Annotated in this window: 42 protein-coding genes, 1 tRNA gene and 10 pseudogenes (1 of these 53 running past the window's edge); 35 read left to right on the top strand and 18 right to left on the bottom strand. The window is 59.4% G+C overall.

From position 1 onward, the window contains the following. From EYC95_RS00260 to EYC95_RS00245, 4 genes are all read left to right on the top strand, one after another. Positions 1 to 486, top strand: partial view of an autotransporter serine protease gene (locus tag EYC95_RS00260; protein WP_131058559.1) — the end only. It extends 2,586 nt beyond the left edge of the window; 486 of the gene's 3,072 nt are visible here — the last part of the coding sequence; its start codon lies off the left edge, out of view; it ends in the stop codon at positions 484 to 486. Between the two features lie 24 nt (positions 487 to 510). Beyond that, positions 511 to 2,199 carry a polyurethanase gene (locus EYC95_RS00255; protein ID WP_131058558.1) on the top strand — a complete coding sequence of 563 codons (1,689 nt, stop codon included), beginning with the start codon at positions 511 to 513 and terminating at the stop codon, positions 2,197 to 2,199. A 96-nt stretch (positions 2,200 to 2,295) separates the two neighbouring features. Next, positions 2,296 to 4,149, top strand: coding sequence for a polyurethanase (locus EYC95_RS00250; protein ID WP_131058557.1), 1,854 nt, complete (start codon positions 2,296 to 2,298; stop codon positions 4,147 to 4,149). Between the two features lie 215 nt (positions 4,150 to 4,364). After that, positions 4,365 to 4,727, top strand: a complete 363-nt coding sequence (locus tag EYC95_RS00245; protein WP_131058556.1) for a hypothetical protein — start codon at positions 4,365 to 4,367, stop codon at positions 4,725 to 4,727. Between the two features lie 117 nt (positions 4,728 to 4,844). Here the strand turns inward: EYC95_RS00245 and EYC95_RS00240 are convergent, their stop codons facing one another. Continuing rightward, a complete protein-coding gene (locus EYC95_RS00240; protein ID WP_109631133.1) occupies positions 4,845 to 5,069 on the bottom strand; it encodes a YgdI/YgdR family lipoprotein in 225 nt (74 codons plus the stop codon). A 235-nt stretch (positions 5,070 to 5,304) separates the two neighbouring features. Here EYC95_RS00240 and EYC95_RS00235 point away from each other — a divergent pair, with 235 nt between their 5' ends. The 3 genes from EYC95_RS00235 to EYC95_RS00225 all read left to right on the top strand — a co-directional run bounded on the left by EYC95_RS00235 (position 5,305) and on the right by EYC95_RS00225 (position 10,210). After that, entirely contained in the window at positions 5,305 to 6,909 is a 1,605-nt protein-coding gene (locus tag EYC95_RS00235) for a VRR-NUC domain-containing protein (RefSeq protein ID WP_256656893.1), read from the top strand. After that, complete coding sequence (locus tag EYC95_RS00230; RefSeq protein ID WP_131058554.1) at positions 6,906 to 9,185, top strand: ATP-dependent DNA helicase; 2,280 nt, start codon at positions 6,906 to 6,908, stop codon at positions 9,183 to 9,185. The genes EYC95_RS00235 and EYC95_RS00230 overlap by 4 nt, the downstream gene beginning before the upstream one ends. A 128-nt stretch (positions 9,186 to 9,313) precedes the next feature. Then, positions 9,314 to 10,210 (top strand): zeta toxin family protein, encoded by an 897-nt coding sequence (locus EYC95_RS00225; RefSeq protein ID WP_131058553.1) that lies wholly within the window; start codon positions 9,314 to 9,316, stop codon positions 10,208 to 10,210. Here EYC95_RS00225 and EYC95_RS00220 read toward each other — a convergent pair. Beyond that, positions 10,191 to 10,938 (bottom strand): annotated as a pseudogene (locus EYC95_RS00220) (DJ-1/PfpI family protein). The gene EYC95_RS00225 and the pseudogene EYC95_RS00220 sit on opposite strands and share 20 nt — an antisense overlap. 145 nt (positions 10,939 to 11,083) lie before the next feature. Here EYC95_RS00220 and EYC95_RS00215 point away from each other — a divergent pair. Then, positions 11,084 to 13,006, top strand: a complete 1,923-nt coding sequence (locus EYC95_RS00215; protein ID WP_131058552.1) for a PAS domain-containing sensor histidine kinase — start codon at positions 11,084 to 11,086, stop codon at positions 13,004 to 13,006. Positions 13,007 to 13,018: 12 nt separating this feature from the next. Here EYC95_RS00215 and EYC95_RS00210 read toward each other — a convergent pair whose 3' ends face one another. Next, positions 13,019 to 13,252, bottom strand: a complete 234-nt coding sequence (locus EYC95_RS00210; RefSeq protein ID WP_131058551.1) for a hypothetical protein — start codon at positions 13,250 to 13,252, stop codon at positions 13,019 to 13,021. Between the two features lie 163 nt (positions 13,253 to 13,415). On the opposite strand from EYC95_RS00210, the gene EYC95_RS00205 reads away from it, so the two are divergent. After that, the gene (locus EYC95_RS00205; protein WP_131058550.1) at positions 13,416 to 13,952 is read left to right on the top strand and encodes a hypothetical protein; all 537 of its coding nucleotides are present in this window, start codon (positions 13,416 to 13,418) and stop codon (positions 13,950 to 13,952) included. Positions 13,953 to 14,081: 129 nt separating this feature from the next. On the opposite strand, the gene EYC95_RS00200 is transcribed toward EYC95_RS00205, so the two are convergent. From EYC95_RS00200 to EYC95_RS00185, 4 genes are all read right to left on the bottom strand, one after another. Beyond that, complete coding sequence (locus EYC95_RS00200; protein WP_131058549.1) at positions 14,082 to 14,558, bottom strand: hemerythrin domain-containing protein; 477 nt, start codon at positions 14,556 to 14,558, stop codon at positions 14,082 to 14,084. Positions 14,559 to 15,018: 460 nt separating this feature from the next. Beyond that, on the bottom strand, positions 15,019 to 15,315 hold the full coding sequence (locus EYC95_RS00195; protein ID WP_131058548.1) for a hypothetical protein: 297 nt from the start codon (positions 15,313 to 15,315) through the stop codon (positions 15,019 to 15,021). Positions 15,316 to 15,505: 190 nt separating this feature from the next. After that, positions 15,506 to 16,849: a sodium:proton antiporter gene (locus tag EYC95_RS00190; protein ID WP_131058547.1), complete on the bottom strand. Its 1,344-nt coding sequence runs from the start codon at positions 16,847 to 16,849 to the stop codon at positions 15,506 to 15,508. A 307-nt stretch (positions 16,850 to 17,156) separates the two neighbouring features. After that, positions 17,157 to 18,311 carry a MalY/PatB family protein gene (locus tag EYC95_RS00185; protein WP_131058546.1) on the bottom strand — a complete coding sequence of 385 codons (1,155 nt, stop codon included), beginning with the start codon at positions 18,309 to 18,311 and terminating at the stop codon, positions 17,157 to 17,159. Positions 18,312 to 18,739: 428 nt separating this feature from the next. On the opposite strand from EYC95_RS00185, the gene fdnG reads away from it, so the two are divergent. From fdnG to EYC95_RS00145, 7 genes are all read left to right on the top strand, one after another. Next, positions 18,740 to 21,805, top strand: coding sequence for a formate dehydrogenase-N subunit alpha (fdnG, locus tag EYC95_RS00175; RefSeq protein WP_165557407.1), 3,066 nt, complete (start codon positions 18,740 to 18,742; stop codon positions 21,803 to 21,805). Continuing rightward, positions 21,806 to 22,741 carry a formate dehydrogenase subunit beta gene (fdxH, locus tag EYC95_RS00170; RefSeq protein WP_131058543.1) on the top strand — a complete coding sequence of 312 codons (936 nt, stop codon included), beginning with the start codon at positions 21,806 to 21,808 and terminating at the stop codon, positions 22,739 to 22,741. Further along, positions 22,738 to 23,391, top strand: a complete 654-nt coding sequence (locus EYC95_RS00165) for a formate dehydrogenase subunit gamma (protein WP_131058542.1) — start codon at positions 22,738 to 22,740, stop codon at positions 23,389 to 23,391. The genes fdxH and EYC95_RS00165 overlap by 4 nt, the downstream gene beginning before the upstream one ends. 4 nt (positions 23,392 to 23,395) lie before the next feature. After that, positions 23,396 to 24,322 carry a formate dehydrogenase accessory protein FdhE gene (gene fdhE / locus EYC95_RS00160; RefSeq protein WP_131058541.1) on the top strand — a complete coding sequence of 309 codons (927 nt, stop codon included), beginning with the start codon at positions 23,396 to 23,398 and terminating at the stop codon, positions 24,320 to 24,322. A gap of 50 nt (positions 24,323 to 24,372) precedes the next feature. Next, a complete protein-coding gene (gene selA / locus EYC95_RS00155; protein ID WP_131058540.1) occupies positions 24,373 to 25,794 on the top strand; it encodes an L-seryl-tRNA(Sec) selenium transferase in 1,422 nt (473 codons plus the stop codon). Beyond that, a complete protein-coding gene (gene selB / locus EYC95_RS00150) occupies positions 25,791 to 27,698 on the top strand; it encodes a selenocysteine-specific translation elongation factor (protein ID WP_131058735.1) in 1,908 nt (635 codons plus the stop codon). The genes selA and selB overlap by 4 nt, the downstream gene beginning before the upstream one ends. A gap of 6 nt (positions 27,699 to 27,704) precedes the next feature. Continuing rightward, a tRNA-Sec gene (locus EYC95_RS00145) sits at positions 27,705 to 27,800 on the top strand. Positions 27,801 to 27,808: 8 nt separating this feature from the next. Here EYC95_RS00145 and EYC95_RS00140 read toward each other — a convergent pair. The 5 genes and pseudogenes from EYC95_RS00140 to phbB form a co-directional block, all read right to left on the bottom strand. After that, positions 27,809 to 28,739, bottom strand: a pseudogene (locus tag EYC95_RS00140) (OprD family outer membrane porin); the annotation flags it as partial. Further along, positions 28,725 to 29,128 (bottom strand): annotated as a pseudogene (locus EYC95_RS30075) (isochorismatase family protein); the annotation flags it as partial. The pseudogenes EYC95_RS30075 and EYC95_RS00140, both read right to left, overlap by 15 nt. A gap of 155 nt (positions 29,129 to 29,283) precedes the next feature. Then, complete coding sequence (gene phaC, locus EYC95_RS00135; protein ID WP_131058539.1) at positions 29,284 to 30,987, bottom strand: class I poly(R)-hydroxyalkanoic acid synthase; 1,704 nt, start codon at positions 30,985 to 30,987, stop codon at positions 29,284 to 29,286. Positions 30,988 to 31,080: 93 nt separating this feature from the next. After that, positions 31,081 to 32,259: an acetyl-CoA C-acetyltransferase gene (locus EYC95_RS00130; protein ID WP_131058538.1), complete on the bottom strand. Its 1,179-nt coding sequence runs from the start codon at positions 32,257 to 32,259 to the stop codon at positions 31,081 to 31,083. A gap of 57 nt (positions 32,260 to 32,316) precedes the next feature. Continuing rightward, positions 32,317 to 33,063, bottom strand: coding sequence for an acetoacetyl-CoA reductase (phbB, locus tag EYC95_RS00125; protein ID WP_131058537.1), 747 nt, complete (start codon positions 33,061 to 33,063; stop codon positions 32,317 to 32,319). A 281-nt stretch (positions 33,064 to 33,344) separates the two neighbouring features. Here phbB and EYC95_RS00120 point away from each other — a divergent pair, with 281 nt between their 5' ends. Continuing rightward, entirely contained in the window at positions 33,345 to 34,382 is a 1,038-nt protein-coding gene (locus EYC95_RS00120) for an AraC family transcriptional regulator (protein WP_131058536.1), read from the top strand. 188 nt (positions 34,383 to 34,570) lie between these two features. On the opposite strand, the gene EYC95_RS00115 is transcribed toward EYC95_RS00120, so the two are convergent. Next, positions 34,571 to 37,036 carry a DUF3141 domain-containing protein gene (locus tag EYC95_RS00115; protein ID WP_131058535.1) on the bottom strand — a complete coding sequence of 822 codons (2,466 nt, stop codon included), beginning with the start codon at positions 37,034 to 37,036 and terminating at the stop codon, positions 34,571 to 34,573. Between the two features lie 242 nt (positions 37,037 to 37,278). On the opposite strand from EYC95_RS00115, the gene phaP reads away from it, so the two are divergent. Continuing rightward, on the top strand, positions 37,279 to 37,848 hold the full coding sequence (gene phaP / locus EYC95_RS00110; protein WP_131058534.1) for a TIGR01841 family phasin: 570 nt from the start codon (positions 37,279 to 37,281) through the stop codon (positions 37,846 to 37,848). 38 nt (positions 37,849 to 37,886) lie between these two features. Here the strand turns inward: phaP and phaR are convergent, their stop codons facing one another. Continuing rightward, a complete protein-coding gene (gene phaR, locus EYC95_RS00105; protein WP_131058533.1) occupies positions 37,887 to 38,408 on the bottom strand; it encodes a polyhydroxyalkanoate synthesis repressor PhaR in 522 nt (173 codons plus the stop codon). A 237-nt stretch (positions 38,409 to 38,645) separates the two neighbouring features. Continuing rightward, a pseudogene (locus EYC95_RS00100) lies at positions 38,646 to 38,735 on the bottom strand (OprD family outer membrane porin); the annotation flags it as partial. On the opposite strand from EYC95_RS00100, the pseudogene EYC95_RS30840 reads away from it, so the two are divergent. The 13 genes and pseudogenes from EYC95_RS30840 to EYC95_RS00035 all read left to right on the top strand — a co-directional run. Further along, positions 38,735 to 38,827: pseudogene (locus EYC95_RS30840) on the top strand (DNA-binding response regulator); the annotation flags it as partial. The pseudogenes EYC95_RS00100 and EYC95_RS30840 overlap by 1 nt on opposite strands. 78 nt (positions 38,828 to 38,905) lie before the next feature. Continuing rightward, positions 38,906 to 39,994 (top strand): AI-2E family transporter, encoded by a 1,089-nt coding sequence (locus EYC95_RS00090; protein WP_131058532.1) that lies wholly within the window; start codon positions 38,906 to 38,908, stop codon positions 39,992 to 39,994. Further along, positions 39,991 to 40,722, top strand: a complete 732-nt coding sequence (locus EYC95_RS00085) for a hypothetical protein (RefSeq protein ID WP_131058531.1) — start codon at positions 39,991 to 39,993, stop codon at positions 40,720 to 40,722. Before EYC95_RS00090 ends, EYC95_RS00085 begins: the two co-directional genes overlap by 4 nt. A 21-nt stretch (positions 40,723 to 40,743) precedes the next feature. Continuing rightward, on the top strand, positions 40,744 to 41,208 hold the full coding sequence (locus EYC95_RS00080) for a MaoC family dehydratase (protein WP_131058530.1): 465 nt from the start codon (positions 40,744 to 40,746) through the stop codon (positions 41,206 to 41,208). 103 nt (positions 41,209 to 41,311) lie between these two features. After that, on the top strand, positions 41,312 to 42,496 hold the full coding sequence (locus tag EYC95_RS00075) for a patatin-like phospholipase family protein (RefSeq protein ID WP_165557406.1): 1,185 nt from the start codon (positions 41,312 to 41,314) through the stop codon (positions 42,494 to 42,496). 166 nt (positions 42,497 to 42,662) lie between these two features. Then, positions 42,663 to 43,160: a hypothetical protein gene (locus EYC95_RS00070; RefSeq protein ID WP_131058529.1), complete on the top strand. Its 498-nt coding sequence runs from the start codon at positions 42,663 to 42,665 to the stop codon at positions 43,158 to 43,160. Positions 43,161 to 43,412: 252 nt separating this feature from the next. Further along, positions 43,413 to 43,676 (top strand): annotated as a pseudogene (locus tag EYC95_RS00065) (patatin family protein); the annotation flags it as partial. Between the two features lie 68 nt (positions 43,677 to 43,744). Next, positions 43,745 to 45,034 carry an FAD-binding oxidoreductase gene (locus tag EYC95_RS00060; RefSeq protein WP_131058528.1) on the top strand — a complete coding sequence of 430 codons (1,290 nt, stop codon included), beginning with the start codon at positions 43,745 to 43,747 and terminating at the stop codon, positions 45,032 to 45,034. A gap of 25 nt (positions 45,035 to 45,059) precedes the next feature. After that, positions 45,060 to 45,614 (top strand): helix-turn-helix domain-containing protein, encoded by a 555-nt coding sequence (locus tag EYC95_RS00055; RefSeq protein ID WP_131058527.1) that lies wholly within the window; start codon positions 45,060 to 45,062, stop codon positions 45,612 to 45,614. Positions 45,615 to 45,634: 20 nt separating this feature from the next. After that, positions 45,635 to 46,975: a glutamine synthetase family protein gene (locus EYC95_RS00050; protein WP_371928397.1), complete on the top strand. Its 1,341-nt coding sequence runs from the start codon at positions 45,635 to 45,637 to the stop codon at positions 46,973 to 46,975. Positions 46,976 to 47,323: 348 nt separating this feature from the next. Continuing rightward, positions 47,324 to 49,885, top strand: coding sequence for a nitrite reductase large subunit NirB (gene nirB / locus EYC95_RS00045; protein WP_131058526.1), 2,562 nt, complete (start codon positions 47,324 to 47,326; stop codon positions 49,883 to 49,885). After that, the gene (nirD, locus tag EYC95_RS00040) at positions 49,885 to 50,262 is read left to right on the top strand and encodes a nitrite reductase small subunit NirD (RefSeq protein WP_131058525.1); all 378 of its coding nucleotides are present in this window, start codon (positions 49,885 to 49,887) and stop codon (positions 50,260 to 50,262) included. Before nirB ends, nirD begins: the two co-directional genes overlap by 1 nt. Before the next feature lie 40 nt (positions 50,263 to 50,302). Continuing rightward, a complete protein-coding gene (locus EYC95_RS00035) occupies positions 50,303 to 50,743 on the top strand; it encodes a CBS domain-containing protein (RefSeq protein ID WP_131058524.1) in 441 nt (146 codons plus the stop codon). A gap of 15 nt (positions 50,744 to 50,758) precedes the next feature. Here EYC95_RS00035 and EYC95_RS00030 read toward each other — a convergent pair whose 3' ends face one another. Continuing rightward, positions 50,759 to 51,403 carry an MliC family protein gene (locus EYC95_RS00030; RefSeq protein ID WP_131058523.1) on the bottom strand — a complete coding sequence of 215 codons (645 nt, stop codon included), beginning with the start codon at positions 51,401 to 51,403 and terminating at the stop codon, positions 50,759 to 50,761. A gap of 305 nt (positions 51,404 to 51,708) precedes the next feature. On the opposite strand from EYC95_RS00030, the gene EYC95_RS00025 reads away from it, so the two are divergent. The 3 genes and pseudogenes from EYC95_RS00025 to EYC95_RS30920 form a co-directional block, all read left to right on the top strand. Further along, positions 51,709 to 53,484 carry a SulP family inorganic anion transporter gene (locus EYC95_RS00025; protein WP_131058522.1) on the top strand — a complete coding sequence of 592 codons (1,776 nt, stop codon included), beginning with the start codon at positions 51,709 to 51,711 and terminating at the stop codon, positions 53,482 to 53,484. Between the two features lie 147 nt (positions 53,485 to 53,631). Beyond that, positions 53,632 to 53,775, top strand: a pseudogene (locus EYC95_RS00020) (zinc-binding dehydrogenase); the annotation flags it as partial. 50 nt (positions 53,776 to 53,825) lie between these two features. Further along, positions 53,826 to 53,900, top strand: a pseudogene (locus EYC95_RS30920) (hypothetical protein); the annotation flags it as partial. Between the two features lie 106 nt (positions 53,901 to 54,006). Here EYC95_RS30920 and EYC95_RS00015 read toward each other — a convergent pair. Together EYC95_RS00015 and EYC95_RS00010 are read right to left on the bottom strand one after the other, a co-directional pair. Continuing rightward, a pseudogene (locus tag EYC95_RS00015) lies at positions 54,007 to 54,893 on the bottom strand (DUF2950 domain-containing protein). A 26-nt stretch (positions 54,894 to 54,919) separates the two neighbouring features. Next, a pseudogene (locus EYC95_RS00010) lies at positions 54,920 to 56,363 on the bottom strand (DUF3300 domain-containing protein). A 454-nt stretch (positions 56,364 to 56,817) separates the two neighbouring features. On the opposite strand from EYC95_RS00010, the gene EYC95_RS00005 reads away from it, so the two are divergent. Then, complete coding sequence (locus EYC95_RS00005) at positions 56,818 to 57,459, top strand: dTMP kinase (RefSeq protein WP_131058521.1); 642 nt, start codon at positions 56,818 to 56,820, stop codon at positions 57,457 to 57,459. Positions 57,460 to 57,671 lie beyond the last annotated feature (212 nt).

Here is a 57,671-nt window from a genome sequence, read left to right as displayed (position 1 = left end):
CGCGATGCGACCACCGCTCAACTGTTCACCGAAGCCGCGTATCGCCTGGACCTGCAAACGCTGGCACTGGAACCGTTCGCCAACCTGGCTTACGTGCACCTCAACCGCGACAGCTTCACCGAGAAGGGTGATGCCGCAGCGCTCAAAGGTGGCGAAGACAACCGTGACGCCGTGCTCTCGACCCTCGGTGTGCGGGCGAGCAAAGCCATTGCGCTGTCGGATAAACAGCAGCTGGAACTGTCAGGCACCCTGGGCTGGCAGCACAACCTGAGCAACACCCGTTCCGAAGATCATCTGGGCTTCGTGAATGGCAACACCGGGTTCAGCGTGCAGAGCGTGTCCCTGGATCGAAACGCCGCCGTCATTGGTGCGCGCGCGGGTCTGGCGGTGGCTCAGGATGTGCGGGTGAGCCTGGATTACAACGGACTGCTGGGCTCCAACGAGAAAGACCACGGTGTAGGTCTGACACTCGACTGGCAGTTCTGATTTCACGCAAAGGAAGCAAACAACATGGGACTGTTTGATTACAAAAATGCGGACGGCAAAGCGTTGTACAGCGACGCCATCGCGCTGACGCTGTATGCGTACACGCCAACCGGCCAGCCGCTGCCGGCCACCGGTTGGGCGCCGATTGGCGCCAAGCAGCTGGGTTATCAAGGCAAGGTCGGCGCTCAGGGCACCTTCTATGGCGAGAAGGACGGCTTCACCAGCGCCGAAGCTGAAGTCCTAGGCAAGTACGACGCGGCGGGCAAGCTGATCGGTATCGGCATTGCCTTCCGTGGCACCGGCGGCCTGGGTTACAGCGACACCTTCGGCGACATGAAGAACAACCTGCTGGCCGCCGTCGGCCCGGTGGATTACGCGACGAACTATGCGAAAAACGCCTTCGACAACTTGCTCAAGGACGTTGCCGCGTTTTCGATCGCCCATGGTCTGAGCGCCAAGGAGGTGATGGTCAGCGGCCATAGCCTCGGTGGGCTGGGGGTCAATAGCCTCGCCGAGCTGAGCGGCAGCAACTGGGGCGGTTTTTTCAAGGACGCCAACTACATCGCGTTTGCCTCACCAACCCAGAGCGCCACCGGCAACAACGTGCTGAACATCGGCTACGAAAACGACCCGGTATTCCGGGTGCTCGACGGCACCACGTTCAGCAGTGGTTCCCTGGGCAAGCACGACGGCCATCAGGAATCGGCGACCAACAACATCGTCAACTTCAATGACCAGTACGCGTCCACCTCGCAGAACCTGGTGCCGTTCAGCATCCTCAATCCGCTGAACTGGTCGGCTCATGGCTCGTTGGGCTATGCCGACGGTTTGAACCGGGTGATCGACTCGCGTTTCTACGACCTCACCGACAAGGACTCGACGCTGATCGTCTCCAACCTGGCGGAATCGTCCCGGGGCAAGACCTGGGTCGAGGACCTGGGTCGCAGCGGCGAGCCCCACACCGGCAGCACCTTCATAATCGGCACCGACAGCAACGACCTGCTCAAGGGTGGTGCCGGCAATGACTTCATCGAAGGTCGCGACGGCAACGACCGGTTTCGCGATGACGGCGGCTACAACATCCTGCTGGGCGGCAAGGGCAGCAACACCTTCGAATTGCAGAAGCCGTTGCAGAACTTCAGCGTTGCCAACGACGGCGACGGCACGCTGTACGTGCGTGATGCCTATGGCGGTATCAGCATGACCCGCGACATCGGCGCGCTGGTCAGTAAGGAGTCGGGTTCGTGGTGGGGAAGCAAGGAGGTGACTTACAGCGTCACCGCCAACGGCTTGCTCAACGGCAATGAACTGACCCACTACAACCACTCGCTCAGCGGTGACGCCTACGGCAACACACTGGTGGCCAGCGTCGACGGCGACTGGCTGTTCGGCAATGCCGGCGACGATCTGCTGCGCAGCGACAAAAGCCAGGTGACCTTCGTCGGTGGCGCGGGCAATGACGTGATGCACACCTCGGGGGGCAACAACACGTTCCTGTTCAGCGGCGCCTTCGGTTTCGACGCGATCAATGGCTACCAGGGCAACGACAAACTGGTGTTTTTGGGCGTTCAGGGCGCGGGGCAGGGTTATGACTACAAGCAACACGCTTCGCAGTCGGGCCATGACACGGTGCTGACGGTGGGCGATTTTGCCGTGACCCTGGTCGGGGTGGGACTGGACGGCCTGTCGGTTTCAGGCATCACGTTTGCGTAAAGGCTGCATGCACTAAATGCTCCGGGGCGCCTCGTGAACGAGGCGTCCTGGTTGTGAGCTATCTCTGACAATTCCAACAAAAGAGAGGCAATACCCATGGGTGTGTATGACTACAAAAACTTCGGCACAGCCGATTCCAAAGCGTTATTTACCGACGCGATGGCGATCACGCTGTATTCCTATCACAACCTCGACAATGGCTTTGCCACGGGTTACCAGCACAACGGCTTCGGCCTTGGCTTGCCGGCCACCCTGGTTACCGCGTTGCTGGGCGGCACCGATTCCCAGGGCGTGATCCCCGGCATTCCGTGGAACCCCGATTCGGAAAAAGCCGCATTGGAGGCCGTGCAAAAAGCCGGCTGGACGCCCATCACGGCCTCGCAACTGGGCTATGACGGCAAGGTCGACGCCCGCGGAACGTTCTTCGGCGAGAAGGCCGGGTACACCAGCGCGCAGGTCGAGATCCTCGGCAAGTACGATGCCCAGGGGCACCTCACTGAAATCGGCATCGCCTTTCGCGGCACCAGCGGCCCGCGGGAAACCTTGATCAGCGACTCGTTCGGCGACGTGATCAACGATCTACTGGCAGCGTTCGGCCCCAAGGATTATGCGAAAAACTATGTGGGCGAAGCCTTCGGCAATTTGCTCGGCGACGTCATGGCATTTGCCCAGGCCAATGGCCTGTCGGGCAACAACGTGCTGGTCAGCGGCCACAGCCTCGGCGGGTTGGCGGTCAACAGCCTGGCGGACTTGAGCACGGACAAGTGGTCCGGGTTCTACAAGGATTCCAACTACATCGCCTACGCGTCCCCGACCCAGAGCAGCACCGACAAAGTGCTCAACGTCGGCTATGAAAACGACCCGGTGTTTCGAGCCCTCGACGGTTCATCCTTCAACCTGTCGTCGGTGGGCGTACACGATGCCGCCAAGGCCTCGGCGACCGATAATATCGTCAGCTTCAACGACCACTACGCCTCGACGGCGTGGAATGTGCTGCCGTTTTCCATCCTCAACATCCCGACCTGGATCTCGCACCTGCCGACCGCCTATGGCGACGGCATGAACCGGGTGATCGAATCGAAGTTCTACGACCTCACCAGCAAAGATTCGACGATCATCGTCGCCAATCTCTCGGACCCGGCGCGCGCCAACACCTGGGTTCAGGACCTCAATCGCAACGCTGAAACCCACAAGGGCAGCACGTTCATCATCGGCAGCGACGGCAACGACCTGATTCAGGGCGGCAAGGGGAATGACTACCTGGAGGGGCGCGACGGTAACGACAGTTTCCGTGACGGTAGCGGCTACAACATCCTGTTGGGTGGCAAGGGCAGCAACGTGCTGGACTTGCAGCAGTCGGTTAAAAGCTTCGGCTTTGCCAATGACGGTGCCGGCAACCTCTACGTCCGGGATGCCAACGGCGGCATCAGCATCACCCGGGACATTGGCAGTATTGTCACCAAGGAGCCGGGGTTCTTGTGGGGGCTGTTCAAGGATGACGTGACGCACAGCGTCACGGCCAATGGCCTTGCCGTCGGCAACAACCTGACCCAGTACGCGTCATCGGCGAAGGGCGGCGCGGGGGCCGATACGCTCAAGGCGGATGCGACGGGCGATTGGTTGTTCGGCCTGGACGGCAACGATCATTTGATCGGCGGCCAGGGCAACGATGTGTTTGTGGGCGGGGCAGGGACTGACCTGATGGAATCGGGGGGCGGGATTGATACGTTCCTGTTCAGCGGTGCGTTTGGTCAGGATCGGGTCCATGGGTATCAGGCGAACGACAAGCTGGTATTTCTTGGGGTTCAGGGCGTAACGCCGAATGATGACTATCGGGCTCATGCCACGACAGTGGGGCAGGATACGGTGCTGACGTTTGGCGCGGATTCGGTGACGTTGGTGGGGGTTGGGCTGGATAGTCTGTCTGGCTCAGGGATTGTTATTGCCTGACAGTGATGTGGCGCCGGCGAGGGCCTCTTCGCGGGCAAGGCTCGCTCCTACAGGGGTGTGCGATTCCTTGTAGGAGCGAGCGGTTCGGCGTCCCGACTTGCCCGCGAAAAACGATAACGCGGTAAACCTGCCTGAACACGTGACCCGACAGTCACCTGCGGACTCCAATACCTTGCAACAACAGGATTGAGTACTGGATCAGGAGATTAAAGAACGTGAGTAACAGCAAGAGGCACATCATCGGTTTGGCACTGGCTCTGTTATCCACAAGTGCCGCCGCAGAATTGCCTCACAGCTCGATTTTGAGCCGCTATGGCATGACGCCAGATCAACTGCCGGCACCTGCATCGCCGGAAACCGTTGAACCCCTGGAAGAGAAAAGCCGTTTCCAGCTCCAGCCGGAAGAACCCTTTTTGACTTTGCGTTCGGGGGAAAAGCAACCGGAGATCACTGGCAACATCAGCATCGATCACGCGATGCAGCAGGATTACGAGCGCTGTAAGAAGATTCATGAAGAACTGAGGTTGCGGGGAGGGAAGTTCATCTCCTGCGATAACACTACGCCGTGGATGCCGTAGATTTCCGGTGTTTGTGAGGGCCTCTTCGCGAGCAAGCCCGCTCCCACAGGGATTTTGTAAACGCTGAAAATCCCCCTGTGGGAGCGGGCTTGCTCGCGAAGAACGATGACGCGGTCCTCAGTCTTCCTCGCGAACCGTGGCCACGTCGTTGGCATTGACCTTCACTTTCGCGCCAGAAATATCCTCAAACTCGTAAAACCCGTCCTTGGTCTTGGTTTTCGGCATGTCCTTGGTCAAATACTGGGTGCCGTTCTGCAGGGTCACGACCGTTGGCGTCGAGCAACCGGCCAGGGCCAGGAAGGCCGCCGCTGCCAAGGGCAAACCCAGAGTCTTGATATTCATACCCACCTCTCAAAAATGCTAAAAAAAGCCGCTATGCCGGTTGGTGCCATGGATCGGCAGAAAGTTCGATGGCCACGCGAAAATAGCCAAATAGCGTCGCCGCTTATCCTTTTCCGTTTGCACCGGATGCGCCGTAGCTGGTATCTGTACGCATAACCAGTACTCGCTGCCATGGCCCTTTTTTCCTGTGACTGTAAATCCTCTCGACGACCCGTTCTACTACTTGAACAACTTCATGCAAGTACTTGATTGGCTTGAGCATCGCTATGCCGATGTGCTGAGCGTCGAGGAACAAGCCTTCATCCGCGATTTCAGTCAGCAACCCCGTGAGTCCCGGGCACTGCTGGTCAGGATGGTGATGCGCAAGGGTTTGCATTTCAGGGCCGGTAAATTGAGTTACATCGAGATCGGGGACATCGCCAGCGCCGCCGAGCCGTTGCGGGCGGCAGGCTGGATCTCTGATCAGTCGCCGCTGCAGATCGAGGAACTGTTCGACGTTCTGCTCAAGGCCGAGATTCTTCACTGCTTCGGTGCTGCCATCGAGCAACCGAAAGGCAAGAAGACCGAATGGCTGGCGTCCCTCAGCGAGCAATTTTGCGAGGCACAAAGCTTCGCGCAATGGTGCCCGCAACTGAGCGACCGGCTGTTCACGCTGACCATCAAGGAGCTGTGTGACCGCTTGCGTCTTATGTTCTTCGGCAACCTTTACCAGGACTGGTCGGAGTTCGTGCTGGCCGATCTTGGCATCTTCACCTATGAGAAAGTCGAATTCTGCGCCGAGTCCCGGGGCTTGCGCTGCCGCGAAGACGTGGAGGCCTGCCTGTTCCTGCACCACTGCCAGCAGCGTTTCGAGGCCGGCGAGGCGGTGGCGACCATCGTCGAACAGATCAACGGGCTGGTACTCGACAACCCGTGGCTGCAACGACGTCGGGGCAAGTTGTTGTTCCAGATCGGTCAGCACTGCGAACGCATGGCGGATTTCTCCACGGCGCTGACTATTTATCGCGATTGCGCCTACCCCGGCGCACGCGTGCGCCTTATTCGTGTGCTGGAGCGCTGCGGTGAATATCAGTTAGCCCTGCATCTGGCCACGCACGCGGAGCAATCGCCGGAAAGTGCCACCGAGCATCAGCATGTGCTGCGTGTGTTGCCCAGACTGCGGCGCAAGCTGGGCGGCCCGGCGATGAAGCGGCCATCCCCTCGGGAAATGCTGCGACTGGACCTTCAATTGCCCAGGACCGATCTGGCGTTGTCGGTTGAGTTTTACGTCCAGGCGCATCTGGCGGAGGATTCGGCGCCCGTGCATTACGTCGAGAACAGCCTGATCAACTCGCTGTTCGGGCTGCTGTGCTGGCCGGCGATCTTTGCACCGTTGCCGGGGGCATTTTTCCACCCATTCCAGCGCGGACCGGTGGACCTGCTCAATGAAGATTTTCATGCACGTCGGGCGGATGTGTTTCAGGCTTGTCTGGCCGAACTCGATGACGGTCGCTATATCCAGACCATCCGCGAACGTTATCTCGCCAAGTGGGGCGTGCAGTCACCCTTCGTGTTCTGGGGCGCGCTGAGCGAAGAACTGCTGGACCAGGCCCTCGATTGCCTGCCGGCCGAACACCTCAAGCACTGGTTCAATCGCCTGCTGCTGGATATCAAGGCCAACCGTGCAGGCATGCCGGACCTGATCCAGTTCTGGCCGCAGCACAAGACCTACCGCATGATCGAAGTCAAAGGCCCCGGCGATCGCCTGCAAGACAACCAATTGCGTTGGCTGGAGTTCTGTCACGAACATCAGATGCCGATCGCCGTCTGCTATGTGCAATGGGCGGAGCAGAGCGCTTGAGCTATAGCATTGCGGTGCGGGCGCTGTGTGAATTCACCGCCAAGGTCGGCGACCTCGACCTGCGATTTACCCCGTCGCCGACCGCCCTGGAGGGCATCGTCGGGCACCGCACCGTTGCCTCGCGTCGATGTGAGGGTTATCAAAGCGAAGTCGCCCTCGAAGGCCTGTACAAAACCTTGAAGGTCAAGGGCAGGGCGGACGGCTATGACCCGGCGCAAAACTGCCTGGAAGAAGTCAAAACCTATCGCGGCGACCTGAGCAAGCAACCGGCCAACCACCGACAACTGCACTGGGCGCAGGCGAAGGTCTACGGCTGGCTGATGTGCCAGAAGCTGGAGGTGGCACAAATCAATCTGGCGCTGGTCTACTTCGATATCGTCAGCGAAAAGGAAACCTGCCTGGTCGAGGCCTTCAGCGCCGGCGAGCTGGAGCAGTTCTTCGAGCATCATTGCGGGCTGTTCCTGCAGTGGGCCGAGCAGGAAATGGTTCATCGCGAAGGCCGTAATCGTGCGGCGCAGCAATTGGCGTTTCCCCATGCCGACTTCCGTCCAGGGCAACGGCACTTGGCGGAGTCGGTGTTCAAAGCGGTCAGCACCGGTCGTTGCCTGATGGCCCAGGCGCCGACCGGCATTGGCAAGACCATTGGCACGCTGTTTCCGATGCTCAAGGCCCTGGCGTCGCAGCAATTGGACAAGGTGTTCTTTCTCACGGCGAAAACGCCGGGGCGCAAACTGGCACTGGACGCCGCGCAAGTGATCCTTGAAAGCGCCAATGCGCCGCCGCTGCGGGTGTTGGAGATGATCGCCCGGGACAAGGCCTGCGAGCACCCGGACAAAGCCTGTCACGGAGAATCGTGCCCGTTGGCCCAAGGTTTTTATGATCGTTTGCCGGCCGCCCGTCAGGCCGCCAGTGAGCTGAGCCTGCTTAACCAGAACGCTTTGCGCGAGGTGGCATTGGCGCATGAGGTTTGCCCTTATTACCTGAGCCAGGAAATGGCCCGTTGGGCAGACGTGGTGGTCGCCGACTACAACTACTATTTCGATTTCAGTGCGCTGCTGTTCGGGTTGGCTCAGGCTAATAACTGGAGGGTCGCGGTGTTGGTGGATGAGGCGCATAACCTCGTGGAGCGCGGGCGGCAAATGTACAGCGCCACGCTCGACCAATCGACCCTCAACGGGGTGCGAAAAACCGCCCCGGACGCGCTGAAAAAACCGTTGCAGCGGGTCAATCGAGAGTGGAATGCCCTGCACAATCTGCAACTCGCCGCGTATCAGGCTTATGACAAGGCCCCGGAAAAACTCCTCCAGGCCCTGTCTTCGTGCAGCGCGAGCATCGGCGATTATCTCAACGATCATCCCCAGGGCCTGGACAGCGCCTTGCAGAGTTTTTACTTCGACATGCTGCAGTTTTGTCGCGTGGCCGAGCTCTTCGACGAGCAGTTCCTGTTCGACATCAGCAAGCGCGACCTCGAACGCAAACAGAACCTGTCGCAACTGTGTCTGCGCAACGTAGTGCCGGCCGGTTTCATCCGCCCGCGCCTGATCGCTGCGCGCAGCACGGTGCTGTTTTCTGCGACGCTAAGCCCTCGGCATTACTACGCGGATCTGCTGGGTACGCCGTCGAACACGGTGTGCATTGATGTCGAATCACCGTTCCATGCCGACCAGTTGAAAGTGCACATCGTCAGCCAGATATCGACCCGATTCGTTCACCGCCAAGCGTCCCTCGAACCAATTGTCGAACTGATCGCCCGGCAATTCAGCCAACGCCCCGGCAACTACCTGGCGTTTTTCAGCAGCTTCGACTATTTGCAGCAAGTGTCACAGTTACTGGCCGAACGACACCCGCAGATCAACTTGTGGTCGCAGTCCCGGGGAATGGCCGAAGGGCAGCGTCAGGCCTTCCTCGATCAGTTCACCGCGCACAGCCAAGGCGTTGGTTTTGCGGTACTGGGCGGAGCGTTCGGTGAAGGCATCGACTTGCCCGGCGCCCGCCTGATCGGTGCGTTCATTGCCACCCTGGGGCTGGCGCAACTCAATCCGGTCAACGAGCAGTTGAAGCATCGAATGGCGGCGATTTTCGGCGCCGGTTATGACTACACCTATCTTTATCCAGGCGTGCAGAAAGTGGTGCAGGCGGCAGGAAGGGTGATCCGCACTCAGCAGGATCAAGGGGTGGTGATGTTGATTGATGACCGGTTTGGCGACAGCAAAGTCAAACAATTGCTGCCGCGCTGGTGGTCGGTTGAGCAGACGCATTTTCACTCTGTTACGTAGGATCTTTTACTTTTTAAAACAGTGACATACCTTGAAAAACACGCTCATTTGAACAACTGGCGAAACACCGCTTTATTAAAAGGACAGGCAGTCACTTTCTGCCAGTTCTTTGATAAGGAAATCAAGGCATGTCCCCCGCACCGAATTACGCTTACACCCCTGAGCAGGTCACTGCAGCGTTCAATGAAATCAAAACCACGCTGTTCCGTGGTATCACGGCCGAGGTAACGCCCAAGATTCTGGTGGTTGCCGGGCTGCAAGGGTCGGGCAAAACCTTTTTGCTGGAAAACAAACTCCTGCCGACCCGGCGCTACGACAAATATGTTCGTCTCTACCTGCCCGAATACCGACAAAAACACCCCCAATACGCGGAGATGATCAAACTCGGCGTCCTGCATGCGTATGAACATACGGAAGCCTTCGTCCGAGAAGTCAGCGCCAAAATCTTCACCGAAGCCTTTACCCTCAAATACAACATCATTATGGAGTGTGCGTTCGATAGCCTCGATTTCGCTGCGTTTCCACCGCTGGCGACAGCAGCCTGTTATCAATTCGAGACGCATATTGTCGGCTGCACGCTAGAGTTTGCTCACGTATCCAGCATCAAAAGAGCCTTCAAAAGCCTGGAAAATTGCGAACTCGAGAGGTTTGTCCCGTTATCGGCGCTGGAGGCCGGCATGAGTAATGTGCAAGCGATCATCCTGGGCTTCGAAACCGCCTCGAAAGCCGTCAATGGTTCGCAAATCACGGTGTATGAACGTGGATTTGGCGCGCTGAAAGAGCGAGTCTCCCGTGCTCATATCTCCTACACCACAACCGCTGACGTGACGCCATCAACGGCGCCGACGGTATACAGCGCCTATGGCAGCATCATCAATAATCAGGTCGACACCCTGAATGATCGTGATGAGGTGGTAAAAGAATGCCACTTGGCGTTATTCAAAACTCAAACGTACGCCCAGGTTGTCCCTGACTTTGTCTACAACGATCTGTACGCCTACATCGTCAAATACGTGAACCGCTAAGCAGGCGTACCCATTCGGCGGCGAAGAGATGACAGTCTCCCGGCCAGCGAGCGGTCAGCAACTGGCCATCGCGGACGACGAAACCTCGTTGTGGCTGTTCCGCCGAATCACGTACCGCCATGGCGGGACCTCGCAGGAAATCCATCGGGCTGGACAGGGCGGCGGTGACTTCCGCTTCGACGGTTTGAGGATAGGTTCGGTAGTAGCGCCCGAGCCAGGCGGCGGTAGTTACCCAGGCTGGCAGCTCCATGGTGTTGGCCACCAGTGCGGTGACCTTGCAACACCGAAAGCCCGAAATCGGGGTCGAGCGTGCGGGCGAGCAACAGCACGCCATGACAGACCGCTGCCACCGGTTTGTCGGACGTGAAAAAGTGCAGCGCGATCCGTCGGGCCTGCTCGGACTCCAACAGACTGCGCATGCCCTTGGCATGCCCGCCAGGAATCAGCAGCCCCTGGAACTCGCTGGGGTCGATTTCGTCATAGGACAGCGGTTTGCGAAATGACGGGTCTTCGGTCATCCGGGCGTAGCTTGCAAGGTCGGCCTTGCGCGTCATCAGCAACGGGGTCAATGGACCGAAGCCGATATCCACCAGGCGCGAGTCGGCGTAGGCGGGCAAGCCCTCGGGTGACGCGAAACACACCTCGATGCCGGCCTGGCGCATGGCTTGCCATGGAACGCTGCTCTCAGTGGGATCGTAGTCAGAGGTGGGCAACAGAATCAGGATCATGGGCGCCTTGAATCGGCCAGAAATGGCGATTGGCGTCGAGAATAGGTGGTCTGAGCGTTATGCTCCAGTGCACGACCGTTTTCTGGCTTTCCAAACCGACGGTTTGTCGCATACTCCATAAAAACAACAATCACAGGTGTGATCGATGAGTGATAACAAGTCCAAAACCTACTCCATCGAGGAAATGCGTTTTCGCCTGCTGATTGATGCCGTGGTGGACTATGCGATCTACATGATTGATCCCGACGGCATCATTACCAGTTGGAACTCCGGCGCCAGGCGTTTCAAGGGGTACGAGGAGGCGGAGATTCTCGGTGAGCATTTTTCACGCTTCTATACCGAAGAGGATCGCCGCGCCGGTAAGCCCCAGTGTGCGTTGGATACGGCGATTCGCGAGGGTCGTTTCGAGGGTGAAGGCTGGCGGGTTCGCAAGGACGGTACGCACTTCTGGTGCCATGTGGTGATCGATCCGATTATCGATCCGTCGGGCAAGTTGCTGGGTTTTGCCAAGATCACCCGGGACCTTACCGACCGCAAAATGGCCGAAGAAACCCTCAAGCAAAGCGAGCAGCAGTTTCGGTTGCTGGTTCAAAGCGTCACTGATTACGCCATCTACATGCTTGCCCCGGATGGACGCCTGACCAACTGGAATCTGGGGGCCCAGCGGATCAAGGGTTACCGTCCCGAAGAAGTCATTGGTCAGCATTTTTCAATCTTCTACACCCCCGAAGACCGCGAAGCCGGTGAACCGCAACGCGCGTTGGAAACGGCTATGCGCGAGGGGCGCTTTGAAAACAAGGCCTGGCGCGTGCGCAAGGACGGAACGCGGTTTTTTGCCCATGTCATGGTCGATCCGATCTGGGGCGAAACCGGCACGTTGTTGGGCTTCGCCAAGATTACCCGTGACATCACCGAGGCCACGCAAGCTCAGAAGGATCTGGAAAGAACTCGAGAGGCGCTGTTCCAGGCGCAGAAGATGCAGGCGATTGGACAACTCAGTGGCGGGATCGCCCACGACTTCAATAATCTGCTGACCGTCATCCTTGGCAACCTGGAAATCGTGCGCAAACGCGTGGGAGAGGATCCGAAAGTCACTCGATTGGTGGACAACGCCACCCAGGGTGCCTTGCGCGGTGTATCGCTGACCCAACGCATGCTAGCGTTCGCCAGGCGTCAGGAACTCAAGTCCGAATCCGTCGAGATACCCGCGCTGGTAGAGGGGATCACTGGACTCTTGCGCAGCTCCCTCGGACCTGCCGTGCAGCTCGAAACACGCTTTTTCCCTGACCTCGTACCGGTCATGGCTGATGTCAATCAACTCGAACTGGCGGTGTTGAACCTGGCCACCAACGCCCGGGATGCCATGCCCAACGGCGGTAAAATCGTCATCAGCGCCAGGACAGAAGACGTCCTCGACCAATCAATTTTGCTGCTGCCGGCTGGCCAATATGTCTGCCTGAGTGTCACCGATACAGGCGAGGGCATGGATGATCTCATCCTGGCTTCGGCGATGGACCCGTTTTTCACCACAAAAGGGGTCGGCAAAGGCACGGGGTTGGGGTTGTCGATGGTTCATGGCTTTATCGAGCAGTTGGGCGGGCGATTCATTCTCAAGAGCCAGAAGGACATCGGCACTGTCGCCGAACTGTGGATACCTGTCGCTACGGCTACTTCGGTCGCCAAGCCCGCTGCAGCGGAAGTAGAAGCGCCGCCGGTGCCTCAGTTGTGCGTATTGGTTGTGGACGATGACACCCTGGTGTTGACCAGTACCGGCCTGTTGCTGGAGGACCTCGGCCACCGGGTGATCAGCGCGGTGTCCGGTGCACAAGCGCTTGAGCAGTTTGACGTCGAGCAGAATATTGACCTGGTCATCACCGATATGGCCATGCCACAAATGAACGGCGCGCAATTGGCGCAGGCCATCCGGACCTTGAAACCCGACCTGCCGATTGTCCTCGCCACAGGCTATGCCGAGCGCCTGGAAGGTTTCGCCACCAAGCTCCCGCGCTTGTCCAAACCCTTTACCCAACTCAATCTGGTGGAAGTCATTGCCTTGGCCATGAAGTGAGCGGCGTTTCGCTCAACCGTCCGCGTTCTTCTTGAAACCGCGCAGGTTCATGGCACACAGGCAAAACTGCAACACGATCAATGCATAGGCGTTGGTGTGATAACCCCAAATCACCCACAAGAGGTTGCTGACGATAAAGCAGCTGAAGCCCCATACCCTGCGCGAAGGTTTTTGCGAGCCGATCAGCCACGCCGCCAGCACTGTGATCAGCATCGCTGGCCATTGCACCCAATCGAGATGGTCCATGCGCAGTCCTTGAAATCTGCCTCTGTCTCTGGAGGACCACGGCGGAGGGGCGCCGTTCGAGGTTTTTTTCTCCGACCGGAAGCCATTGGAGGCGCATTAAATCCAGCTGAACTTTGCCCAGAAAGGTTTCGTCAGATGCTTTCCCAGTCCACGTGTGATGCTTGTGCCCAGAATACTGACCGAACACCCCGCCGAAGAAGCCATGACCGAACACAACGCCAAGATGTTCGGATCGCCCAAGGAGCGCCTGGATTTCTACCGTCGTGAAATCCAGTACGAAACCAGCATCCTCGCAAATCGAACAGATGCTTACCTGGCCGCGCAATCGTTTTTGGTGATTGCCTTCGCCTCCTGCATGTCCAACCTTAATCCCGAGTGGGGAAAACTCTTCACTCTGGTGGTGCCACCGTTCCTCGCGCTGCTTGGGTTGCTCAGTTCGCTGAACGCCTGGCCGGGTATTCGTGCGGCCTACGACATCATCGATCACTGGCACTTCAAACAGAGTGAGTTATTGCGCAGCGAGCCATGGATGGGGCTGGCGTACGATGAATCACCGCTGTTCAGTGAGATGGAATCGTCCCACAAGGGTTACCGTAAATCGCTGCTGTTTTCGGTGCGCACGCCGTGGATTTTCGCAACCTTCTGGGTATTGCTGGGCAGCTACGCGGTTTACATCCAGGTGACCAACCCGGGCGGCTGACACGCAAAAATAAAAAGCCAGGCACCAGGCATCTGCCGTAATGCTGTTCCCTTATCTTCAGGCGAACATCTGTGCCTAAGTGAACAGTGTTGCGGCATTTGCCGGGCTTTTTTACATCAGCCAACCGAATCAAGCCGCCATATTGGGTGTGCTCATTTCTTTCTTGTACTGCGCCTTAAGCGTTTCCATCTGCGCCCCCAACTCTTCCAGCGTGGCTTTGCCCAGCAGCTTTTTGGCTTGAGGGAACATTTCTGTTTCCTCTTCTTCGATGTGGTGTTCCAGCAGTTCCTTGACCACTTTCACTCGGCCGGCGAACTCCGGGGTGGAAGGGTCGGTGACTTTCAGGTCCGGCAGCACCAGCGAATCCACGGTGCGGTGCTCTTCCTTGGCTTCGTAATACATGACGTCCTGTTCCTTGCCTCCCGCCTTTTTGTACGCCGGGTACAAGACTTCCTCTTCGAGGCGAGTATGAATGGCGATTTCCATTTCAAGCTTGGCCAGCAGCTCAGTGCGCTTTTTAACACCACGCTCGGTGGACTCGCTCAACTGATTCAGGATGCCCTTTACGCGTTCATGGTCGGCTTTCAACAGGTCGATGGCGTTCATGGTTCGAATCTCTCAAATAGTCACGGGGATGGGCGCAAACGGTCTCATGGCCGTAGGTCGCTCATAGACCTGGAGCATTTGTCGTGCCGACTACGGGGCTTTAGTCAGCACCTAAAAAAACAATGAGTTGAGATGGCTGATGGCGAATTGAGGTCGTGCAGGCTGCATGAGTCCGGAAGTTGATTCATGCAGTTCGCGGCGTGGTGTTTTTCCTTACTGAGGCGGGACACTCTGTGAACTGTGAACTGTGAACTGCGACCTGTGGCGATGGGGTTTAGCGAAACGTTGCACCGCCCCGTTCGGCTGCGTAGCAGTCGTAAAATCACCGCGTGCCGTGTGCCGACTCATCGCGGTCGCAGGTTTTGGGGCCGCTTCGCGACCCAACGGGGGCAAGCCCCCTCGCCACAGGTTATGTGCCGCTTCTGAACCACTGGCATCAGGAGCAGCCATGTTTTCAGGCTCAAACCCGGTCTTCGAGCGGCTGGCGCAACCGGTGAGAGTTGTTCACGGACATCGGGATCGGCGGAAAGTCTTCGTTGAGCAATCGCACGTGCTCAATCGCTTCCTGGAATTTCAGATCAGCCTTCCTGCGCATCGCCTGATAGCGATCAAACAGTTCCAGGTCCATTTCGCCGGCCTCAAGCATTTCAAAGGCGCAGCGGCTCAGTGACTGGGCTTCTTCGAACATCTGGCGGTTGGACTCCAGGGCGAACGCCCGGCAGGCTTTGATTTGATCGGGGGTTGAACAGTGAATCATGACCGGCACCTTAATTTTTCCGAGGTCCCTTTTAAACGGCGTCGTTGCCACAGTGGAACCGAACCTGTCGGGTCCCGCCGTGCAAGAAAACCAGGCGGAATTAAAGTTGTGACTACTTGGTTGCGCAGAGATTTCAAATTTTTGAAGGCAAAAATTCGTTTGATACGCCGATAAATGCTTAGGAAGGAAATCAAATAACCTGTTTCTTGCGCCGTTCATAGTAGGCGAGGGTGGGTTGCGTGCTGATTCCGTGGATCAGAATGCTTAACGCAACCACGGACAAGGTCAGGTCGGTACACAGCGTCGCCACCGACTGACCCAACCCGTGATTCAAGGCATAGAACAGGTAATAAAGGCTGCCGATGCCGCGTATGCCGAACCAGCCAATCAACATTCGCTGACGCCAATCGAGCAATCGACCCCACGGCAACACAGCGACACTCAAGGGGCGAATCAGGCAAAACAAAACCCCACCAACCAGCAGGGCGCGCCAGTCCCAGTGAGCGATCAGCACGATGCCGAGCAGGGTGACCAGAAACACTTCCATGGCCCGCTCCACGAGACTGCCGAAGGCGAGCATGTCACCCATCATGATGCCCGCAGCGACCTGGGTGTCTTCAAGGTTGTCGGTATCGCCATGCACTGCGTGCTGCGGTTCGACGTTCTGGTGTCCGACGACAGGTTGGACCAAATGCTCGGCCGGTAGTGCGTCATTGCCCGTGGAGCTGACCTCTTCCTGACGCAATCCGAGGCCGGCGGCGAACACCGACAGAAACCCGTAAGCGTGGATTGACTCGGCCCCGACGTACGCCAAGGCAATCAAGGCGAGGGCGAGGTAATCGTTCGGCGACAGCGTGCTGTCATCGTTCTTGATACGCAAAACCAACGTAAGACGCCCAATGCCGCGTCCCATCCAGTAACCCGTCAGTAAACCGGCCGGAACGGCCCAGAGCAGACTGCGCAGTACCCAGTCGCCAAACCAGCCGGGGTTGCCATCGTGTTGCAGCAGGAGCAGGCCAAGAATCACGAACGGAAACGCAATCCCGTCATTGAGCCCGGCTTCACCGGAAAGGCCAAACCGCACGCTGTCGTCATCCCGCGCGTCGTTGACCTGGACCAGGGCGGCGAGCACCGGGTCGGTAGGCGCCAGGATCGAGCCGATCAGCATTGACGCGCCCCACGACAATTGCAGCCCGTAATGCAGCAACAGGCAGATGCCGCCAATGGTCAGCAGCATGACCGGTCCGGCCAGGCCGAACGCGACCCGCCAGTTTTTATGCTTGAGCGGGGAGCGCAATTTCAGGCCACAGACAAATAAAGAAAAGAGCACCGCGACTTCCGTCAGGTGCTCCATCCAGATCGAAGCGTCAGCGATGTCCAGCTTCAACAGCCCGAGCCCGGCCGGTCCGATGCCGACACCCAGCACCAGGCACACCGCAGACGTGGTCACCGGCATCCAGCGCAGGTATGACGAGGTCAGCGCCAGCGTCAGCAGTACAGCACCCAACACGGCCACCCATAAAATGAAACTCATGCTCGGTTCTCGCTGGGGGTGGGCCGCGTTTGTGGGCCAGACATGACGACCTCCTCGAGCGGCCCGCGGTGGGGCGCTAAAGGTATTGAGCGGGGAAAATTGTCAGGGGTTCATTATTTCGTGGGTTCACCAGCTGCTACAAGGGCGATCACATCATCGGTTTGACGCCGTTTACAATACCCGAAACCACCCAAAACCCTTGTAGGAGCGAAGCTTGCTCGCGAAGGCAGTGTGTCAGTCATACATGTGTCAACTGGTACGCCGTCTTCGCGAGCAAGCTTCGCTCCTACAGGAATTTGTTGTGTTATCAGGCCTTGAGGGTGCGCAAGCTTCGTTCCATACGCGCCAGACCTTCTTCGAGCAACGCCCGCGGGCAGCCGAAGTTCAGGCGCACGAATTGCCGGGCGTTGTCGCCGAAATCCAGGCCGGGGCTCAGTCCGACCTTGGCCTGTTCCAGGAAGAACTGCTGCGGATTGTCCAGCTCCAGGGCGGTGCAATCGAGCCACGCCAGATACGTGCCTTGCGGGATGTTGATCGTCACACCCGGCAAACGGCGGCGAACCGCTTCCACCAGGTAATCCCGATTACCTTGCAGATACGCCTTCAACCCGGCCAGCCACGGGCCGCCTTCGCTGTAGGCAACGCGAGTCGCTTCCATGCCCAGCGGATTGACGCTGTCGACCATGCCGCAACGGGCGTGGTTGACCTTCGCTCGCAAAGCCGAGTCCTGAATGATCATGAAGGAGGTTTTCAGGCCGGCAATGTTGTAAGCCTTGCTCGCCGACATCAGGGTGATGGTGCGCTTGGCGATCTGCGGGCTGAGGGATGCCGTGGGGATGTGCACGCGCCCGTCGAAGCACAGCTCGGCATGAATCTCGTCAGAGATGATCCAGGCGTTTTGTTCCAGGCAGATATCGGCCACTGCTTGCAGTTCTTCCCGTGGAAAGACTTTGCCCAACGGGTTATGCGGATTGCTCAGCAGCAGCGCACCGCCGCCGGTCAGTGCCTGGCTCAAGGTCGCGAGCGGCGTGTCGTACGTGCCGTCAGCCGACGCGTCAAATTCGAGTTCAACCTTGTTCAAACCCCAATGACCCGGCGCATGACGCAGCGGCGGGTAGTTCGGCACCTGAACCACAACGTTTTGTTGCGGCTCGACCAGCGCCTTCAGGGCCATGTTGAAACCTGACTCCACGCCCGGCAGGAAGATCAGTTCTTCAGGTAATACGCGCCAGGCGTATTTGTTCCAGAGGTCGGCCACGATGGCGGCGCGCAGATTTTCCTGAGGCACGCTGTAGCCGACCATCGGGTGTTCCAGGCGTTTGCGCAGGGCTTCAAGGATGACCGGCGGCGCGGCGAAGTCCATGTCGGCGACCCACATCGGCAACACGTCGGCCGGGTAGCGGCTCCACTTGGTACTGCCGGTGTCGTGGCGGTCGAACACCTGATCAAAATCGAAGGTCATGCTCAGTCTCATAAAGGCCGGTTGGAGATGGCGCTCATGATAATCGCCCAGCCTTGTGGGAGCGAGACGGTAATGGTCCGAACAGCACAAATCCCTGTGGGAGTGAGCCTTTGTGGCGAGGGGATTTATCCCCGTTGGGCTGCAAAGCGGCCCCAAAATCGAAAACCGCGGTGTATCAGGTCTACCGCAAACAATGGTTTTGCGACTGCTTCGCAGCCGAACGGGGATAAATCCCCTCGCCACAAAGGCTCGCTCCCACAGGTTTTGTGTGGTGGCTGATATCCGGGTGTTGCCCGATGGTCGGTTTTCACGCAGTCACTTCTCCCATTGGCTAAAGTTTCAAAGGTCGGTAGCCACGCTGCCGCCACCGTGATCGTCCAGAAAAACCCGGCAAAAGTACCGGGTCTCCACCTGATCAGGAGTGCACGATGGACCTCAACCGTCGTCAGTTCTTCAAGGTCGCTGGTATCGGCCTTGCTGGCTCGAGCCTCGGCGCGCTGGGCATGCTCCCGGCGCCAGCCTTCGCCGAGCAGGTACGCCATTTCAAACTCGCCCACACCCATGAAACCCGCAACACCTGCCCGTACTGCTCGGTCGGCTGCGGATTGATCATGTACAGCCAGGGCGATACCGCCAAGAACGTCGCGCAAAGCATCATTCACATCGAAGGCGATGCCGACCACCCGGTCAACCGCGGCACCCTGTGCCCCAAAGGCGCCGGCCTGCTGGACTTCATTCACAGCCCCGGCCGCCTGCAATACCCGCAAGTGCGCAAGCCGGGCAGTACGGAGTGGACGCGTATCTCCTGGGATGAAGCGCTGGATCGCGTCGCCGACCTGATGAAGGCCGACCGCGACGCCAACTTCATCGAGAAGAATGACAAGGGCCAAACGGTGAACCGCTGGTTGACCACCGGTTTCCTCGCGGCTTCAGCGGCGTCCAACGAAGCGGGTTACATCACCCACAAGGTCATTCGCAGTCTCGGCATGCTGGGGTTTGATAACCAGGCGCGTGTCTGACACGGCCCGACGGTGGCAAGTCTTGCCCCGACGTACGGCCGTGGTGCCATGACCAATCACTGGACCGATATCGCCAACGCGAATCTGATCCTGGTGATGGGCGGCAACGCAGCAGAAGCGCACCCGTGCGGTTTCAAATGGGTGACCGAAGCCAAGGCGCACAACAAGGCGCGGCTGATCGTGGTCGATCCGCGTTTTACCCGGACCGCCTCGGTGGCCGATTATTACGCGCCGATTCGCACCGGCACCGATATCGCCTTCATGGGCGGGCTGATCAATTACCTGCTGACCGAGGACAAGATCCAGCACGAGTACGTGCGCAACTACACCGACGTGTCGTTTATCGTCAAAGCCGGGTATGGCTTCGAGGATGGCATCTTCAGCGGTTACGACGCCGCCAAGCGCACCTACACCGACAAATCCGGCTGGGGTTATGAGCTCGGTGAAGACGGCTTTGTCAAAACCGACCCGACCCTGCAGGACCCGCACTGCGTCTACCAACTGATGAAGCAGCATTACAGCCGCTACAACATCCAGTTGGCCAGCCAGATTTGCGGCATGCCGGTCGATGCCATGCAGAAGATCTGGGAAGAAATCGCCACGTGCTCGCAACCGGGCAAGACCATGACGATTCTTTATGCTCTGGGCTGGACACAGCACTCGATCGGCTCGCAGATCATCCGCAGCGCCGCGATGGTGCAATTGTTGTTGGGCAACGTCGGCATGCCGGGCGGGGGCGTCAATGCCTTGCGTGGGCACTCCAACATTCAGGGCCTGACCGATCTCGGCCTGCTGTCCAACTCGCTGCCGGGCTACCTGACCCTGCCGGGCGACGCCGAGCAGGATTACACCGCGTACATCACCAAGCGCACGCAAATGCCGTTGCGTCCGGGGCAGTTGTCTTATTGGCAGAACTACAGCAAATTCCACGTCAGCCTGATGAAAGCCTGGTACCGCGACAACGCCACGGTTGAGAACAATTGGGCTTACGACTATTTGCCGAAACTGGACATTCCCAACTACGACATCCTCAAAGTGTTCGACCTGATGGGTCAGGGCAAGGTCAACGGCTACCTGTGCCAGGGCTTCAACCCCATCGCGGCGCTGCCCGACAAAAACCGGGTGATGGCGGCGTTGGCCAAGTTGAAATGGCTGGTGGTGATGGACCCGCTGTCCACCGAAACCTCGGAGTTCTGGCGCAATGTCGGGCCGTACAACGATGTGGAAACCGCGGGTATCCAGACTGAAGTGATCCGCCTGCCTACCACCTGTTTCGCCGAGGAGGACGGCTCGCTGGTCAACAGCAGCCGCTGGCTGCAATGGCATTGGAAAGGCGCCGACGGACCGGGCGAAGCACGCACCGACGTGCAGATCATGAGCGAGCTGTTCCTGCGCCTGCGCCAGCGTTATCAAGCCAAGGGCGGCGCTTATCCCGACCCAATCCTCAAACTGTCGTGGCCGTACAAGATCGCCGACGAACCCACGCCGGAAGAACTGGCGCGGGAAATCAACGGTTATGCCACCGCTGACTTCACCGATGCCACCGGCGCGACGATCAAGAGCAACGCGCAACTGGCCGGTTTCGGTCAGCTCAAGGACGACGGCAGCACGGCTTCCGGTTGCTGGATTTTCTGCGGCAGCTGGACCGAGACCGGCAACCAGATGGCCCGGCGCGACAACAACGACCCTTATGGCATGCATCAACATCAAGGGTGGGCCTGGGCCTGGCCGGCCAACCGACGGATTCTCTACAACCGTGCCTCGGCCGACCCGCAAGGCAAACCGTGGGACGAGAAAAAGCGCCTGGTGTGGTGGAACGGCAAAGCCTGGGGCGGCACCGACGTGCCGGACTTCAAGGCCGACACGCCACCGGAAGCCGGGATGAATCCGTTCATCATGAACCCTGAAGGCGTGGCGCGGTTTTTCGCCGTCGACAAGATGAACGAGGGACCATTCCCCGAGCACTACGAGCCGTTCGAGACGCCGATCGGCATCAACCCGCTGCACCCGGAAAACAAGAAAGCTACCAGCAACCCGGCGGCGCGGATCTTCGATTCGGTGTGGGATTCCCTTGGCGTAGCCAAGGACTATCCGTATGCGGCGACGAGCTACCGCTTGACCGAGCATTTCCACTTCTGGAGCAAGCATTGCAAGCTCAACGCGATCTCCCAACCCGAGCAATTCGTCGAAATCGGTGAAGTGCTGGCCAAGGAGAAAGGCATCGTGGCCGGCGACCGGGTCCGCGTCAGCTCAAAGCGCGGGCATATCGAAGCGGTGGCGGTGGTGACCAAGCGGATCCGTCCTTTGCAGGTCAACAATCAGGTGGTGCACCAGATCGGCATCCCGCTGCACTGGGGCTTTACCGGCCTCACGCGCCACGGTTACCTGACCAACACCCTGGTGCCGTTCCTCGGCGATGGCAACACACAGACCCCGGAATCCAAGTCATTCCTGGTCAACGTGGAGAAAGTCTAAATGGCCAGCCAAGACATCATCGCCCGTTCGGCCACCACGACAGTGCCGTCCTCGGTGCGCAATCAAGAGGAAGTGGCCAAGCTGATCGACACCACCAAGTGCATCGGCTGCAAGGCCTGCCAGGTCGCCTGCTCGGAATGGAACGAGTTGCGCGACGATGTCGGCCACAACCTCGGCACCTACGACAACCCTCAAGACCTCAGCGCAGAAACCTGGACCTTGATGCGCTTCACCGAGCATGAAACCGACGCCGGAAACCTTGAGTGGCTGATCCGCAAGGACGGCTGCATGCACTGCGCCGAGCCCGGTTGCCTGGCGGCGTGCCCGAGCCCAGGGGCGATCATCAAGCACGCCAACGGTATCGTCGATTTCGATCAGGACCATTGCATCGGCTGCGGTTATTGCATCACCGGGTGCCCGTTCAATATTCCGCGGATCTCGCAAAAGGATCACAAGGCCTACAAATGCACCTTGTGTTCGGACCGGGTGGCAGTGGGGCTGGAACCGGCCTGCGTGAAAACCTGCCCGACCGGCGCCATCGTGTTCGGCACCAAGGAAGACATGAAAGAACACGCAGCCGAACGCATCGTCGACCTGAAAAGCCGCGGCTTCGATCACGCCGGCCTGTACGACCCCGAAGGCGTGGGCGGCACCCACGTCATGTACGTGCTGCATCACGCGGACACGCCGACGCTCTACGCCGGTTTGCCGAGCAGCCCGACGATCAGCCCCTTGGTGGAATTGTGGAAGGGCGTGAGCAAACCCTTGGGATTGTTGGCCATGGGCCTGGCGGTGCTGGCCGGGTTCTTCCACTACGTGCGCGTCGGGCCGCAGTTGGTTGAAGAGGATGAACTGCCGCCGCTCAAGGACCCGGCGGTGCATGAAGTCGACCCGTCGGTGCACACCTTTGATCCGCGTGGGGAGGACAGACCATGATCCGCAGACAGATCCTGCGCTACACCTCGAACCAGCGCACCAACCATTGGCTGGTGGCGATCCTGTTTTTCATGGCGGCCCTGTCGGGCCTGGCCTTGTTCCATCCGGCGCTGTTCTGGCTCAGCAACCTGTTCGGCGGCGGACCGTGGACACGCATCCTGCACCCCTTTATGGGCGTGGTGATGTTTGTGCTGTTCCTCGGCCTGGTGATTCAGTTCTTTCGGGCAAACTTCTTTATCAGCAATGACCGTTTGTGGCTCCGGCGCATCGGGCGGGTCATGCGCAACGAGGAGGAGGGCGTGCCGCCGATTGGCAAGTACAACCCAGGACAGAAGTTACTGTTCTGGATCTTGCTGCTTTGCATGCTGGTGTTGCTGTTCAGTGGTTTGGTGATCTGGCGTGCGTACTTCAGCGAATACTTCGGCATTACCTCGATTCGCTGGGCGATGCTGCTGCATGCCTTGGCCGGTTTTGTGCTGGTGGTGAGCATCATCATCCACATCTACGCTGGCATCTGGATCAAAGGTTCGGTCAGCGCGATGGTGCATGGCGGGGTCAGCAGCGCCTGGGCGAGGAAGCACCATGAGCTCTGGTATCGGGAAGTGACCCGGGACGAAAACCCTGATCACCCAATCCGCAAAAAAGGATGACCCCTTGGCAACCATTCTTGAGCCTGGAGAGATCGAAGCGGCGGCCGGTTCACCGCCGTTCCTGCACCTGCCACCGAACAACCTGTTCGCGTTGCGGGCGCTGCGTCTGGAAAAACTGGCGGACGGGCACCCACTGGCCGATTACCTGCGACTGGTGGTCGACCTGTGCCGCGTGCAACAGAATCTGTTGGACGATCCGCCGGAGGCTAAGCCGCTCGATCCCGAACGCCTGCGAGTGTGCCAGCAACACGGCTTGCCACCGTTCGCCGCCGATAGTCTGGTGCGCGAGGACACCTGGTTGGTGTACCTCGACGCCTTTTTGCAGCGATATTCGCCCCCGACAAACGCTGCCGTAGAGAAAGCCGTCGCATCCTTGCGCAACGCCAATTACGGCCAACGCAAAGCCTGGGCGATCGCCTTGGTCAGCGGCCAGTATTCATTGCTGCCGGCGGCGCTGGTGCCGTTTCTCGGCGCGGCGTTGCAGGCCGCCTTCAGTCATTGGTTGCTGAGCACGCCAGGCCTTTCACTAAAACCCGGTGACAGTCTCAGCCAATGCCCGGCCTGTGGTTCACCTGCGATGGCCGGGGTGATCCGCCATCGCGGCAAACACAACGGTTTGCGTTATCTGGTGTGCTCGTTGTGCGCCTGCGAATGGCACGTGGTGCGGGTCAAATGCGTGTATTGCGAACAAAGCAAAGGCCTGGAATACGTCAGCCTCGATGACGACCGCCACGCCGCCAATCAGGCGCCGTTGCGCGCCGAAATCTGCCCCGGCTGCCACAGCTACCTGAAACTGCTGTACCTGGAAAACGACGCCGAGGCCGAAGCGCTCTCGACCGACCTGACCAGCCTGATGCTGGACATGCGGCTGGAGCAGGAAGGTTACGTGCGCCCGGCGCCGAATCTTCTGCTGGCACCCGGAGGCGAGTAAGGACAGCGGCTACACTCAGGCGCGACGGTCAACGTTTGCGGGAGTGCCTGATGTCTGCCAGATCCGCCAGCCCAGCCTTGCGGCTGCCTTCCATCGACAGTTTGCTGCGCCATCCGGCGTGTCAGCCGTTGGCCGAGCGCTATGGGCGTGACGCGCTGCTGGCCAGTCTGCGACAACTGCTGGATGACCTGCGCGAACCGGTGCTTTTGAGCCAACTCGACGCCGTTGAAATTACCCATGACGTATTGGCCGGCAGGGCGGGCGAGCGCTTGGCCCTGCAGCATCGCAGCCACGTGCGCCGGGTGTTCAACCTGACCGGCACGGTGCTGCACACCAACCTCGGTCGCGCGTTGTTGCCGCAGGAGGCCATCGAAGCAGTGCAAATGGCCGCCCGCTACCCGCTCAATCTGGAATTCGACCTGCAAAGCGGCAAGCGAGGCGACCGCGACGACTTGATCGAAGGCCTGATCCGTGAGCTGACCGGCGCCGAAGCGGTGACCGTGGTCAATAACAACGCCGCTGCCGTGCTGCTGACGCTCAACAGTTTGGGCGCGCGCAAGGAAGGGATCATTTCCCGCGGCGAGCTGATCGAGATAGGTGGCGCGTTCCGCATTCCCGACATCATGGCCCGGGCCGGCGTCCGGCTGCACGAAGTCGGCACCACCAACCGCACCCATGCCCGGGATTACGAGGCGGCCATCGGCCCGCGCAGTGGGTTGGTGATGCGCGTCCACGCCAGTAATTACGCCATTGAAGGCTTCACCGCTCGCGTGCCGACGGCCGAGTTGGCGGAGCTGGCACATAAACACGGGTTGCCGCTGCTTGAGGACCTCGGCAGCGGCAGTCTGCTGGACCTGACGCGCTGGGGCTTGCCCGCCGAACCCACGGTGCGTCAGGCACTGGTCGATGGCGCAGACATCGTCACCTTCAGCGGCGACAAGTTACTCGGCGGTCCTCAGGCCGGGTTGATCGTCGGCCGCAAAGACCTGATCGCGAAGATCAAAAAGAATCCGCTTAAGCGTGCGTTGCGGGTCGACAAACTGACCCTGGCGGCGCTCGAAGCGGTGTTGGGTTTGTACCGCGATCCGGAGCGGCTGGCCGAACGGCTGCCGAGTCTGCGCCTGCTGACCCGACCGCAAGCCGACATCCTCGCCCAGGCGGAGCGCCTGCAACCGTCATTGGCGCAGGCCTTGGGCGAAGGCTGGAACGTCAGCGCGTTGCCTGCGTTGGGCATGATCGGCAGCGGCAGCCAACCGGTGGCTCGGCTGCCGAGCGCGGCGTTATGCCTGCGGCCAGACGTGTCTAAACGTCTGCGGGGACGGCAATTGCTGGGGCTGGAGGCCGCGTTTCGTCAGTTGGCCATTCCAGTACTGGGCCGAATTGACGACGACGCGCTGTGGCTGGACTTGCGTCAACTGGATGACGAAACCGCGTGGCTGGCGCAACTCGGTCAATTGCAGGTGCCAGGGTGATTGTCGGCACCGCCGGGCACATCGACCACGGCAAGACTGCGTTGCTCCAGGCATTGACCGGCCAGGCCGGCGACCGTCGGCGCGAAGAACGCGAGCGCGGCATGACCATCGACCTCGGTTATCTCTACGCGTCGCTGGAACCGGGCGCGGCACTGACCGGTTTTATCGACGTGCCCGGTCATGAACGCTTTACCCACAATATGCTGGCCGGGGCCCAGGGCATCGATCTGGTGTTGCTGGTGGTCGCCGCGGATGACGGCGTCATGCCTCAGACCCGCGAGCACCTGGCAATCGTCGAACTGCTGGGCATCCCTCGGGCATTGGTGGCGATCAGCAAATGCGACCGGGTCGATCCCGCCCGAGTACAAGCCGTTCGCGAGCAGATCGAAACTTTGCTGACGCCCGGACCGTTTGCCGGCGCGCCGCAGATCGCGCTGTCGAGCGTGACCGGGGAGGGCGTCGAGACATTGCGACAGGCGTTGCTGGACGCGCAGCGTAATGTCCTTTCGCGCAGCACGAGCGGCGGTTTCCGTCTGGCGATTGATCGTGCGTTCAGCGTGGCTGGCGCCGGCATTGTGGTGACCGGCACGGCGCTGTCCGGGCAGGTTGCCGTGGGCGACACACTGATGCTCGGTCCGCTGGGCAAAACCGTGCGGGTGCGAGGCTTGCATGCGCAGAATCAAGCCGCAGACACCGGGTTTGCAGGTCAGCGAGTCGCGTTGAATCTGAGCGCCGAGCGCTTGGCACTGGAGCAGATTCACCGTGGCCACTGGCTGGTGGCCGAGTGGCTGTATGCACCGACCCAGCGCCTGGATATCGAGATGCAGTTGCTGGCCAGCGAACCCAGGCCCTTCGAGCATTTTCAGCCAGTGCATGTTCACCTCGGCACCCAGGATGTCACGGGGCGAGTGGCGCTGCTGGAGGGTTCCAGCCTGGCGCCGGGTGAGCGGATGCTGGCGCAGATCCTGTTGAATGCGCCGGTGCAGGCGGTGAAGGGCGATCCTTTGATTGTGCGTGACCAGAGCGCCCAACGAACCCTCGGCGGTGGTCGGGTACTCGACCCGTTCGCGCCGACCCGACACCGCCGCAGTCCCGAGCGATTGGCGCAACTCCAGGCACTCGCCACATGCAGTGATCTGGAAGCCGTGTTGCCCGCGTTATTGGTGAACAGCGAAACCGGGCTTGATCCGCAGCACCTGGAGCGACAGTTCAACCGGCCGCGTGACACCTGGGGCCTGCCCGCCGATGTGCGCTTGATCAGCACACGCCAAGGCCCATTGCTATTTAGCGCCGAGCGTTGGGAATCCCTGAAAGCGCCGTTGCTGGAGCATCTGGCACGTTTCCACCAACTCGAACCGGATCAGATGGGACCCGACCGGGATCGCCTGCGCCGCTTCGCCGGGACCGCGCTGGACCGGCCGACGTTCATCAGCCTGCTCGACGAACTGCTCGCCAGCGGCACTCTAATTGCCAGCGGCCCGTGGCTGCACTTGCCCGAGCACCAAGTGCGCTTGAGTGAAGACGATGAAGCCTTGTGGCAACAGCTGCAGCCGTTGTTCGAACAAGCCGGTTTCAATGCGCCGTGGGTCCGCGACCTTGGGCATGAAGAAGCGGCGGTGCGCCTGCTGCTGCGCAAAATGGCGAGGCTGGGGCTGGTGCATCAAGTCGTCCGAGACCTGTTCTACACCGACGCAATCATCCGCCGATTGGCGGCTATGCTTGTGCAACTGGCCGCGCAGGACCCGGTGATTCAGGTTGCGGCGTTTCGCGATGCGGTGGGTCTGGGGCGCAAGCGCAGCATCCAGATTCTCGAATACTTCGACCGGCTGGGCCTGACCCGACGCTTTGGCGACAAACGACATATCCGCCTCGACAATGCCCTGGCCCAAGGATCAGAACACTGACTTCAAGGAAGGCAATCGCGCCCGGTGGCGCGGCCGGGCTTCAAACCCGGTTGGGGACGGCATCCGTTCCCGGGCAGGTTCGACTCCGGCTGCCTTCCGCCATTTTTTCGTTAGAGATGCCCGAAGTTCAGCGGGTACTGGACGACCACATACACCCGATCGATATCATCGCCCGCCTGCGCCGTGTTGGCCCGATGCGACACATGGGACAGTTGCAAGGACAAACCCTTGGCCGCTCCGGACTGCACGATGTAGTGCAGGTCGATGTCGCGCTCCCAATGCCGGCCGCCATCGCCTTGTTCAGGCACGTATTCACCGGCTGACTCATCGAAAGGGTTGTAGGCGCCGCCCTTGGGCGCATGGGTGCCGTCGATCTGGCTGCCCATGACGTAGCGCGTCATGAATGTCAGGCCGGGGATCCCGAAGATGCTCAAATCGAGGTCGTAGCGTGCCTGCCATGAGCGTTCGTGGGCGCCGTTGAAGTCGGCGTACTTGATTGAGTTGGCGAGGTAGATCGAGTCTCCGCCGACAAAAACGAACGGCGTGTCGCCATTGATTTTTTGATAAGCCAGGGTGAAGGCATGCGCATCGACGGTGTACTTGCCCGACAGGCTGAACGCGGTGGTGTCGATGGCACCGGCCAGCGCTTTGCCGGTGTCCTGCGTGCGGTAGAGATTGGCGTCGAGTAATACCCCGGACTGCTTCAGGTGCAGGTTGGCGTAGTACTGATGCCAGCTGTCGCCGAGTTCTGAAGCATAGAGCGCACCGCCGACAGGGCTTTGGGTGAACAGGTCGGTGCCGAGAAACGTAATGCCGCCGGCCTCCGTGTTGGCGCCGTAGCCGTAGAAGTTGCCTTTGCCCGAAGAACTGTCCTGGTTCTTGAACGCTGTGAAATGACCGGCAACCAGATTCATGCCATCGATTTCATGGCTATTCAGCAAAAAAGCCTGTGGCGTACTCCGGTTGCAGGCATTTGTCCGCGGTGTCGAATACCGGGGTTTCCACCATCATTTCGCCGAAGGCCAAGGTGGTTCGGGAGGCACCCATCTGGATCATGCGCTGCATGGCCATTTCATGGGCTTCGGTGCTGACGTCGCCACAGGCATCGGCAATCACGTAGACCTCAAAACCCTGGTCGATGGCCGACAGCGCCGGGCCAACAATGCACACCGAGGTCCAGAGGCCGGCGAGGACGATTTTCTGTTTGCCGAAGGCGTTGACTTCGACGGCAATGCGCTCGTCTTCCCAAGTGTTCATGCTGGCTTCTCGGCGACGGTGGTCAGGATGGTCGACACCTTGAAGCCCCGTGCAGCCTTGGCCACGAGCGCAGCGTTGTTGCGCAGGGTGACGGCGTCGATCGACTTAGTTGCAAAGGACATCTGCGACTGGTGATCGATCATGATCAGGGTGTGGTCGGTCGGGGTCAGCAGGGTTTGATGGCCATGGCGGGGTCCTTACGGGTGAGTGAGGAGGCCATGGTTGCGTAGATTCGCTCGGGGATATTGAGTCGGTGTGCTGTGTTTAAGGATTTTTGCGAGGACGCTTGAAGGGCGAAGCCCCGCGCAACATTGCGCGGGGCAGACGGTCATTGCATCACATAACGTCCGGGTGCCGATTCCAGCGCCGGGTAGTGCGTGTTACCGGTGTGCAGCACCGAAGGTTGGCGCTCGCCGGCCTGGTCTGCCAGCCAGACGAACCAGTCATTCCACCAGCTACCGGCATGCTCCTGGGCATTCATGAACCAGGTTTCAGGATTCTTCGAAACCCGATTGTTGGTCCAGTAATGGCGTTTTTCCCTGGCCGGCGGGTTGATCACCCCGGCGATATGCCCTGAGGCACCCAGCACAAAGCGCTTGGTCCCCGAGAGCAATTGGGTGCTGGCATAAGCGCTGCGCCACGGCACGATGTGATCGTCATGGGTGGCCAGGATGTACGCCGGTGCATCGATGGCGCGCAGGTCCAGCTTGACCCCGCAGCAGTCCAGCTCGCCGGATTTCAGGTCGTTTTGCAGATAGGTGTGGCGCAGGTACCAGCAATACATCGGCCCCGGAAGGTTGGTGCTGTCGTTGTTCCAGAACAGCAGGTCGAGGGGGATCGGCTTCTGACCCTTGAGGTATTTGTCGACGTTGTAGTTCCACCACAAATCGTTGGGGCGCAGCAGCGAGAAGGTATTGCCCATGTCCTCGCCCTTGAACAGGCCGATGGGGCCATCCTGGCCGCCGATGGAGCGTTCGCGGTAGGCCACCAGTTGCTCGTCGACGAAGATGTCGATGGGACCGGTGTCGAGGTAGTCGAGGAAGGTGGTCAACAGGCTCACGCTGGCGATTTCCTTGTCGCCGCGCGCCGCCAGTACGGCCAGCGCCGAACTCAACAGCGTGCCGCCGATGCAGAAACCCACGCAGTTGGGGCGTTGCTCGCCGCTGATCTTGCGGGTCACTTGCAGGCCTTTGATGATGCCGGTTTCGATCAGGTCATCCCAGGTGGTGCCGGCGTGGGCCTGATCGAAGTTGCGCCACGACATCAGGAACACCGGGTGGCCCTGTTGCAACAGATGGCGAACCATCGAGTTGTCCGGGCGAAGGTCGAGGATGTAGTACTTGTTGATCGACGGCGGGACGATGAACACCGGGCGTCGGTACTGGGTTTCGCTTTGCGGGTAGTACTGAATCAGCTGGAACAGTTCGTTCTCGAATACCACTTCGCCGGGGGTGTTGGCCAGATCGACGCCGACCTTGAAGGCGCCGCTGTCGCACTGACGCATCTTGCCTTCCTGCAGGTCGCTGGCCAGGTGCAACAGACCCGTGAACAGGCTGCCACCCTGAGTGTCGACGACGCGCTGCAGGGCATCGGGATTACTGGCCAAAAAGTTACTGGGGGCACCGGCGGCAATCGCTTGTTCCACCAGGTACAGCAGGCGCTGGCGGGTTTTCTTGTCTTTGATCGGCAGTTTATCGAGCAGCTTCAGCAGGAAACCGGCGTTGAGCAGGTAGAACGCCGCGAGGGAACCGAACAGCGGCGTGCTCCAGTTGCCGCTGGAAAAACGCCGATCTTCAAAGGAGAACGGCTGACCGGTCAGCAGGCGCTGGCCCAAGTCACCCCATTGGGTTTGATACTCGGCTTGCAGGCTTTCAAGGGTGGTGCGCGGCAGGTCGAACCACTCGTCGTATGCCTGGCCGGTGAACCACGGATTGGTGCTGACCCACAGGCGTAATTGTTGCACTGCAAAGGAGGCAATGAACGGTACCTGGCCTGACCAGAAGGTGTTGAAGGTGTGCGCGTTATTGTCCATGGAACTCCTTGCCCACATCGGAAAACCGGGCAGAAAAAATCGCGGTGCCGGAATTCGGCACCGCGTCAGCAGCCAAGCAAGCAGTTCTTTTTTCTAGCGTTCGATGACCAGACTGACGCCTTGGCCACCCCCGATGCACAACGTGGCCAGACCCTTTTTGCCGTCACGACGAATCAGCTCGTGCACCAGCGACACCAGAATCCGCGCGCCCGAGGCGCCGATCGGGTGCCCCAGGGCAATGGCGCCACCGTTGACGTTGACCTTGCGGGTGTCCCAGCCCAGTTCTTTGCCGACCGCCAGTGATTGCGCGGCGAACGCTTCGTTGGCTTCGATCAGGTCGAGGTCGTCCAGGCTCCAGCCGGCTTTCTCCAGCACCAGGCGGGTGGCCGGGACCGGACCGATGCCCATGATCGACGGGTCCACGCCCGCGCTGGCGTAAGCCTTGATGCGCGCCAGTACTGGCAAACCGAGGGCCTGGGCCTTGGCGGCACTGGCCAGCAGCAATACGGCGGCGCCATCGTTGAGGGTTGACGAGTTGCCGGCGGTCACGCTGCCGTTTTTCTGGAACGCCGGTTTGAGGTTGCCCAAGGCTTGCAGCGTGCTGTCCGGGCGCGGTTGTTCATCCGTGTCGAACACCAGCGGGTCGCCCTTGCGCTGGGGAATCAGGATCGGAGTGATTTCACGCTTGAAGTAACCCGCTTCGATGGCGGCGGCCGCTTTCTGTTGCGAGGCGGCAGCGAAGGCGTCCTGAGCTTCGCGGCTGATGCTGTACTGATGAGCCAGATTCTCCGCGGTGATGCCTATGTGGTAATCGTTGAAGGCGTCCCACAAACCGTCCTGAATCACGCTGTCTTGCAATTGCGCATGACCCAGACGCAGCCCGGTGCGTGCCTTGGGCAACACATAGGGCGCCAGGCTCATGTTTTCCTGACCGCCAGCAATCACCAGTTCGGCGTCGCCGCAACGGATCGCCTGAACGGCCAGCTGCACAGCCTTGAGGCCTGAACCACAGACCTTGTTCAGGGTCAGGGCAGGGGTGGTAAACGGCAGGCCGGCCTTGATTGCCGTCTGGCGAGCCGGGTTTTGCCCGGAGCCTGCGGTGAGCACCTGGCCAAGAATCACTTCATCGATCTGCGCGCCGTCCAGACCGGTCTCTTCCAGCAGACGGCGAATCACCGCGACGCCCAGTTCAGTGGCCGGGATTGCGGACAGGGCACCTTGAAAACTGCCGATGGCGGTACGAGTAGCGGCAACGATTACGACTTCGTTCATGCGTGACCTCATTAAAATGTTGTCGAGCGGGAGCAGGGCGTCCTTGCCCTGATCGATCTACTGCATGTTCATGCCGCCGTTCACCGAGAAGTCGGCGCCGGTGCTGTAACCCGATTCATCGGACGCCAGCCAGGCGACGATCGAGGCGATTTCCTCGGGTTGGCCGAGGCGTCCGACGGGGGTGGCCGCGATCATGGTGTCGAGGATGTCCGGGCGGATGGCCGCGGTCATGCTGGTCTGGATGTAACCGGGGGAGACGGTGTTGACGGTCACGCCCTTGCCGGACACTTCCCGCGCCAGTGCCATGGTGAAGCCATGGATGCCGGCCTTGGCCGCGCTGTAGTTGGTCTGGCCGAACTGGCCGCGTTGACCGTTGATCGAGGAGATGTTGATCACCCGGCCCCAACCCTTGGCCAACATCCCCTCAATCACCTGTTTGGTGGTGTTGAACAGGCCCGTCAGGTTGGTGCCGATGACCGCGTTCCAGTCTTCGGGCGTCAGCTTGCGAAAGGAGGCATCGCGAGTGATGCCGGCGTTGTTGACCAGCACATCGATGGGGCCGAATTGTTCACGCGCCATCTCGAATGCCTTGCGCGTCGACTCCCAATCGGTGATGTCGCCGTAGATGCACTCGAACTGATAACCCGCCGCCAGTTGAGTGGCAATCCAGTCGTTCTTGCGGGCGGAATCAGAGCTGCAACCGACGATGACCTTGAATCCTTCCTTGTACAGGCGCTGGCTTATCGCCGTGCCAATTCCACCCATACCACCCGTGACCAACGCAATACGACCAAGCGACTTCATAAGCTCCGTTCCTTTTATATTTTTGCGTTGCAAGATGGAAGGATTGTTCGGTATTGGCGGGGGATGCGGAAGTGTTGGGAGGTGACGGCGTGGTGTCCATCGGTGCCATGCCCGGATTAGGAGCTACAGGGCGACGAATGACCGGAAACAGTGGCTAAAAATGAGAGTTACCTATACTGGGATCAATCTTGGCAACTGAACCCCCCGTTAGTATTTGATTCACCGCAGATCAGTCATGGCTCCGGACAGGATGTTCGGTTCCACAGGTCATTGAGGACGCCATGTATAGAATGAGTTCAGGCTATGCCAGCGTGCTGGTAAATACGCTCTCGGCCCAAGGACTGGATGTTGCCAGTCTGTGTCGGGAGGCTGGACTAGACATTAAACTCGCGGACAAACCAGGAGCGTTTTGCGAGCGAAAGGCCATCTATCGATTATGGGAACTGGCCGCACAGGCCTCGGGCGATCCAGACATTGGCTTGAGGGCCTACGGCAGCTTCCACCCCGGCAGCTTTCAAATCGTCGGATACACCATGATGTCCAGCCTGAATCTGAAAAAAGCCCTTGAACGACTGGTCCGTTTCAGTCCGTTGATTGGCACCGGGTTCAGCCTTTTCTTTACCTCGGAACAGCAGCATTACCGCCTGTCCGGGCTCGACCATCAGCAACAGGGTTCGGTCAAACCGCGCCAGTACACCGATGCCGGTTTGGCGTCATTGCTGGGTTTCTGCCGCAAGCTGTTGGGCGGCGACGCACCGCATCCCTTGAGTGTTGAGTTCACTTATCCCGAGCCCGAAGACATCTCCGAGCATCGTCGGCTGTTTGGCTGCAATCTGCAGTTCGACGCGCCATACGACAGCATTCTGTTTGACGGGCAGGAGTTGATGCGGCCGTTGAGCATGGCCAATGAAGCGTTGGCGGTGCTGCATGACAGTTTTGCCGAGGCGCAACTTGACCTGCTGTTTGGTTTTTGCATTGTCGGCAGGATTCGCGCGCTGATTACCGAGCGCTTGAGTCAAGGCCAGGGACAGTGCGACATGGAGTCGATCGCCGCGGCGTTGAACATCAGCAAGCGCACGCTGCAACGCGCCCTGGAAAAAGAAGGGACGCAATTCAAGGACGTGCTGAACGCGGTGCGCCGGCAATTGGCCGATTTCTACCTGCGCCATTCTCACTTCAACATGAAGCATGTCGCGTATCTCCTTGGTTTTCATGACCACAGCAGCTTCAACAAAGCCTGTAGCCGCTGGTTTGGCATGACACCGGGTCAGTATCGCTCCGATGAATCGTTTGAAATCGAGGAAGCCGCGCCGGTGTGACGCGGTTCTTGTCAGAGTTTGAGCCTGCTCCACTATTTTGTGAGCAGCGAATCCCCTGTAGGAGCGGGCTATGTGGCGAGGGGATTTATCCCCGTTGGACTGCGTAGCAGTGCCATTATTGGGGCCGCTTCGCAGCCCAGCGGGGATAAATCCCCTCGCCACAAAGGCTCACTCCTACAGGTTGTTCATCATGGTGCAGGAGGTTTCTTCGCACCTTTTTTGCCCTTGGCGGTTTTGCGCGGTTTTGTCGGCGTTACCGGGGCAATCGGCTCAGCGACGAGCACCGGAGTCTTTTGTTGCACAGGCGCTGGTACGACGACCGCAGTTTTCGGCTTCGGCTCCGGGGTTATCGCCGGGGCTTTCTCCTCGATAACATCGGCTTCACCAGGGAATTGAGTCAGGTTAAAACCCGGCAGCGGAACATCGAGCAGCGTGTGCAGCTCACACCAGAACGGATTGTCTGCGCCGCTGGTCAGCAATTCCGGCAGCAAATTGGCGACGGCCGCCAGCACTTGTTGGCGTTCTTCGACCTCGGCCAGCATCAGGGGCAGGCTGTGCAGGCTTTCCTGCGGGTGGGTGGCGACCAGCAGTTTTTGCAGGCGCAGGGTTTCGCGCAGGTCCAGCGGCTCGGCGCTGTAGTCCTGGAGCAGCACCTGCAATTGCAGGATCAGTTTCTCGACGCTTTGCTTGCCCGGTTCATCGCTGTCACGGCCCAGCAGGAACAGGATCCGGATCAAGGCTTCCATCAGACCGCCAAGGGGCAGGGCGTCCTGAAGACGTTCGATCAGGACTTTGTCGTGCTGTTCGGCATGCGCCTGAAGATTTCGCCCAGGAGCATCGCCGGCAAGGCTATTGAGCACGCCATACACGCCGTAAAAACACATTTCCTGCGCGGCATCACGCAGATCCCGATAGCCGTTCAATGCGTCCTGTATCTGGTTGGCAAACAATGCCTGCCAGGCCAGCAAGGGATTGGCCGGGCTTGCGGGATGTCGATCTTTGCTCACTTGGGCGGCACTGCCTGCCAGCCACCACAGCGCCGGGTTCAAACTGTTCCACATCACCTGCTGCTGGTGAAACGGATGGGCCTTGCGCATCAGTTCGGCGGCCGGTTCGTTGATCAACTGACGCAACCACGGCCGTACAAATCCGTCGTAGAGACTGTTGTTGATGTCAGAGGCACGCTCGACCAGCGCGAATTCGCGATCGTCATCACGGGGCGACTGCACTTCACCATGGATGTCGGCGATACGCCGACGCTCGAAGCGCACGGCGTACGGCGTTTGCGAGTTTTCCGGCAGGTCTTCGATGAGCATTTCATACAGCCCGCCCGGCAGTTCATTGATCGCTTCGACCGCGCCCAACAGCTCTCGGTGTTCACGCCGAGCGACTTCGCCGGACACGAAGATGCCCAGATGACCGATACTCGCGTGCCGCAAGTAAACGATGGTGCGACCGGCATTTTGCAGGGCCAGATCGCTGGGGTAGACGTCGGTGATCCAGTCCAGCGCTTGCTGCGGCGAGGTGATGTTGTCGCCATAGGAGCAGAACACCACCACCGGCACTTCGATGCGCTTGAGGTCAAGCCCGCTGCTCTTGCGCCCGAGGCCGCCGGACAGCTGATTACCGATGAACAGGTCATCGACAATCATCTCGATTTCTTCGCCATTGAGCAGGGTCGGGCTGCCCCACCAGCGTTCGAAGTCCATAAAGCGCGGGGCCTCGCTGTCGACTTCGCTGAACAGGTGGTAGTACTTGCCCCACCAAGTGTTGGCCGGGTCGAGGCTTTCGAAATTGCAAACCAGCCAGGTGCCGTCGAAACGGTCATTACCCAAGTCGCTGCCCAGCCGCGCCATCCAGCCGCCACCCAGCAAACCGCCGGTGTAGCGCATCGGATTGCGGCCATTGACGCCGGCCCAGTACGACAACGGCGCGCCATTGACGATGATCAGCCCCGGCAATTCCGGGCGGGTGGCGGCCAGGCCCATCAATGCCCAGCCGGCCTGGCAGTTGCCGATCACCACGGGTTTGGCGCTGGCGGGATGTCGCTCGCTGACCACTTCGATGAACCGCGCCTGGGCTTCAACGATGTCTGCCAGGGTTTGACCCGGGCGCGGCGAATGGCTGAACGAGATGAAGTAGGTGGGATGGCCGGCTCGCAGGCTTTCGCCGATGACCGAATCCTGTTTGAAACCGCCGATCCCCGAGCCGTGGCCGCCCCGTGGATCAATGATGATCACCGGCTGTTTTTTGCTGTCGAGCCGTTGCCCGGGACTCGCGAGGATCTGCAGCAGCGAGTAGTTGACCGGGCGCAGCAGGTCTTCGCCGGCAATCAGGGTTTCATGATTGAACTTGAGCAGCAGCGGATAGCCGGCGCGTTCGTGGGCCAGGGTATTGTCGCCGCGCTGACGCAAGGTGTCCCAGAACAGCACGCTGCGTTGACCCACATCCGTGAGGTATTCCTGCCAGTCAGCGGGCGTCGGCTGCCTGAGTTGCCCAAGGCTTGAAGGTGCGTAGGTTTTGGCCTGGCGCTGCTGCACGGCGTCGAGCACATTGCGGGTATTGAGGCGCTGCAGATGGGTCAAGTGTTCGAACAAACCGGACGGAGACGAAAGCCCTTCATCTTGCAGCGCAATATTTTCTTCCTGACCCATCGTGAACTCCTGACGCCATGCGTGGGAACGTCGCCCTGACTAATAGAAGCTAGGCCGGCCATCCGATTGTCACGAGTGTATAGGGATTATCAGCCGAGGAAGGAGTTTTGTTGTGCACTGCACAAAATAGACGTTGCCAAATGATTTTGTGCACTGCAATATCAGGGCTAGCGCGATGTCTGGCAGGATCGCTATCGCGTCCTCAGGTCCATCCGGGCCTTTCAGTACCAGGAGATTCAAGCATGTCTTTTTTCAACTCGGAAAAACTGCAAACCGCGCAGAAAGCCAACCTCGATCTTTTGCAGCAAATCAGCGGCAAAGTCTTCGCCAGCGTTGAACAGCTGAGCCAGTTGCAGTTCAAGGCACTGCGCGACTCCACCGAAGAGCATTTCGAAGGCGTGCGCAAGCTGCTGGCCGTGCGTGACCCACAAGGCTTTGCTGATTTGCAGGCGTCGTTCACCCAGCCGAGCGCGCAGACCGAACGTCTGGCCGAGTTCAATCGTCAGGTTCAAGCGCTGATCGTGGGCACGCAGTCGGACATCGCCCAACTGACGTCGAGTCAGGTCGAGGCGGGGACCCAGCAGGTGAATGAGTTTGTTGAAGCGATCAGCAAGAATGCACCGGCCGGCTCCGAGCCTGTAGTGGCTGCGTTCAAGTCGGGCCTGGCGAATGCCGGCACGGTGTTTGAAAGCGCACAGAAAGCGGTGAAACAGGCGTCTGATGTGGCTCAGAGCAACTTTGACACCGCCACTGCCGCAGCCGCCAAAGCAGCGCCGGAAGCGGGCGCCAAGGCAACCAGCGGTAACAAGTAAGTCATATCAGGCCGGCGGCACAAGAAATGGCGATGGGTTTATTCCCCGTCGCCATTTTTTTTCGGCCCGTTATCGGTGCCGGGTTTGGCGCCAAACATGCCAAACAGGTTCTGGGTATTGAGGTACAACGCCTTGGACTGGTCGACATACTGGCGCATCAGGTCCTGCATGACCGGGGCCTGTTGATGCATGAAGTCGCTCCAGGCTTCGGAGGACTGCGCGCCGGTCTGCGACTGAATGTCGATGACGGTCTGGATGCTTTTGTCCAGGTAGCTGCCGAGCACGCCCTGGTACGGACCATAGAACTGGATAATCCCCATCAGCATCTCGCTGGTGAAGATCGGCTCACCGCCGCTTTCGGCGTCCAGAATCACTTGCAGCAAAATGCTGCGCGTCAGGTCTTCACCGCTCTTGGCATCGACCACCTGAAACGCAACTTTATCGACGACCAATTGGCGGACGTCCGCCAGCGTCAAATGACTGCTGGTGTGCGTGTCATACAGTCGGCGATTGGGGTATTTCTTGATCAGGCGGGGCGTGTTCCGACTGTTATCTGGCATGCGGGGCGTCTCGTGGCGAGCCTGGTTTGCAGGCATCTTAACCTACTCTCATCTTTGGCGCCTTTGAGGCCTACAGGGGACTTGTGAGCACTGAAGATCCAGTGTAGGAGCGAGCCTGCTCGCGATGAGGCCCACCAACACACCGCAAAACCTGAAGAAAAAAAGGGGACTGCGCCGTCAAACGAGTCCCCTTGTGAAGCCTGAATCGGCTTACTAGATCGGCAACGTATAACTGACGATCGCCGCGAAGTTGTAGTCGTAACGCGCCTGCCAGGATTTTTCATCCTTGCTGGCGAAGTCGCCGATCTGCACGAAGTTCACCAGGGCGCGTGATGAAGCGCATGCAGGCCAATACCCTGCCGGACCTGGTCGGCATGGCCATTGCCGCCGAACTGGTCGACCCGCTGAAACTGCGATGACGCCTCGCGCCGGGTATTGAGCGTCTATGCTGGGCTAACCGATCCGCTACCGTTGCAGTGATCTGCAAGGAGGCATCCGTGGAGCCCGCGTCCTCTTCCGAGAAAACGCTCACTCGCACACTGCTCGATGTGCTGATTCGTGCCGGGTTGATCGCCGTTCTGGTGCTGTTCTGTTTCGAGATATTCAGCCCGTTCCGCGACTTGATGCTGTGGTCGCTGATCCTGGCGATCACCCTCTATCCGCTGCAAGAGCGGCTTCGGGGGATGCACAAACCGGGGCACGTCGCGACGCTGATCATCCTGGTCGCCATCGTCATCCTGATGGTGCCGATCTACCTGCTGGGCACCTCGATTGCCGACTCCGTCGAGCATGCGATGGAAATCGTCAAGGGCGGCGGTTTTCACATTCCGCCGCCGGCCGACTCAGTCGCCAATTGGCCACTGGTGGGCCAGCCACTCTCTGATTTATGGCTGCAGGCCTCAACCAATCTTCCCGACCTGACCGCGAAGTACGTACCGCAGATCAAACACGCCAGCCTGGGCCTGTTGGGTAAACTGGCCGGCGTCGGCATGGGTTTCCTCACGTTCATCTTCGCCTTGATCATTGCCGGGATTTTCATGGCCCATGGTAAAGGTGGCAGCCGCGCCGCGGTCCAAATTGCCTCGCGCGTCAGCGGTCCGGCCCGTGGACCTAAAATCGCCGAACTCTGCACCGCCACGATTCGTGCGGTCGCGCTGGGTGTGGTTGGCATCGCCTTCATCCAGATGCTGCTGGTGGGCCTCGGTTTTGTCTTCAAGGGCATCCCCGGTGCCGGTTTGCTGGCCTTGGCGGTGCTGCTGCTTGGCATCATGCAGTTACCGGTGACGTTGATTACGCTCCCGGTGATTGCCTTTGTCTTCGCCACGGAAGGCGCCAGCACCACGACCATCATCTTCGCTATCTACGTGTTCATTGCCGGCCTGGTGGATAACGTCCTCAAACCTTTGCTGTTAGGACGCGGTGTCGACGTGCCGATGCCGGTGGTGCTGATCGGCGCCTTGGGTGGCATGGTCACCAGCGGCATCATCGGGCTGTTCATCGGCCCGGTAGTGCTTGCCGTCGGCTATCAATTATTCTGGCAATGGGTGCAGGATCGACCGCCGGAGGGAGGAGGACCGCCACTATGAGTGCGCAGTATCATCAACTGCTGGATCAGGTGCTGACCGCCCATGGTGGTCTGGACCGCTGGAACAGCTTCGACACCGTCCGCGCCACGCTGGTGACCGGTGGTTCTCTCTGGGGCGCGAAAGGGCTGACGCAGGACAGCGCCCCCCGACAGATGACTGTGTGGCTGCACGAACAGAAAGCCTCGGTAACCCCCTTCGGTGGTCCGGACAAACGTACGGCCTACACACCCGACAGAATCGCCATCGAAACCACCGACGGAAAGGTGATTGCCGAGCGCCAGACGCCGCGGGAATCCTTCCGCGACCACGACCAAAACACCCCTTGGGATCCACTGCATCGCGCGTACTTCAACGGCTATGCGCTCTGGTCCTACCTGACCATGCCGTTCCTGTTCACGTTGCCGGGTGTGGTGACCGAGGAAATCGAACCCTGGCGAGAGTCCGCGCAGCGCTGGCGCCGCTTGCGGGTGCACTTTCCCGAAAGCATCGCCACCCACTGCGCCGTGCAGGATTTCTACTTCGGCGAAGACTTCCTGTTGCGTCGACACGACTACAACGTCGACGTCAGTGGTGGCATGCCTGCCGCCCAATATGTGTCTGACTACATCGAAGCTGACGGGTTGCGCATGCCTGGCAAGCGGCGTGCCTACCGACGCGCAGAGGATGGCCAGGCTAACAAGGATGCGTTGCTGGTGGCTATCGATCTCAGCGAACTCGGCTATTCGTAATACTCTTCGGAAGGATGAATCATGACCGTACATTCCTGGGAAAAACTCTACCTCGATGACCTGAGCCTGGGTCAGCAGTTCGAAAGCGACAGCCTGCGTGTTCATCGAGCATCGATGCTGGCCTTCGCTCAGGAGTACGACCCGCAACCGTTTCACCTCGATCCCGAACTCGCCGAGCTGAGCCTGTTCCGCGGCCTGGTCGCCAGCGGCTGGAACACCGCCGCCCTGACCATGAAGCTGCTGGTGGAAAGCGTGCCGTTGGCGGACGGCATCATCGGGCTGGGCATCGAGCTGAGCTGGCCGACGCCGACTTACCCGGACGACCTGTTGCGCCTGCAATGCACCGTGCAGGCCATCGACCCGTCCAGCACCAAGCCAGATCGGGGCGTGGTGACGATGTTCATGGAAACCCTCAATCAGAATGACAAGGTGGTACAACGAGCCACTGGCAAACTGCTGGTGTTCAGAAGACCACCGCCTGACTGAAAAGTAGTCAGGGGTGCGTGGGGCGCGCGCATGATGGCTGAGGCCCAATTCATGAGTCAGTCGAGCGCGTGCTCTCTCGATGGCAGGGACCGGAGGAGGCGTTTTGAAACCATTTCTGCCCAGGCCCAGCGCCTCAACCATGAACATGCTGCGTGAGGGCTGCCTGCAACGCCGTGACGCGGTGCCGCAAGCGCTGACGGAACAAGCGGTCATCCCGGGTATCCCGAATGCGCGCTACTGGCTGGATCAGGACCTGACGCTGTTCATTCGGGACGCGACTTTAGCCAACGATCGAGAGGTCGAGGCGCTCGCCGACTCAGCGTTGCCGCCCGATATGCTGCCACGGGGCTATTACCTGGCCATTTCGGGGGGCGGCGACGCCGGCACCTTCGCGGCGGGCATCATTGCGGGCTGGACCTTGCATGGGAGCCGGCCTGCGTTCAAGGTCGTCACCGGCATCAGCGCGGGCGCTCTGGTCGCCCCGTTCGCTTACCTGGGACCTGAGTACGACAGCGTCATACTGGGGATCTGCAGCGCAATCGGTCCAAAAGACGTGTTCCATTCGCGAAGTGTGCTGACCCGCCTGGCCAGCGACGGCATCGCGGACAGCAAGCCACTGGCGCGGCTCATTGCCAAATACATTACCGCCGACGTGCTCGCGGCCATCGCCGCGCAATACGCCAAGGGACGACTGCTGATGATCGGCACCACCGATCTGGATGCCGGGCGTCCCGTCACCTGGAACATGGGCGCGATTGCGTCCAGCGGAGCACCGGGAGCGCTGCACCTGTTTCGCAACATCATGATTGCGTCGATGAGCATTCCCGGCGCCGTCTCGCCGGTGATGATTGATGTAGAGGTCGACGGCAAACAGTTTCAGGAAATGCACGTGGACGGAGGCGTCCTCACTCAGGTTTTCCTTTACCCCCCGGGCACCGTGGTAGCGCTGAACAGCGTGACCGGCGCGCGTATACGCCGGGAACGGCATTTCTATGTCATTCGTAACGGCAAACTGGTGCCGCAGTGGTCCGGCACCAAGCGCCGTACCTTGAGCATCGGCGGGCGCGCCATCAGCACATTGATCCAGACCCAGGGGATCAGCGACCTCGATCGCATTTACCGCATCGCCCAGCAGGACGGGGCGGACTTCAATCTGGCGTACATCGGCGCCGACTTTCATTTTCCGCGCAATCAGAAATTCGATGGCGAGTACATGAAACGTCTGTTCGATTACGCCTTTCAACTCAGCGCGAAAGGCTATCCCTGGCATAAATCGCCGAACGCGTGAAGGTGAGCTTGGTCACTCAATGTACTACCGCACAACTTAATTCCTGGTTAGATGGCTGTGTCCCAGTCAATGGAATACTTGACGTGCATTATCCGACCAACGGTACTTAAAGCGCTGAAAAACTGTTATTTCTAACAGTAGCCATGCTGCCGGTCAGGGAGGACGATTGACGTTCAACTTCAGTAAAAAGGACGCTGAAATGACAAGTCAAACGGTGAATCTAAAAACGTTAATTGGAAAGGAAGTTATTTTTGCTAACGATTCTGAACAATATTCTGGAGTGATTGAGTCTGTTAATGCCAGCCAAATCATATTCGATGGCGCGGGATTTGGTGACGGGTCGGAGTTGGACGAAGCCGTTCGTGAACTAGAATTACCTCCTGAATTGCTGGCCGCATACTTTGCTGAAATCAGTACTTGTGTAGTATCTTTCCAAGATCTCAACGGACATTATTTTTTAGATGTTGAAAGTGGTGTCGAAGGGGTGGTGACAGATTGGAATGCGGCCTTGGGGTCTATCAATATTGATGTTACAGACATTGCTCCTGAGCCCAATGTTCCCTACACCCCGGAACCACCTCAAGTCTACCGTCCTAAACCTGATGGGGACAACACTCCAAAATGGATTTGGGATAATTATAAAAATGGTGGCCGTTCAAGCTGATAAGTTAGCATTCAAAGATAAAAAGATGTCTTGCAGCTAATTTGTTGTCTGTATAAATATAAAACCTCGCGCAGACGAGGTTTTATATTTTTATTTGCCATGAAGATCCTTTAAGACGGCGCCCCGCCGTTCCCCATAGCAGTCGATATAGTATGAACGAAATGCTGAGCCGCCTCCCAGCAACTTATTGCGGACGGTTATGTTGGTGAACATCGTTGAAGGAGCGCGTAAACGCCCAAAACGGAACCGTAGTGGTCCGGAACCCAGCGCCGTACCTTGAGCATCGGCGGGCGCACCATCAGCACCTTGATCCAGACCCAGGGGATCAGTGACCTCGACCGCATTTACCGCATCGCCCAGCAGGATGGGGCGGACTTCAATCTGGCGTACATCGGCGCCGATTTTATTTGCCCGCGCAATCAAAAATTCGACGGCGAGTACATGAAGCGTCTGTTCGATTACGCCTATCAACTCAGCGCGAAAGGCTATCCGTGGCATAAATCGCCGAACGCGTGAGTTGTCCGAATGAAATTTATGCTGTAGTTTTTCATGAAATTATAAAAAGATAATTTCATGAGGCTTGTATGTTTCAGCAGTCCACGCAGCATGTCGCCAGCTATTACGCCCACAGTTGCGCTGATCGCCTGACCACCCGACCGGCGCTTGCCGGTGAGCAAAGCACTGAGGTTGTGATCATCGGTGCCGGCTTCAGCGGCCTGCATACTGCGTTGCGCCTGGCGTTGGCCGGCAAACGCGTGACGCTGCTGGAAGCCAGCCGGGTGGCGTGGGCAGCGTCGGGGCGCAATGGCGGTCAGGCCATCCTTGGCTGGTCGTGCGACATGCCACCGCTGGAAGCAGCGCTGGGCTACGAACGTGCGCGACGGTTGTGGGACGGCATGCGCTGGGCCGCGCAAGAGCTGCGTGAGTTGCCGGCTCGCCATGGTTTCGACTGTGACTATCGCGCCGGCCATTTGTGGACCTCGGTCATGCCCCGTCGGGTCAGTCTGCTGACCGAGTGGCAGCGCGAAGCCAGTCACAAGTGGGGCCACGATGACTTGCAGTTCATCAGCCGTGAGCAGTTGCCGGAATGGGTAGCCAGCGACCGCTACCAGGCAGGCCTTTATGACCCCGAGGGCGCTCACCTCAACCCGCTGAAACTGGCCCTCGGCCTAGCCGCCGCCATCGAACGGGCGGGCGGCCGTATCCATGAGCAAAGCAAAGCCTTAAGTTATCGAGAGGAGGGCGGTCAGTTCCTGGTGAACACCGAACGCGGTTCGGTTCGCGCGGATGTGCTGGTGCTGGCCTGCAATGCCTACCTCGATCGGCTTGACCCGCAACTGGCCAGTTGCGTGTTGCCGGTGGGGACTTATCAAGTTGCTACCGCACCGCTGACACCGGAGCAGGCCACCGCGCTGCTGCCGAGCAATGTCTGTGTCACCGACAACCAATTCGTCCTCGACTATTTCCGTCGCACGCCGGACAACCGCCTGCTGTTCGGCGGTGGCTGCACGTATCTAGGCGGCATGCCCCGGGACATTGCCGGCGCGACCCGGCCATTTCTGGAACGGGTTTTCCCGCAGATCAAAGGCATAGAGCTGGAATTCGCTTGGGGCGGGCACATCGACCTGACGCTCAAACGCACGCCTGACATTGGCCGGTGGGGTGATCGCTACTGGCTGCAAGGCTACTCCGGACATGGCGTGCTGCCGACGCTGGCCGCCGCCCGCGCCGTGTCCGACGCGATTCTCGGCCAGACCGATGAACTGGCGTTGTATCAGGGCTTGAGTAACCCCAGCTTCCCCGGCGGTAAATACCTGGCGGCGCCGCTGGAAGCCATCGGCAAGGCGTGGTATCGACTGCGCGACAGTATTTGATGAATTACTTGGCGGATATCCAGGCATGAACAAGCAAGAAGAAATCGCTGCGCTGGCGATCCTTATTCACGATCTGCGCAAGCACAAGAAATACACCTTGAAGGACCTGGCCGACCAGATCGGTCGTTCAGTCGGCTTTCTCTCGCAAGTCGAACGCGGCCTGTCACGGCCCACCGTGGCAGACCTGACGGCGATCAGCGAAACCCTGGGCGTGCCGACGACCTACTTCTACAGCCTGCCAAAACCCAAGGAACTGCCGTGGGTCACCCGGCCGGATGAACGCCGCACGTTGTACTACGCCAATGGCATCACCGACATTCTGGTGTCGCCGAAAATGCGCGCTTCGTTTTCCATGCTCGAAAGTCACCTCGAAGCCGGCGCCAGCAGTGGCGAGCGGCATTTGACTGACAGCTCGGAGCAGGGTGGCTACGTGCTCGAAGGCGAGTTGACGCTGTGGTTGGGCGATGACGACGCCGTCACCTTGCAAACCGGCGACAGCTTTCAGTTCGACAGCCATACCCGTTGCCGTTACGGCAACCTCACCGAGCACCTCACGCGAGTGCTTTGGGTCTACACCTGATAATCACAATAGGACCAACGATGATGGACGCTGATCTGCTGGCCGAGGTGCAAGCCTTCCGCCAACGCTACCCTGATGTACGTTACGTCGACCTGATTTCCCTCGACATTCCGGGGCACTTCTACGGCAAGCGCTATCCCGTGGACATGCTGGAAAAGGTCGCGGCCGGCAGCGCGCTGAAACTGCCGCAAAACTGTGTGCTGCTGGGCGTGCAGGGCGGGTTGTTCAAGATTGGCGATTACTGCTTTAACGACGGTGACCCGGATGCGCTGCGCCGGCTGGTGCCGGGCACACTCAAACCGGTGAGCTGGGAGTCGCAACCCTTGGGGCAGATGCTGATCACCTCGGACGGCACCGAAAACCCGATCGTTTTCGAGCCGCGCCAGGTCCTGGCGCAGGTGCTGGACAGGCTCGCGGGCAAAGGTATTCATCCGGTGGTGGCGTTCGAGCTGGAGTTCTATCTGTTCGATAAAAAGCTGCGCGACGGGCTGCCTCAATTCCCCCGGGATGGCCTGACCGACGATGCCGATGATCAACCGAACATGCACATCGAGCGCCTGTCACGCTTTGCCCCGGTGCTCGATGACATGGTCGAGGCGTCACGGGCTCAAGGCATCGATTCCACGGTGATCACCGCCGAGCTCGGTCCGGGCCAGTTCGAGATCAATTTCGGTCATCTCGATGATGGTTTGCGTGCGGCGGACTGGGCGGCCCTGTTTTGTCGCAGCAGCCGTGGCGTCGCGCTGAAACACGGTTACCGCGCCAGTTTCATGGCCAAACCTTACTTGCAGCACCCGGGCAGCGGCATGCATGTGCATGTCAGCCTTTACGACGCTGCCGGCAACAACATCCTGGCGGCGAACCAGCAGCAATCGTTGCGTCATGCCGTTGCAGGTTGTCTGGAATTGCTGCCGCATTGCATGCCGATTTTCGCGCCCAACCAGAATGCATTTCGCCGTTTGGGCGGCACGACGAACATCGCCACGCGGGCGAGCTGGGGGTTTGAGGATCGCGATGCGTGCGTGCGCATTCCGGAATCGGATGCGAAAAACCTGCGCATTGAACATCGCCTGTCCGGCGCCGATGCCAACCCATACCTGGTGTTGGCGGCGATTCTGGTTGGACTGGAACATGGTCTGGAAGCAGGCAACGAGCCGATCCAGCCGCTTAACGACGACCGCAACAGCGGGGTCGACTTCCCGCTGGAAATGCTCGAAGCGGTGCGCGCCATGCAGTATCAGCCACAGCTGCGCGAAGGGCTGGGCGCGGAGTTCGTGGACGTGTATTGCGAGAACAAGCGCCAGGATCATCTGGCGTTCATGCAGGAGATCAGTGCGCGGGAGTATCGCTGGTATCTGTAATCCAGGCATGCCGATGCACTTTAATAAAGCTTTCGTGCGGCGGCATGCACTAAGCCAAGGCAGAAACTGCAGAGTTCATACCCTTTAAGCCCCGGCGGGAGCCGTAAAACCGCGACAATCAGCGCTTGGCACAATCGCTGCATTACATCGACCAGGCCCACCGTGAACGCATTCGAGTGGGCAGCCCCCTCGGTCAACGACGATCGATTCGTGGGCAACATCGGTGGATCAGGCAGAGACGTCTGGTTTCAACACCGCAAAAGAACAGGCAAAGACGCCTGGAACCGCAAGGTTTCAGGCGTTTTTTTTTGCATTTTGAACCGTGATGGGCTTAGCCGGGTGCTTCTTATGAATTCCAATGTGGCCGCGTTGAACAAGCTGCAAACGCTGATCGTGATCGGTAATGGCATGGTCGGACACCATTGTGTCGAACAGCTGATCGAGCGCGGCGCCCTTGATTACTATCAGCTGCACGTGTTCAGCGAGGAGCCGATGCGTGCCTACGACCGCGTGCACCTTTCCGAATACTTCACCGGCCGTGATGCCGAGTCGCTCGCCTTGGGTGAAGCCTCGCTGTACCAGACCCCGGGTGTCACCTTGCACCTGGGGGTGCCGGTGCTGGAAATCGACCGCGTCCGGCGCGAGGTGATCACCGCGCAAGGGTGTGTCGCCTACGACAAATTGGTCCTGGCCACCGGGTCCTATCCATTTGTGCCGCCAATCGAAGGTGCTGAGGGCGATTCGCGTCTGGTGTACCGCACCCTTGAAGACCTCGATGCGATCCGTGCCGCGGCGGCCAACGCCCGACGTGGCGTGGTGGTCGGCGGTGGCCTGCTCGGGCTGGAAGCCGCCAACGCCCTGAAAAGCCTGGGCCTGGAAGCCCATGTGGTGGAATTCGCCCCGCGCCTGATGCCGGTGCAGCTGGACGAACAGGGCGGTCGTGCGCTCAAGGCACAAATCGAACGCCTCGGCGTCGGTGTGCACCTGTCACGCGGCACTCAATCGATCAGTGCCGGCGAGGAATATCGCTACCGGATGAATTTCGCCAATGACGAATTTCTTGAAGCCGACCTGATCGTGTTCTCGGCCGGTATCCGCGCGCAAGACACATTGGCCCGCCAGTGCTCGCTGGAAGTCGGCCCGCGTGGCGGCGTGGTGATTGACGACCAATGCCTGACCAGCGATCCGCACATCTATGCCATCGGCGAGTGTGCCGCGTGGAATGGCAGCATTTTTGGCCTGGTCGCCCCGGGATACCAGATGGCGCGCGGTGTTGCTGCCCTGCTGTGCAACGAGGCTGCCGAGCCGTTCATGGGCGCGGACATGTCGACCAAGCTCAAGCTGTTGGGCGTTGATGTCGGCTCCATCGGTGATGCCCATGGCAGCACGCCGGGCTCGCGCAGTTATCAATTCATCGACGAAACCACCGCCAGCTACCGTCGGTTGGTGGTGGATGCGACCGGCAAGCACGTACTCGGCGCGGTGCTGGTCGGTGACAACAGCTATTACGATACGCTACTGCAATACATGCAGAACGCGATTGCGCTGCCAGCGGAACCCGCCAGCCTGATTCTGCCGTCGTCCGAAGGCGCACCGACCCTGGGCCCGGGCGCGTTGCCCGAGTCGGCCACGGTGTGCTCGTGCCACAACGTCACCAAGGGCTCCATTTGCTCGGCCATCGACGGAGGCTGCACCGACCTCGGCCTGCTCAAGTCGCAGACCAAGGCCTGCACTGGCTGCGGTGGTTGTGCAGGGCTGCTCAAGCAGGTGTTCGAGCATGAACTGATTGCCCGTGGCGTCAGCGTCGACAAAAGCCTGTGCGAACACTTCGCGTACACCCGTCAGGAACTCTATGCGCTGGTGCGGGTAGAAGGGGTGATCACCTTCGAAGAATTGCTGACCAAGCATGGCCGTGGCCACACCGGTTGCGACGTGTGCAAACCGGCGGTGGGCTCGATCCTCGCGTCGTGCTGGAACCAGCCGATCATGGACGCCTCGCTGGTGCCGCTGCAGGACACCAACGACACCTTCATGGCCAACATGCAGAAAAACGGCACCTATTCGGTAGTACCGCGCATTCCCGGTGGCGAGATCACCGCCGACAAACTGATCGCCATCGGCGTGGTAGCGAAGAAATACGATCTCTATACCAAAATCACTGGCGGCCAGCGGATCGACCTGTTCGGCGCGCAGTTGCATGAGTTGCCTGACATCTGGGCCGAGCTGATTGAAGCGGGCTTCGAAACCGGGCATGCCTACGGTAAATCCACCCGCACGGTGAAGTCCTGTGTCGGCAGCACCTGGTGCCGTTACGGCGTGCAGGACAGCGTGAAAATGGCGCTGGCCATCGAGGATCGCTACAAAGGCCTGCGTTCGCCGCACAAGCTCAAATTCGCCGTGTCCGGTTGCACCCGCGAGTGCGCCGAAGCCCAGAGCAAAGACGTCGGCGTGATCGCCACCGAGAAGGGCTGGAACCTTTACATCGCCGGCAACGGTGGCATGCGCCCGCGTCACGCCGAGCTGTTCGCCACCGACCTGGACGATGAAACCCTGATCCGCTACATCGACCGTTTCCTGATGTTCTACATCCGCACCGCCGACAAATTGCAGCGCACTTCGGTCTGGCGCGAAAGCCTGGATGGCGGCCTCGATTACCTTAAGGATGTGATCATCCACGACAGCCTCGGCCTGGGTGAAGAGCTCGAATCGCAGATGCAGTTGGTGGTCGACCGCTATGAATGCGAGTGGGCCAACGCCCTCAAAGACCCGGAAAAACTCAAGCGTTTCCGCACCTTCGTCAACGATAAACGCCCGGACCCGGACATCCACTTTGTCCAGGAACGCGGTCAACGACGCCCGATCATGGCCGCCGAACTCAACCTTATCCCTGTTACCGAGGAGATTGCCTGATGAGCCAGTCCACTACCCACCGCATCGCTTCCCTGGAAAACACCGATGCCTGGCAAACCGTGTGCGAGCAACAGGACCTGGTCAGCAACTCCGGCGTCGTCGTGTGGCTCGACGGCGCACAAGTGGCGCTGTTCTACCTGCCCGGAGCCGAGGGCAAGACCCTGTACGCCATCGACAACCACGATCCGCAATCCGGGGCGAATGTCATCGGTCGTGGCTTGATCGGCAGCATCAAGGGCGACCTGGTGGTTGCCTCGCCGATCTACAAACAGCATTTCCGGCTTGCGGACGGCAGTTGCCTGGAGTACCCGCAACAGCGTTTGCGGGTCTGGCCGGTGCGGTTGAACGGTGGGGTGGTGGAAGTCGGGGTTGTTTGAAGGTCATTAACAGCATCGCGCAACAGCATCGGAGCCACATATGAAAACAGCCGCACAGCTGCTCAAACTAAAGGTCGTGCAAAACCGTCAGGTGCATAGCATCGCGCCGGATGAAATGGTTCTGGAGGCCCTGAAGATCATGGCCGAAAAGAACGTCGGCGCACTTCCCGTCATCGAAAAAGGGCAGGTGGTCGGGGTGATCAGCGAGCGCGACTATGCCCGCAAGGTCGTGTTGCAGGGGCGTTCTTCGGTGGGTACGCCGGTGCGCGACATCATGAGCGCGCCGGTGGTGACTGCGCCGAGTCAGCAGAGCATCGAACGCTGCATGGCGGTCATGACCGACAGTCATTTGCGTCATCTGCCGGTGGTGGACGATGGCGAGCTGATCGGCCTGTTGTCGATTGGTGATCTGGTCAAGGAAGCCATCGTCGAGCAGGCCGATCTGATTCGGCAACTGGAACACTACATTCGCGGGCACTGAGTTGCGCCAAAGCCATCAACCAACCGGCTCGACCGTACAACTCATTTCCCTTGAGCCAGGCTTCTGGAAAAGCACTGCGCCACCGTCTTGCCAGAAGCTGTAGTTGCCCTGGTTATCCTTGCCGGTGTATCGGGCACCATAGTCACTCTGTACTTGGCTCAAGGTGATCGCGGTGTTCGCCCATTTCATGTACACGACACCCGGCTGCGTGCGGAAGAAGGTGGCAGAAATCAGCGCGTTAAACCCTTCGCAACGGAACGCCAGGGGGCCTTCGGTGAGTCGGTCCGGATCCTTGGTTCTGACAATGGCCGAGCCTTGGCGTAGCTGGTGTGCGCGCTCGACGTAACCTCGGATGATGCACGTCTTCAGCTCCGGCCCGGCGGCGCAATCATTGCGGGCATTGATCCAGAACTGCTGGTCGATGATAACTTTGTCCGGGGGCGGAACTGAATGCGCATCCGTGAGCGCCAGGCGATAAAGACGCGTCAGTTCAATATCCATCTGCGTCAGTTGCGGATCGCGACAGATCAGCTTCTCGACGGATGCCTTGGCCTGAGCGCAGTCGATGCTGGGAGGGGACGTTGCATTCGCACAGAGACTCGCCGCCGCGCAAAGGCTGGCAGCGAGCAGACGGGTGAAAGGGGTCGTGACCGTTTTCATGCTGGCTTCACCTAGATCATTACGTGATGCCCGGATTGCCGTGGACCTGGCGATCCGTTGAACAGTCATTCGTGTGCATTGGGTGTACGCAGTGTAAGTCAGTGCTCAGAACTTGCCATGTCCGCTTGGCGGCGGATGTCGCTCAAAGTCCTATGTCACGCCGCTGACCACTCCGCCCGGAGATGGCTGGATGGCAGGAGGAGGGCACGCAATGTTCTCCCAGCAGCTATGCTTTTTTTACCGATTTCAAGCGCCATGACCTTTCTTCAACCGTCTCAGGCTTATCCGACACGGAGGCCAAACCTATGAACGGTTCCAATAGTTCACCTCCGGAGCCGGGTCGGATTGCTGTGCGAGTGAAGGCGGGTGACCAGACGAGGTGGGGGCGCTGGATGCCGGGTCTCCATGCGCTGCGCGAATACCCGTTAGCCTGGTTGCGGCACGACATCGTGGCCGGCCTGGTGCTGACCACCATGTTGGTGCCCGTCGGCATCGCTTACGCGCAAGCTTCGGGCATTCCCGGTATCTATGGGCTCTACGCAACCATCGTCCCGCTAATCGCTTACGCATTGTTCGGGCCGAGCCGGATTCTGGTGCTGGGGCCGGACTCTTCATTGGTTGCAGTTATTCTCGCCGTCGTCCTGCCTCTGTCCGGTGGCGATCCACAGCGTGCCGTAGCGCTGGCGGGCATGATGGCGATTGTCTCAGGGACGGTATGCATCCTGGCCGGAGTGGCACGTCTCGGCTTCATCACCGAGCTGCTTTCCAAACCGATCCGCTACGGTTACATGAACGGGATAGCGCTGACCGTGTTGATCAGCCAACTGCCCAAGCTCTTCGGTTTTTCGATCGAAACCGACGGACCACTGAGAAACCTGTGGGCGATTGCCACCGCGATCATGGAGGGAAAGACCAACGGGGTAACGTTCATGGTCGGTGCTGCCACTCTGGCGGTCATCCTGCTGCTCAAGGGCTACAAGCGCCTGCCGACCATCCTGATCGCCGTGGCAGGGGCGACCATCGCGGTGGGTGTGCTGGACCTCGCTGCGCGCGCAAACGTTTCGGTCCTCGGCACGCTCCCGCAAGGCTTGCCGGCGTTTGCCATCCCCTGGATCACCACCGCCGATGTTGTCCCTGTGCTGGTCGGCGGTTGCGCCGTCGCCCTTATTTCGTTCGCGGACACCAGCGTGCTTTCCCGTGTCTATGCGGCACGGACTCGTACTTATGTCGACCCGAATCAGGAAATGGTAGGGCTTGGCATTGCCAACCTGGCCGCTGGATTTTTCCAGGGCTTCGCCGTTTCCAGCAGCTCTTCACGTACCCCGGTGGCAGAGGCCGCCGGTGCCAGAACCCAGGTAACTGGAGTCGTCGGCGCGCTTTGTGTCGCCTTGCTGTTGTTAGTGGCGCCGAACCTGCTGCAGCATCTACCGACAAGCGCATTGGCTGCGGTGGTGATTGCATCGGCGATTGGCTTGATCGAGATCAGCGACCTGCGACGAATCTATCGCATGCAACGCTGGGAGTTCTGGCTATCGATCGCCTGCACCATTGGCGTGGCCGTTTTCGGTGCGATTCAGGGCATCGGGCTCGCGATCGTGATTGCCGTCATCGAATTTCTATGGGATGGCTGGCGACCGTATTCGGCGGTGCTGGGTCGCGTCGAGGGCATCAAGGGTTACCACGACATCCAGCGTTATCCCAACGTGCACCTCATTCCCGGGCTGGTGCTGTTTCGCTGGGATGCACCCTTGTTTTTCGCCAATGCCGAATTGTTCCAGGACCGCGTGCTGAATGCCCTGGCAGCATCTCCAACGCCTGTGAACTGGCTGGTCGTCACGGCGGAACCAGTGACCAGCGTGGACGTGACGTCTGCGGACATGCTGGCCGACTTGGCGGATACCCTGCAGGCAGCGCAGATCAAATTGTGCATCGCCGAAATGAAGGACCCGGTCAAGGACAAGCTCAAGCGATTCGGCTTGTACGCGCGACTTGGCGAAGAGGCATTTTTCCCCACTATAAATGCCGCGGTCAGCAGCTATCTGATGACGTATTCGATGGGTGGGGAGGAGGAAGATCGCTGAGCGATTTAGCCAATCTCGATCGCGTTGAACCAGCGTGACAAGCGTGAAAGCACCACCGAGTGCGTCATCCGCCGCCGGCGCGTAGAGGACACGCCGCCTGTCATGAAATGAAAAGCCATTGTTGTCTGATGAGAAGCGGCTGGTCAGATCGGTCTGAACGTCATCGGCACCGTATCCATCGAGGTCAAGGGCGAAATTGCCAAGGCCCATGGCTGCGACCATGTCATCAACTACAGCCACGAAGATGTCGCCCAGCGCGTGCGCGAGTTGACGGACGGTGTGGGCGTCAACAACGGCTCGGTCACCGCCCCCGACGGTTTTGCCGAGGCCTATCAAGCCTTGCCCGTCTGCTGCCGCGCATTCACTCGTTGAGCGCCTCGGCCAAGGCAGGCAGCGAGTGCCTTTATGCGTTGTAAGCCGAGCAGTTCTGACAGGACGAGGACCCCCACCATGACGGCGACAACAATAATTCCGCCCGCCGACGGCGCCTATGCCTATCCGTTGCTGATCAAACGCCTGCTGCTATTCGGGATCTATTTTCACCGCCTTCCAACTGTCGTCTGGATCGAAGCGTTTCATCGACTGGGCCAGTTTGCCGCCATTGGGTCCCAGGGCTTTCTCAAATACTTGTCCTTCATGGCTGATCATGAAGATCATCACCCCAGTGTCGTCGTACTTTGCCGGCCAGGCGATCAGCGCAAAACCACGGCTCATCTTGTCACCGATGAGGTAGCTGAAGGCACCGCCAGGTGCTGAAGGTCCTTGGCCCTCAAGGATACGGAAGCGGTAACCATGCCAATCTTCACCGGCAATGGTTTTGCCGAACGAAGGCCCCAACGGGCTGATCTGGCCGCTATCGTCCTCTGCCCAATAGAGCCCGTCATGCTTGCCGGGCGTGCTAAAAATTTTCTGCGCATATTCGAGTGCGCCGTCACCGTCGCGATCCACTGATGCGTAGTCCATCTGGGCATCGTGATAAGTCAGCACCGCTTGCACCGCGTCGAGTTCGTTGCGACCGATTCGCCGAGCCCGGATTTCTGCGTTACCGGCCTTGATGTCGAAGCGCCAACCGTTGTCGACTTTTATCAGGGGAATGGGCAATGTCCAGTGGCTATTGCCAACCGACAGTAGCGCTTTTTTGTCGCTGGTTTTCTCAATCCGATGCTGTTCGCGATATTCCTTCAAAAACGCGTCGACATCGCTGCGCTGCACACCTTCGCGCGGGATGTAACTGTGCCATTCATCTCCCAGCAACTCGGTGAGGCGAGCCTGATCAGCGTGCTCCGTGCCCAGTGCCTCGACGAACGCTTCAGCGGCCTTTCCGGCGTTGGAAAGGATTGCTGCGCCGTAGCCATGCACGACCATGCCACACCGGCCGCTATCGCCAATAGGGGATAAAGCTTGCCCATGAGTGACTTGACTCGATACTGGTTTTTCAACGACGGCCCCCCCTTGAACGTGGTGCACTGGACGGCCTGCGGATCTGATGACCGGCAGATCGTGCTGCACTGGGGCGCTGGGCGGAAACCTGGCTGGCCCGGCCACGGCTGGCTTGTGCGTTGGACTGGGACGGCGAGCGCGCGTCGGCGAATGCATTGTTGCGGGCGCTGCCGGCGGAAGAGCGATTTTGCGCAGCCTGGCGCGGCTGTGCGGAGTCCTGTCTGAGTTGATTGACCTGCGCGTTTTGTCTGCCTGACGGCTGATTATCCCGAGTGTTTCTCGCAGTGCCTTGGCCCCTGTCAGGCGATCTCGATCTGTCCGTATCCGCCTGCATTCGATTGCTTGCCGAGGTTCCAGACTGGGCTGCGCGAGCTCGATCACGGGCTTCGCGATTAGTGGTGGCAGGTCTTTCGATACCGGCCCTGTCCATGGAACTACGGGCTTTTTCACGAGCCTGGGCTCGCTGTGCATTGTCACCCCGAAAGGCTTCGCGTTGATTGGCACCGTCCAGTTGCCGGCCGAATTGTTCGCGGCTGCGAGTGTCCCGATAGGGGACACCATCACGATGAGCGGCGTTGTGCTGCCACTTGTTATTGGTGATTTGATTGTTTCGATTGATGTTGTTGTAGCGGTTGACGTCGATGTCTATGTCGTTATTGCCCCAGTCACAATTACCCCACAACGAGCCGACGATCGCCACACCGGTACCAAACGCCAGCCCGGCCATCAAAGCCTGACCGGGGTAATACGCGGGTGGCGGTGGGTAGTACGCGGGACGGCGAAGCAGGGTAGGGCCAGGTGCCGTAGGTTGTTGTCGGGTTATAGGTGGGAACGTACACCACCTGCGGATCAGAGGGCTGAATGATGATGGTGGAGGTGCTATTGGCCGGGGCAGGGGCCGAAGTAGTGGGCGCGGGTGCCGCCTGAACGGTCACGTTCTGGTACTGGTTGCTCTGAAGGTTGCCTGCTGTTTGGGCCTGACGACGCAAGCGTTGCACGCCGTTCATGAGATCGCCGGTTGCGCCAGAAAAGCATCACCCAGGCGCTGCACCCAAACGGGATCCTGCCCCAGCGTTGCCAGGACCTGAGGGAAAGCGTCCAGCGCCTGAACGCTTGGATCCCAAGGCTGGCTCGCCACTTGTTTGACCGCATCATCGCCCTTGGCGTCCGGGTGAGCTTTTAGACCAGGTTACCGCTTCGGCGATTTCCCCGAGATACGTGGTCGCCATGAGGACCTGTGCAAGCAATGGATCGGGGTAGAGCGCAATGGGAGCCAGCATTTGATCAAGCTGTTCCTGGGTAAACACGGCGTCTTTGCCCGCTGTCGTGACGGGCGCTGTTTCAGCAACGTTTGCGGACGCCTCCAGTGCCTGCGCCAGACACAAAGGCCCAGTTAAAACCAGTACGACTGACACCGCGTAAAATAACGAAATACGCATTGCCTTACCTCTTTGTGGCCGGGCAGGTTTGGAATGACTGGGTCAATGTCGGGAAGGTGAAAGCAGGTTGCTTCAATGCCTCTCACTAAGGGTAGCAAACATATTTTTTCATGAGTTCAGCGCAGCCGCTTTATCGAGCGAAGTTTAGTTTTGGATCTGTTAGCCCATAGGCAAAGACCCGAGGAAGGAAACTGATGCGACCAGCGGTCCGTCTCTGGCGGCGGGTCGGGTTGTGGCAGAAGTTCCGCCCTGACACAGCATTATTCTGATGGACGATGACCGATGTCCATAAGTGGCTGTAACCCTGGATTTTGAGACCCGTTCGCCAGAAACCGGGTTAGAGTGTCATCAATGTCTGTTCATCAGGTCCCTCCACTCGATTCGCGTAGTCGCGCCAAGCGGTTCCAGCGAACGAACCGGGCAAAAAAACCATATATCAATCGTTGTTTGAAGAATGAATCGTCCGCTGTTTGTTTCTCTAGATGGGCCCAAGGGAACCGGCAAAACCACACTGTTGGAAGCCGTTACGAAAGTACTGAGGGCAGACAACAAAAAGGTGATCCGACTGTGCGAGAAAAAAAGCGATCCCTATAGGGGGGAAACAATGGCCCTCGTTAACAAGCTCGTCAGAAATCCCACCCGGGATTTGGAGTTGGGGGTTTGTGAGCGCTTTGCTGATAGCCGCACCTGGATTTCCCAGCACGTGCTGGCTAAACAGCCACCAGGCAGCATCATCCTGATCGATCGCTGGTACCCGTCTGATGCCGCGTTTCGCAGGATAGTCCCGTTTGCAGAGATTCTACAGTTGAACATCGATCGAAACGTGCGAGTGCCAGACCTGCATGTCGGGGTTGTCACTGCCCCTGAAATTTCATGGGCGAGGGCAGCGGGACGACGGCGTGGGCTGAGCAGTACTGTGATCCATAAGCTGGAAGAACATGTCGCTTGTACCAATGCGTTCGAGCGTGCGATTGCAGATCACGGCTGGGTTTTATGCCGTAATGAAGGAACGATCGAAGACGCAACGATGCAGGTGATTTCTGAAATCTATAGAGTCCTTCGTCTTCGGCCCGAGCTGGCGCCAGCCCACCGTTGAATTGATGGGGCCGAATCCAGTTGTACCTGGAAACATGCACAAGCATAGGAAGTTCCGCACAGACACATCGTTTAACATAATATACATTATGCGAACCTTCCTATACAGACGCGGGAGCGTCTGGTGGTCAGATTTGAAGCCTGACGCGCGGCTTATCGCACAAGCCTGAGCGATATCCTTCATCTGCTGGCAGATATCCGATCAGGCATGAA

It is taken from the genome of Pseudomonas sp. BGI-2, assembly GCF_004310295.1.
GTDB lineage: Bacteria > Pseudomonadota > Gammaproteobacteria > Pseudomonadales > Pseudomonadaceae > Aquipseudomonas.
This window is presented reverse-complemented; position numbering and strand designations above follow the sequence as displayed.

What these genes read in the sequence shown, in the direction of transcription:
- EYC95_RS00255 (WP_131058558.1), top strand. Translation starts at nt 511, where the DNA reads ATGGGACTGTTTGATTACAAAAATGCGGACGGCAAAGCGTTGTACAGC.
- EYC95_RS00250 (WP_131058557.1), top strand. Translation starts at nt 2,296, where the DNA reads ATGGGTGTGTATGACTACAAAAACTTCGGCACAGCCGATTCCAAAGCG.
- EYC95_RS00240 (WP_109631133.1), bottom strand. Translation starts at nt 5,069, where the DNA reads ATGAATATCAAGACTCTGGGTTTGCCCTTGGCAGCGGCGGCCTTCCTG.
- EYC95_RS00235 (WP_256656893.1), top strand. Translation starts at nt 5,305, where the DNA reads ATGCAAGTACTTGATTGGCTTGAGCATCGCTATGCCGATGTGCTGAGC.
- EYC95_RS00225 (WP_131058553.1), top strand. Translation starts at nt 9,314, where the DNA reads ATGTCCCCCGCACCGAATTACGCTTACACCCCTGAGCAGGTCACTGCA.
- EYC95_RS00215 (WP_131058552.1), top strand. Translation starts at nt 11,084, where the DNA reads ATGAGTGATAACAAGTCCAAAACCTACTCCATCGAGGAAATGCGTTTT.
- EYC95_RS00210 (WP_131058551.1), bottom strand. Translation starts at nt 13,252, where the DNA reads ATGGACCATCTCGATTGGGTGCAATGGCCAGCGATGCTGATCACAGTG.
- EYC95_RS00200 (WP_131058549.1), bottom strand. Translation starts at nt 14,558, where the DNA reads ATGAACGCCATCGACCTGTTGAAAGCCGACCATGAACGCGTAAAGGGC.
- EYC95_RS00195 (WP_131058548.1), bottom strand. Translation starts at nt 15,315, where the DNA reads ATGATTCACTGTTCAACCCCCGATCAAATCAAAGCCTGCCGGGCGTTC.
- EYC95_RS00190 (WP_131058547.1), bottom strand. Translation starts at nt 16,849, where the DNA reads ATGAGTTTCATTTTATGGGTGGCCGTGTTGGGTGCTGTACTGCTGACG.
- EYC95_RS00185 (WP_131058546.1), bottom strand. Translation starts at nt 18,311, where the DNA reads ATGACCTTCGATTTTGATCAGGTGTTCGACCGCCACGACACCGGCAGT.
- fdxH (WP_131058543.1), top strand. Translation starts at nt 21,806, where the DNA reads ATGGCCAGCCAAGACATCATCGCCCGTTCGGCCACCACGACAGTGCCG.
- EYC95_RS00165 (WP_131058542.1), top strand. Translation starts at nt 22,738, where the DNA reads ATGATCCGCAGACAGATCCTGCGCTACACCTCGAACCAGCGCACCAAC.
- selA (WP_131058540.1), top strand. Translation starts at nt 24,373, where the DNA reads ATGTCTGCCAGATCCGCCAGCCCAGCCTTGCGGCTGCCTTCCATCGAC.
- phaC (WP_131058539.1), bottom strand. Translation starts at nt 30,987, where the DNA reads ATGGACAATAACGCGCACACCTTCAACACCTTCTGGTCAGGCCAGGTA.
- EYC95_RS00130 (WP_131058538.1), bottom strand. Translation starts at nt 32,259, where the DNA reads ATGAACGAAGTCGTAATCGTTGCCGCTACTCGTACCGCCATCGGCAGT.
- phbB (WP_131058537.1), bottom strand. Translation starts at nt 33,063, where the DNA reads ATGAAGTCGCTTGGTCGTATTGCGTTGGTCACGGGTGGTATGGGTGGA.
- EYC95_RS00120 (WP_131058536.1), top strand. Translation starts at nt 33,345, where the DNA reads ATGTATAGAATGAGTTCAGGCTATGCCAGCGTGCTGGTAAATACGCTC.
- EYC95_RS00115 (WP_131058535.1), bottom strand. Translation starts at nt 37,036, where the DNA reads ATGGGTCAGGAAGAAAATATTGCGCTGCAAGATGAAGGGCTTTCGTCT.
- phaP (WP_131058534.1), top strand. Translation starts at nt 37,279, where the DNA reads ATGTCTTTTTTCAACTCGGAAAAACTGCAAACCGCGCAGAAAGCCAAC.
- phaR (WP_131058533.1), bottom strand. Translation starts at nt 38,408, where the DNA reads ATGCCAGATAACAGTCGGAACACGCCCCGCCTGATCAAGAAATACCCC.
- EYC95_RS00085 (WP_131058531.1), top strand. Translation starts at nt 39,991, where the DNA reads ATGAGTGCGCAGTATCATCAACTGCTGGATCAGGTGCTGACCGCCCAT.
- EYC95_RS00080 (WP_131058530.1), top strand. Translation starts at nt 40,744, where the DNA reads ATGACCGTACATTCCTGGGAAAAACTCTACCTCGATGACCTGAGCCTG.
- EYC95_RS00060 (WP_131058528.1), top strand. Translation starts at nt 43,745, where the DNA reads ATGTTTCAGCAGTCCACGCAGCATGTCGCCAGCTATTACGCCCACAGT.
- EYC95_RS00055 (WP_131058527.1), top strand. Translation starts at nt 45,060, where the DNA reads ATGAACAAGCAAGAAGAAATCGCTGCGCTGGCGATCCTTATTCACGAT.
- EYC95_RS00050 (WP_371928397.1), top strand. Translation starts at nt 45,635, where the DNA reads ATGATGGACGCTGATCTGCTGGCCGAGGTGCAAGCCTTCCGCCAACGC.
- nirB (WP_131058526.1), top strand. Translation starts at nt 47,324, where the DNA reads ATGAATTCCAATGTGGCCGCGTTGAACAAGCTGCAAACGCTGATCGTG.
- nirD (WP_131058525.1), top strand. Translation starts at nt 49,885, where the DNA reads ATGAGCCAGTCCACTACCCACCGCATCGCTTCCCTGGAAAACACCGAT.
- EYC95_RS00035 (WP_131058524.1), top strand. Translation starts at nt 50,303, where the DNA reads ATGAAAACAGCCGCACAGCTGCTCAAACTAAAGGTCGTGCAAAACCGT.
- EYC95_RS00030 (WP_131058523.1), bottom strand. Translation starts at nt 51,403, where the DNA reads ATGAAAACGGTCACGACCCCTTTCACCCGTCTGCTCGCTGCCAGCCTT.
- EYC95_RS00025 (WP_131058522.1), top strand. Translation starts at nt 51,709, where the DNA reads ATGAACGGTTCCAATAGTTCACCTCCGGAGCCGGGTCGGATTGCTGTG.
- EYC95_RS00005 (WP_131058521.1), top strand. Translation starts at nt 56,818, where the DNA reads ATGAATCGTCCGCTGTTTGTTTCTCTAGATGGGCCCAAGGGAACCGGC.